A 57,671-nucleotide genomic window follows, 5' to 3' on the forward strand; every position below is an offset into this window, starting at 1 on the left:
CGAGGAGCAGCGGCAGCATGAAATGCGGGTACCCGATTGGTTATTGCAAATTGTGAGCCGCTGCCTTGAAAAACACCCCGAAGCAAGGTATAAGAACGGTATGGAACTGCAAAAGGCAATAGAGTACATTGAGGTGCCCGCTGCCCAGGCAGATAGTGCAGCAGTTGATGTATTGTTGCTAAAACAAGAAAATGCCAATTTAAAAGAGCAGCTATTAAATGCCCGCAGTTTAGAGGATAGTGTGCCCCGAAGCGGAATTTATATACCAAGGCCATTACTTATAGCATCATCAGTACTTTTGATATTGATATTTGCCTTAGGTGGCATGGCCATTTTTGCAAAAAGAAATGCACCCATACCTGTAACAGATACAAGTGCTAAGTATGTTCCCTTGGTTTTGATCAAGCCACTACCCAAAAAAATAGTTACCGATACCAGTAGCGTAATGAAAAAGCCAATTTTAAAAAGCACCGTAAAAGATAGCCTTGCCCTGGCTGCAAAATACAAAATGAATCATCCGGTAAAGAAGAAACACAAAAGGAAGAAGTTTTTAGGGATTTTTTAGATGGCCCGCCTAATGATTTGCTTGTTTTCCGGAGGTGCCATTCCTCCTTTAAATCATTTATTAAAATCAATCAGATAGGTTTTACCCTATAATGCATTTATTTAAGGATGAGCAATTGAGCCATACAACAAAGTAATTGAGCCACCTGCATAATCAGTCACCTGGTAATAAAACTGGGCAAATTTAGTTTTACAAATTGTTATAAAACAGTAAAGCCTCCTGATGGGCAGGAGGCCTTTACTAACCAATTATAAACCTAAATTATGAGAAGACTTTTTAAATAATCAACATCTCTGCTGATTTGATGGTGTAAAATTAACACTATTAATTTAATCTCCAAATTTTAATTTGTAATTTATTTGTCACAAACTATTAAACTTTTCAATTACTGACCACATTCACTGTGATATTGACAACAAAATTAACAAATATTTAACACTTTGAGAAATTGATTTACAATTTTATATGTTACAACAATAAAATATAGCACAGCAGAAATCTCACCTAATCGCCCTATAAATAACTATAAATCAATAGCTTAATTTCCAAAAAATCAATGTCTAAAAAACAGCTGATTTTCTGAATAAAGTCTATCGTTTTTGTATAAATTTTGCCTTTTTCGCAATTAACATCATTTAACATTTATTAAATTTTTTATTTAGGTATCTTTCAACTTCAATCAAAAACCGGTTAAAAATGAAATTTTTTTTACCTTTTATTACAGTTTTCTTTATTAGTGCTACTGTTTACGCTCAGCTGGCAACCTTAAGCGGCTCCATTACCGACCGATCAGGCAAACCGGTTCCCTTCGCTACTATCTATATAAAAAATACAACCAGGGGTACATCCGCAAACAGTGAGGGCAAGTATCAGCTCCAATTAAATACAGGCACATACGAGGTTGTGTTCCGCGCGGTAGGTTTTAGGCAAGAGAACCGAAAAATTGAACTCACAATAAATCAAACGCTTAATATATCGCTCCCCACCGAATCATACCAACTAAAAGCCGTAACCATCAACGGTAATGGCGAAGATGCGGCATATGCCATCATTCGCAAGGCTATCAAAAAACGCAAAACCTATCTTAACCAGGTTAACGCTTATAGTTGCGAGGTTTATATTAAAGGTTTGCAGCGCCTGTTATCGGCTCCTAAAAAGTTTCTGGGTGCCGATATTGATAAAATGGCCCGAGAAAACGGGCTGGATTCAAACCGCCGGGGCATCATTTACTTATCCGAATCGCAATCCAAATTCACTTTCCAACAGCCCGATAAAGTTCACGAAGAGATGATCTCGTCAAAAGTATCAGGGCGTAATAATGCCTTTAGCTTTAACCGCGCATCTGACATCCGGGTAAACTTTTACAACAACTACGAAGATTGGGAAGGCATCAGCAATCGTCCATTCGTATCGCCTATTGCCGATAATGCCATGCTATACTATAGATATAAGCTTTTAGGCACCACAATTGAAAACGGCGAAACCATTAACAAAATACAGGTTATTCCGCGCCGCGAATATGACCCGGCCTTCTCCGGAACAATCTACATCCTTGAGGATAGCTGGCGCATTTACGGACTCGACCTTTACATGACCAAAAAATCAAATCTTAATTTTGTTGATACCCTTAAAATTAACCAGCAGTTTTACCCGGTCAGCAAAAACGTTTGGATGCCATCAACCATTCGCTTTGACTTTACCGGTGGCATATTTGGCTTCCGCTTTGGCGGATACTTTATCTCGATCTATAAAGATTACGACCTGCACCCGGTGATTACCCCTAAAGAGTTTAACGAGGTGCTCAAGATCACCAAAGAGGTTAACAAAAAAGATTCGGCCTACTGGAACAAAGAACGCCCCCTGCCGCTCACTACCGAAGAAACAGTTGATTACAGCAAAAAAGAAGTATTGGCAAAAAAACGCGAATCAAAACCCTATCTCGACTCGCTCGATCATATCAATAACAAATTTCGTTTAAGCAGCCTTATTTTAGGCAGTGGCTATAATCACCGCAACCGCTATAAAAAGGAATACTTCAATCTAAACTCTTTCGCCAACTCACTGCTGTTTAACACCGTTGAAGGTTTTGCCTTTGATTACGGCGCATCGTACACTAAACAAATTGATAGCTTAACCAATAAATACCTGCGTTTGGGCGCTAAGTTGCGATACGGATTTTCGAACCAGCAAATACATGGCAGCGTTTATGGCAATTTGCCTTTAAACGATTTTAATTTAGGCTTCAATATAGGTTCGGATATATTGGATATGAATAATACCATACCCTTCGGCCAGGGCCTCAATACCAAATACAGCCTGTTTGGCCGTCAAAATTATGAGAAGTTTTACGACAAAACCTTTGCCAACCTATCGCTCTCGCACCGCATAACCGGGGGTTGGCTGGCAACCATTTCAACCGAAGTTGCCGATAGGAAATGGCTCGATAACACATCAAACTATTCCTTCTTTTATAACGACACGCGCCAGTACACATCTAATAATCCGTTTCAGCCGGATAACAAAAACCCATTGTTCCCCGAAACGCAATCATTCAAAATTGGCTTCCGTACCACTTACGATTTTAGCAACCGTTACCAAACCCTACCAAGCGGCAGGTATTATTATCCATCAAAATACCCACGCATCGGCTTAAGTTATACAAAAGGCATTAAAGGCGCTTTTGGTTCGGATGTTGATTACGATTTGCTTTCTGCCGATATCACCAAATCCGACATCAGCCTGGGCTTTTATGGCAAAACCTCTTTTTATGTTGCCGCAGGCAAATTTTTGAATGCTAATAGCCTTTACTTTACCGATTATAAACACTTCGCAGGTAACCAACTTACTGTTTACGAACCTGGTATAACCAAATTTTTAGTGCTCGATTATTACAGATACAGCACCAATAGCGAGTATCTGGAAGGTCATCTGGAGCATAATTTCTCTGGTTTCATCACCAACAAATTACCATTGATACGAAAACTTAAACTGCAAGAGATATTTGATGTAAACTACCTGGCAACACCATCGTTGCGTAACTATACCGAATTAGGTTTCGGATTAGAATACCTCGGTTTCAGACTGATGTACGGCACATCATTTATTGATGGTTCGCATAAAGGTTCGGCCCTCAGGTTTGGCATCAACCTTTTACCACGCAGAAGATAATAATACAGAAGCGCGGCAAACCTGCGCTTCTGTATCAAAAGCTTATTAAGCCATATCGCGTAACGATTTTACTTCGTCATGCGCGGTTCTTAACATGTCTTTTTGGCGGGTGATGACCTCCCTTAAAAATGTAGGTAAACCTTCTTCGTTCAAAGCACCTTTGTAAGCTTTTTGAGCCGCGTCTTCGCCAGCTTCGCAATTTTCTAAAACGGCTTTACGGTCGTGGCCTGTAAATACTGCTTTAACGTCCATCCAGGCACGGTATAATTTACCGCTGTTGGTAGTTCCAGCTTCCATTTCTTCGCCTAAAGCTTGTACTTCGGTACCCAGCTCCATTTTACACTGATGGCTTTGCTCAATGTATTTTGTAAATAGCGGCCGAAGATCAGCGTTATCTTCAGTCAATTCTTTCAATGCGCGGTCGTAACCTTCTATCCTGTCGTTATTGATAAGAACCAGATCGTTCAAAGTATCAACTGTCATTTCTTTGGTTTCCATAGTGATGTTTGTTTTGTCTACTATTTACAACCACGAAACTTTTATAATGTTTAAGTTAAATTTTAAATTTAAGTATTGATTAAGATTGAACAAGGTGCGGAGGCTGTCATCCTGAGCGTCAGTCGAAGGACGGAGCGCAAAGGCCATATCCACATGCAATAACCACAATAACAATTTGTCGGTATTTGTCGGTATTTTAACAATGTGCGAAGGCTGTCATCCTGAGCGCCAGTCGAAGGACGGAGCGCAAGGGCCATATCCGCATGCAATAACCGCAATAACAATTTGTCGGTATTTGTCGGTGTTTTAACAAGGTGCGAAAGCTGTCATCCTGAGCGTCAGTCGAAGGACGGAGCGCAAAGCCATACCCGCCAGGTAATAACCGCAATAACAATTTGTCGGTATTTATCGGTGTTTATCGGTGTTTTCAAATAACTATTTGAGCAAACATTACGCACATCTGCATGCTATACAATATACGCAAAATACTTAACTTTATCAAAAATTAGCCTTTCGAATATTATGAAATATATAGGACATATCAAAAAATTCGACAAATATTTTGATTCCAAAGAGCTATCCGAGATGTTTGTAGAGAAAAATGTAGATCAGGAATTAAGATCCTCTGTAATTAAATATTTGTTGGCAGGTAATTTTTTAACCGGATGGATGAGCTTTCTTAGGGATGATGATGGAACACCAATTGGAAACAATGATTATTTCACAGATGGCACTTATATTTGGCCTCGTTACTATATTTACTACTTAAACAAATTTAAAAACCTTGAAATGAACGTTGACTTCATTTCGCACGTAAAGAATTACAATTTCATTATTCCTGAATTATCAAAAGACCAATTGAGCAAATTAGATAGAGAATGGCACGAGGAAATAAAAAGATTTCAAAAACTCAAGAGTTAGTAAATCCATTTTTCAAACCCTAACAATTCCGAAATCTAACATCCGAAATCCCAAATCAAACCTTCTACTTCAAATAAACATAAGTGATCCCATCGCCACCTCTATCCGCATGCTCGTCCTCCATCCTATCCACCTCCTTATATTTCCGCATATATTCCCGTATCAGCTTACGTAAAATACCATCACCCTTACCGTGGATGATCTTCAGCGTACCAAAGCCCATCATAATAGCCTTATCCAAATACTTCTCAATCTCGTAAAGAGCTTCCTCACCACGTTTCCCCCGCACATCAATCTCCGGACTAAAATTAGCCATATCGCTCGTGCTCGAATAACCACCACGGCGCACCTCTTTAGGAACGGTCTTCTTACTTACCTTGGTTACCCGGGTTTTCTTAGCCACAGTACGCAAATCACCAATCGCTATGATCAGGTTATCGCGCGCTATTTCCATCACCTGCCCGGTAGTTTCGCTATCATTCAGCTTCACCCAATCGCCAATCTTAATTTCATCATCAGCAACAACTTTGGGCGTTTGCGGCTTCACCGTGTTTTTAGCCAGTTCCACATTCAGCTTTTCGCGAAGGTCGCGGGTTTTATCCTTATCAGCCTGACTGCTTTTTATCTCGCTTATCGTATTCTCAACCAGCTTATTGGCATTTAAAATAATGCTCTTGGCCTCCTGTTTAGCTTCGCTTATCAGCGTACGCTTATGCTCGTCGTAATAAGCTTTCAGCTTTTCATTTTCCTCCTGCAAATCGTTAACCCGGCGTTGCTGTTTCTCTAAAGCATTTTTAGCATCAATAAATTCCTTTTTATCACGTTCAAGGTCAACCAATAAAGTATCAACCTTTTTTTGATTAACACCAATTTTATTGCGTGCCTGATTCAGCACATTCTGCGGCAAGCCAATTTTCTGCGCAATCTCAAACGCGTACGAGCTTCCCGGTTTACCTACCTCAAGCATGTATAAAGGCCGCATCTCCACATTATCAAACAGCATACTCGCGTTCTCCAAACCTTCGGTATTGCTGGCGAAAACCTTTAAATTGCTATAGTGGGTAGTAACCATACCCCTCACCTTTTTATGGTTCAGCGATTCTAAAACCGCCTCAGCTATCGGCCCGCCAAATTGCGGATCGGTGCCTGTACCAAACTCATCTATCAGTATCAGCGTTTTACCGTTGGCGTTCTCCACAAAATATTTCATCTTGCTCAGGTGCGCGCTATAAGTACTCAGGTCACTCTCTATCGATTGATCATCGCCAATATCCACAAACATCTGCTTAAACACCCCCACTTCGCTAAACTCCGAAGCCGGTATCAGCAAACCCGCCTGTATCATCATCTGTAGCAAACCAACCGTCTTCATACAAACCGATTTGCCACCCGCGTTGGGCCCGCTAACCACAATAACCCGGTTGCTGTCGTCAATCTGCACATTCAAAGGCACAACACTTTTGCCTTCTTTTTTAAAGCTCAATAGCAATAAAGGGTGCCGGGCATTAATCAGTTTCATCCGGGCATCGTTGCTCATCACAGGCATGGCGCCATCCACATCAATGGCAAATAAAGCCTTGGCACGTACAAAATCAAGCTTGGTGAGCAAGCCATGGTACGATAATAACAGCGGCGCATACGGTCTCAATTCATCCGTCAAAGCCGTTAATATCTTCACCACCTCGCGCCTGCGCTCAAATTCAAGATCGCGTATCTTGTTGTTTAGTGTAAACACCTCTTCCGGCTCCATATATACGGTTTGCCCCGATGCCGATTCATCATGAATAAAACCTTTTAGCTTCCGTTTATTCTCAGCCAATACAGGGATACAAAGTCTGCCATCACGAATAGTCAAACTCCCGTCCGCCGTCCAGCCATTGCCGGTAGCCGCCTTAAAAATCATGTCAATTTTTCGGCGCGCTTCCTGTTCAGCTTTCGCGATACCGGCCGTAATATCCATCAGCTCGCGCGATGCATTGGGGCGTATCTTACCCTTCTGGTCAATCACCCGGTCAATATGTTTCAGTATGATCTTCTCGATAGGCAAATGCTCAAACAAAGCTTCCAGATCCGGATATTGTCCCTCCCGCTCATTAAAGTAACTGATCACCGCGAAAACCGTGGTCAGCGATGCCTGCACCTGGAAAAACTCTTCCTCGCTCAAAAACACACCTTCAATGCGTGCCTTATTGGCCAAACTCTTAATATCAAAAAAATGGTGGATAGGCAACGGAGCATCGTTCTCCAGTATATTCTTAAACTCACTCGCCTGACTCAAAAACTTGCGGATCAGATCGTAATTATGCATTACCTGTATCTTATCCACCATCTGCTGGCCCATTTCACTCAGGCAATGCGCCTTTATCAATTCCTTCACCTCGGTAAAACCGAGTTTATCTACACTATTATTGGGGTAAAGCATTTACTCTCTTAAATTTTAATGCTTTGGGCAATTTGCGGCTCTTCTTTAAAGTGGTTTTCTGTATCGAATCCAATCTCAATCGGTCTTTAACTGCCTTCAGCGAATCGGCTTTATGCTGCAATTTTAATTTCAACAAAGCCTTGGGGTCTTCTTTCGGTTTATGTTTCTGTAACGAATCTATTTTTCTCTGTATCCTTTGCTCAATCCCAACATACATCTGGTCCAGCAAAATTGGCTGACTGGAGTAAAAGGTAATACTTCGCTTAAAGGTGGCCGTATCAATATGGTGCATTTTAAAAACGGCCATATACATACCCAAACCATGTTTGGTAAGGGTATCCATTTGCTGTGGCACCTCGTACAAACTACCGTCAACTATATGAATATCGGTAAGCAGGGCAGCCATTTCGTGTATCGGCACCACATCATCAGGTATTTTTTTATCCTTGCACGAGATAAAAAACACGCTAACGCAAAAAAACAAGATCAAATAAAAACGCATTCTGTAATTTAGCAACATTATTGGGTAAAATTACGGATTAATGAGTATTGCAGATAATATAAAAGAGTTAAATAAAGAATTAAAGCCAACCAAAGCCAAACTGGTTGCCGTATCAAAAACTAAACCTGCCGAAGCTGTGCAGGAAGCCTATGATGCAGGTCAGCGTATATTTGGCGAAAACCAGGTTCAGGAATTGGTTGAGAAGTACGAAGCGCTGCCAAAAGACATCCAATGGCACCTCATCGGCCACCTGCAAACCAACAAGGTAAAGTACATAGCGCCTTTCATTAGTTTGATCGAATCTGTCGATAGCCTCAAACTTTTGCAGGAAATTAACAAACAGGCGTTAAAAAATAACCGCGTTATTGATTGCTTATTACAAGTCTATATTGCCGACGAGGAAACCAAATTCGGCTTAAGCTATGATGAACTGATCGAACTGCTCCGTTCACCCGAATATACCGAACTCAAAAACATACGTATAACCGGCTTAATGGGCATAGCCACCAACACCGAAAGCGAAAAGCAGATCAACGACGAGTTTCAAGAATTAAAGGTATTATTCGATGGTATCAAAGTAAGCTTTTTCCGCAAAGATGATTTCTTTAAAGAAGTATCGATGGGCATGTCGTCTGATTACAAAATAGCATTGGAGCAGGGCAGCACCATGATCCGGGTAGGCAGTACCATCTTTGGCCAACGCGTTATCAAACACTTCAAAAACAACTAAACCAATGGAAGTAAATTTAAGAGTTGCCAAAATTGGAGATTGCGGCCGTTTGCTGGAGCTGATAAACGAGTTAGCCGTTTACGAAAAAGCTCCCGACGAAGTAACCGTATCCTTATCCGAATTTAAGGAAGCCGGCTTCGGGCAAAAACCCGTTTGGAAATCATTCGTTGCCGAAGTAGATAAAGTAATAGTAGGCTTCGCACTCTTCTACACCCGTTACTCCACATGGAAAGGCCGTCGTATTTATTTGGAAGACTTATTAGTTACCGAAGATATGCGCGGCAAAGGCATAGGCAAACTTTTATTTGATGCCGTGGTTAACGAAACTAAACAACAAGGCTTTAGCGGCATGGTATGGCAGGTGCTGGATTGGAACGAACCGGCTATCAACTTTTATAACAAGTACGAAGCTGGTTTAGAAGCCGGCTGGCTCAACGCGTCCCTATCACAAGCCCAGGTATCAGCATTCAACTCATGATCAAAAACAGGTTATACCTCATCCCGCTAACGGCCATCTTATTTACGGCCTGTAATTTCGGCAAACCCACAAAAGTTAAGCCGGATATCACGAGGGATACTTTAACCTATACCTATCAGCAAATTAAACAACGCGCCGATGATTGCGGTACCAAAGCTGATAACACTGGTTGCAGTTATGTGGATATTAATTATCCCGAATTTGCATCACAGTCTGCTTTAAATGATACTGTAACTCGTGCTATGCTTACACTATTTGATAGCGGTGATGATAACAACTTGAAAACAGCGGCTAAAAACTTCATTGCCGAATACGACGAGTATAAACGGGTTATGAAAAAGAAACCCGAACATCCATTTAATTTAATGTTATCGGCTACAGTAACCCGTCAGGATTCGTCTTTAATTACAATCGAAGTTACGGGTTCAAGTTTCTCGGGAAACCAACACCCAATAGCCTCAACAAGATTCCTCAACTGGAACACCAAAACAGAAAAACCAATTACCCTCGAAGATATATTCCGCAAAGGCTACGAAAAAGACTTCAATACCATAGCCGAAAAGATCTTCCGCAAACAAGAGAACTTAAAAGACACCTCTTCCCTCGCCCGCGATTACTTTTTCAAGGATAACAAATTCGCCCTTAATAATAACTTCCTGATCACCCCGGTAGGCATCCGTTTCCTCTACAACCAGTACGAGATCAAACCCTACGCCGCCGGAATAACCGATCTATTTATTCCATACACCCAAATCCAACATTTGCTAAAACCCAACACGGTTGTAGCGCAATATATTAAACACTAATGCAGGTATTCAAATTTGGCGGTGCATCCGTAAAAGATGCTCCCGGTATCATCAACTTAGCGCAAATCGTCCAGAAGAATCAGGATAAGCAATTACTCATCGTGGTATCGGCCATGGGCAAAACTACCAACGCGCTCGAAAAATTAACCCGCGCCTACGTAGAGCAAAGTGATGAGGTGCACACCATTTTCGACGAGATCAAACAATACCACTACGATATCCTGCACCAGCTTTTTGAACCCGGTGATGCCGTATTCGACGAAGTAGCCAACACTTTCGTGGAAATTGAATGGACCATAGAAGACGAACCGCAAGACGAGTTTGATTTCATCTATGATCAGATCGTATCCATCGGCGAAATGGTTTCAACCCGCATCGTAAACGCATATTTAAACAAAGTAGGCATAAAAAGCCACTGGCTCGATGTGCGCGGTTACATCCACACCGATAACACTTATCGCGAGGGCAAGGTAGACTGGCCAAAAACCACCCAAAGCATCCAACACGATGTACCTGCGTTATTGCAAAAGGGTTGCGTAGTTACCCCCGGTTTCCTTGGCGGGACATCCGAAAACTTCACCACCACTTTAGGTCGCGAAGGTTCAGACTATACCGCGTCCATCTTCGCATCTTGCCTCAAAGCAGAATCCGTAACCATCTGGAAAGACGTTCCCGGTGTACTCAACGCCGACCCAAAACTATTTAAAGACACCGTAAAATACGACGAACTATCCTACGCCGAAGCCATCGAAATGACGTATTACGGCGCCAGCGTTATCCACCCTAAAACCATCAAACCGCTACAGAATGCTAAAATACCACTCCTGGTAAAACCATTCCTCCACGCCGATGAACCCGGAACCATCATCACCGAAACCAATTATATTACCTTCAACACCCCGGTAATTATCGTTAAACAAAACCAGGTATTATTATCCATCTCAACCAAAGATTACTCCTTTATATCCGAAGATCACCTGAGCGATATCTTCGGGCTCTTTGCCAAAACACATATCAAGGTCAACATCATGCAAACATCGGCACTAAGCTTCACCGTTTGCTTTGACGATGATACCGAACGCTTTGAAAAACTAACCGCGGGCTTAAAACAAAACTTCAGCATCAAATACAACAACAAGCTCCAACTCATCACCGTAAGGCATTACAAACCCGAATTGGTAAAAGAACTAACAGCAGGTAAAACCGTTTTACTAGAGCAAATTAGTAGGAATACCGTGCAGGTAGTAGTAAAATAGCATTAAAAAAGATGTCATTTCGAACGAGGTACGAGAGAGAAATCTTCTGCGTCATTCTCACCATCATGCAAAATCTTTTCCTTGCGTAATAATCGGGAGGTAAAATACATTTCCATTATATTTGAGCATGAAAGCCCAGGCCACCATCCGCGATACCATCCTCATACTATTAGGCATCCTATCCGCCGGAATGGGCCTCAAAGGCTTCTTGCTTTCCAGTCATTTTATTGATGGTGGAGTTACGGGTATATCCATGCTCATATCCGATATCACCTCGTTACCCATTTCCATTTTGATCTTCATCATTAATGTACCTTTCCTTTGGTTAGGATACAGTAAACTAGGCTTACGTTTCGCCATCAAAAGTACGCTCGCCATTGCAGGTTTATCCTTGTGTATAGCCTTTATGCACTTTCCGGATGTAACGCACGATAAATTACTTACCGCCGTTTTCGGGGGATTTTTTATCGGTGTAGGGATCGGTTTTGCTATGCGCGGCGGCGCCGTGCTGGATGGCACCGAGATAGCCGCCGTATTGGTGAGCAAAAAAATGCAGGTAGTTAAGGTAAGCGATTTTATCTTAATTCTTAATGTGGCTATTTTTTCGGTAGCAGCATACTTTTTAGGTATCGAATCGGCCTTATACTCTATACTCACCTACCTTGCCGCCTCAAAAATGATCGATTTTATATTGAACGGTATTGAGCAATACACCGGTGTAACGGTAGTATCCATTAAAAGCGAAGAGATCCGGATGGCGATTACCGAAACCCTGGGCCGTGGCGTAACCATTTATGAAGGCAAAAGCGGCTATGGAAAAGACGGCCAGATCAACGATCCACGCGATATTATTTTTACCGTTGCCACACGATTAGAGATCCCCTCCTTAAAAAGCACAATTTTAGCCATTGATCCCCGCGCCTTCATTGTTCAGCAAAGTATTGACGATACTACAGGAGGCTTGTTAAAACGAAAAGGTATCCACTAAAACAAAGCGCCTTTCGTTTCCCGAAAGGCGCTCTATGCTTATCCTTTTTTCTTTTCCGGCTTATGGGCGCTATCCTTGCTCGATGTTTGGTCAGATCGTTGTCCGCCAGCATTGCTTATCCCATTTTCCTTTAACCGTTCATTCTGATCTGTAAACGCACGGTCAGATGTCGACCTTCCTTGTCCGTTATTGCTATTCTGGTTTTTCATAACAGGTTATATTAAGTTTATAATCTATACCAACAATAACCATACCGATAACAAAAGCGCCTTTCAGTTTCCCGAAAGGCGCTTTACACTCACATAAACAACATCTTAATTATTTAACAGGTGCCGGTGGCTTACCTATCAAATCCATAAACTGATCTAATTTTGGAGTAATGATAATTTGTGTCCTTCTGTTTTTAGATTTACCCGCGTCGGTAGTATTATCAGCTATCGGGTTATATTCGCCACGGCCACCTGCGGTTAAACGTTTCGGATCAACCTGGTAAGTATTCTGCAAAGCCTGCACAACAGATGAGGCCCTTAAAGTACTCAAATCCCAGTTATTGCGGATATTGGTTTGCTTAATTGGCGCGTTATCAGTATTACCTTCTATCAATACATCATAATCTTTATAGTCGGTAATAATCTTGGCTATCTTAGCTAACGATGCACCGGCTTTGTCAGAAATTTCATAGCTACCAGATTTGTAAAGCATATTATCCGATAAAGAAATATAAACCACACCCTTTAAAACCTGCACATCAACATCCTTACTTTCAGCCTGACTCAATGATCGGGTTAAGTTATTGGTCAGCACCAAATTCAACGAGTCGCTCTTATTTTTAGAGTTAACCAGTTGCTGAATGTATTTGTTAGATGAATTGATCTCGTCAACCAATTTAGAGATGTTGGCATTGCCCTGCCCGCCAGACGTTAAACATTTATCCAACGCATTCTGTAACGATAACAAACCTGCTTTTTGTGCAGCGATCTGCTCTTCCAAACTCGTTACCCTACCTTTCGATATACCCAGATCCTGATAGGTAGTTGCATATCTTGATGATAGATCTTTATTGGTTTCTTGCAATTTGGCATTATCAGCCTGCAAGGCCACATATTCTTTTTTGCTTACACAGCTCTGTGTTAAAACGGCTATTAACAGCACCATAGGTGCCAACTTTAAGTATTTCATATTAGCTCTAATTATTTGTTTATCAAATATTTTAGACACAACAACACAAATGCTTTAAAGTTTTAGTTTGTATTTATTGGCCTGTACAATCTTACTAATCACATTTCAATATAATTGTAACCAATCATTCCGATCGCCGATGCAACATTGGGCTGTTGTGCAATTTTAAATACAACAATAATGTATTCGTCCGATTGTGTATCTATAAACCCCATTTGGAAACCATGCGGTTTTAAGGCATCAATATACGCTTTGAAAACACCATCAAAAGATACCGATGTTTTTGCCGGCCATTGCGAAACAGGCGGTAAAGGGATAACGCTATCGTAGTTATGTTTTAGCGCGGTTGTTACCCGCCATTCCAGATCCTCTATAGCCGACCGATAGTCCAACCCCATAATAAAAGGTATTTGGTGCTGATCACTAAATTCGGCCAGGCTGTATAGGGGGGTATTTTCTTCATTGGTATCATCAATAGTTTTCAGGTTCTGAATAAACGGCTCCAATACAGGTTGTGATGCTGGAGCAACCACTTCGCGCATTAATTGCATATACCCCTGCTTTTCACTGTCGTTAATGGGCACGCCTGTTTTTTCAACTCTGGGTTGTTTTATTAGGGTTGTTTTACTTTCAAACCAACCCGTTCCACAAAACGCATCCTTACAAATAATATAAATAACAAGTACGGCAGCTCCCGCAATAACAAATTTCGCGTTCGGGAAAACATAGTGAGCCAATAAGTAATAGCCAATACACAACAAAATCAGTATAACAAAATACAGTTTGTTGCTTATAATTCCCTGGTTCATCTTTTAGTTATTATATCTTACTAAAAGGCAGAACTTTAAATATTGTTTAGTGTTATGTTAATTATGTTTGTCAGGCTTCAAAAATCCACCTTTATACTTAAGGCACTCACCGTTTTACTATTAGCTTGTTTACCGCTTGGAGCTATCGCCCAAAAAGCATACGAAACGGAGTTATATACATCAACTTTAAAAGGAAAAAAAGTTAAACTCTCGCTCGCCAACGGCTATGCCGGTGCAAGCGTCATAAGCTGGTATACTCACGGTAAAAATAAGCCGATCTTGTTTATCCCGGAAAGCGGTGTACCTAATGAAGACTATGTTTTCCGACCAGAAAAAGAACGTGATCCCGGCTATTTTATCCTGAAAAATATACAAGAAGCATACAACCATTTGCCACGCTACATCAAAGGCTACTATCTATCCGGTAAATTTAGCCTACCCCTAAAATTCCGCAGAATTTAAGAATACCTGCAGATTTGTAATTGATTTATTCTGGTTAATAATAGGCACAATTAAAGGTTAATATATTGATGCAAGCACAATAATCCTTAAATTGCGCCACTTCTACATTATTTCCATCATACTATGCTAAAAACGGTTTTTACGGCAATAAATAACTGGCGACTTACCCGTAACGGGCAAAAGCATTTTTTGCTTTATGCCAGCGCGGTAGTGGGATTAATTGCCGGTTTAGCAGCAGTACTTTTAAAGTATCTGGTTCACCTGATGGAAGATGTGAGCCTCAACATCTCCGGCCATTTGTTCCATATCCTGTATATTTTTCTTCCCGCCGTTGGGATTTTACTGACTGTTGCCTATCAGCACCTCATTAACCGCGATAAAATTGAGAAAGGAATAGGTGCCGTGCTGGCCAATATCAAAACCAATAAAAGCAACATCGCGTTTAATAACATTTATTCGCATTTAATTACCAGCTCGCTTACCATTGGGTTTGGCGGTTCGGCAGGTTTAGAGGCGCCTATTGTTTGTACAGGGTCAGCTATTGGGTCTAATATTGGTCAATTTTTCAGATTGAGCCCGTTCGAAAAAACTGTTTTGTTGGCATCGGGTTCGGCGGCGGGTATAGCGGCAGTGTTTAATAGCCCCATAGCCGGAGTGCTTTTCGCGATAGAGATTTTGATAGGCGAGATCAGCATCCCAACATTTATCCCATTATTAATAGCCAGCGCCACCGGAGTTGTTGTAGCCAAGGCTTTATATTCACGCCAGTTGTTCCATTTGGTTACCGAGGGTTGGGTAATGAACGCTCTTCCATTCTATCTTTTGTTAGGCTTATTAAGCGGTTTGGTTTCGGTATATATTGCCAAAATTGGTGGCAGTTTAGAACAGGGTATTTTAAAAAGTCACAATCGCTATGTGCGGGCTATAATTGGCGGTTTATTATTAGGCGGTATCATATTGGTATTCCCGCCATTGCTTGGTGAGGGTTACCACTACATGCAAGAGATTTTAAATGGCAATATAGATGCGTTAAAAGAACAATCCATGTTTCCCGATCTACTATCCCACCCCACAGCGATGCTGGTTTTTATAGCCTGTTTGGTTTTTATTAAAATTATAGCTACAGGTATTACCCTTAGTACGGGCGGTAATGGTGGTACATTTGCCCCGGCCATGTTTATTGGTGCATTTTTGGGTTTGCTGGTGGCCTTTGCGGTAAACCAAACCGGGTTAATGCATTTAAATACAGGTAATTTTATTGCTGTAGGAATGGCAGGTGCAGTTAGTGGTGTAATGCATGCCCCCCTCACGGCCATATTTTTGATAGCCGAAATTACCGGTGGTTATGCTTTATTTATCCCGCTCATGATGGTTTCTGCTATATCTTACATTATATCGCGGGCCTTTAATCCGCATAACATGTACTGGCACCACCTCATCACCGAAAAGAATATCTATCCCGGATCAGATCATAATATGCTTGCCGCGATAAGCCTCACAAGTGTTGTGAACCCCGAATTTACCGCTATTAATAAGGATGCCAGTTTGAACGATTTGTTTAAACTATTAGCCACAACTACTGCAAATATTTTCCCGGTGTTGGATGCCGATGGCAAAATAGAAGGCGTGGTTTTATTGGACGATGTACGCAAGTATATGTTTTCGGCAACAGGCAGCCAGTTAAAAATTGTGGATGTGATGATCATCCCGCCCGCAATTATTCAATATAACAAATCTATAAGTTACGTAATGAACCTGTTTGACACTTATGGTATATGGCACCTTCCCGTAGTGAAAGACGGTGTGTTTATTGGCTTTGTATCAAAATCCACCCTATTTGTTCGTTACCGCGAAGCGATGGTAAAGCAGCATAAGGAAGCGGATATATTTTTGAGAGAGTAATTTACCTAATCAGATTTGACCAGGAATTATATGGTGTTAATGAGCTACCAATAACCTGGTAACCCATTAACCCAATAACTATATCTTACTTAATAAACAACAACTCCCTGAATTTAGGCAATGGCCATAAACTATCCTCAACCAATAGTTCCAGTTTATCTACATGGTAACGGATAGGCTCGAAAAAGCTTTTTACCTTTTCGTCATAAGCGATGGATTTATCACGCAGGTCGTCAATAATGTTGGCGTTTTTGCGTTCCTGAACCATTTGATCAACATTATTTTTGATAAAAGTAACGTGTGTCGAGATCTGCTCAATGATATCTAATTGGGCGGAGTAGTGCTCTTTACCTAAACCTATTTCTTTCAGTCCCTTTACGTTTTCTACCAGTTTACTTTGGTAAGTAATGGCAGTCGGGATAATTACATTAGTCACCATTTCTCCAATTAAGCGGGCTTCTATCTGTAATTTTTTATAGAAACTATCCAACAGTATCTCGTGGCGCGCTTCCGATTCGCGTTTGCTATATACGCCCGTATCTTCAAATAGTTTTTCAACCTTTTCGGTGATCAATACATCAAGCGCCTTTGGAGTAGTTTTGATGTTGGACAGGCCACGTGTAGCGGCTTCTTTTTCCCACTCTTCGCTGTAACCATTGCCTTCAAAACGGATGGCTTTTGATTCTTTGATGTATTTTTTGATCACGGTAAGCAAAGCGATATCTTTCTTCTCGCCTTTTTTGATCAGTTTATCAACCTCGATCTTGAACTTCTTGAGTTGATCAGCTACGATCAGATTCAGGATAGTCATCGGGCTTGATGAGTTTGCTGAAGAACCTACGGCGCGTAATTCAAACTTATTCCCTGTAAAGGCAAATGGCGAGGTACGGTTACGATCCGTATTATCACGCAATATCTGCGGTATTTTAGGGATACCTTGCCATAACAATGCATCGTCCTTAATTTTTTTACTGATACGCGATGTTTCTATCTCATCCAAAACATCATTCAACTGGCTGCCTAAAAATATGGATATAATAGCCGGCGGCGCTTCGTTGGCTCCCAAACGGTGATCGTTACTTACAGATGCGATGGAAGCACGCAATAAATCGGCATATTCATACACCGCTTTAATAGTGTTCACAAAAAACGTAAGGAACATCAAGTTGTTTTTAGGCGTTTTACCTGGCGATAACAGGTTTTTACCTGTATTTGTTATCATGCTCCAGTTGTTGTGCTTGCCCGATCCGTTAATGCCGGCGTAAGGTTTCTCGTGCAACAGCACCTTAAAGTTATGGCGGCGGGCAACTTTATCCATCACATCCATTAAAAGCTGGTTGTGATCTATCGCCAAATTGATCTCTTCATATATTGGTGCGCACTCAAATTGCGAAGGCGCTACCTCGTTGTGGCGGGTTTTTAATGGGATACCTAATTTCAAGGCTTCGGTTTCCATATCCAGCATAAAGGCATACACGCGCTCAGGTATCGAACCAAAATAATGATCTTCCAGCTGCTGACCCTTGGCAGACTCATGACCAAATAAGGTACGGCCAGTTAAAAACAGATCCGGGCGGGCGTTAAACAAGGCCAGATCAACCAAAAAGTACTCCTGCTCAATACCTAATGAGGCATTTACTTTCTCAATGCTTTTATCAAAGTAATTACAAACATCAACAGCGGCTTTATCTAACGCGCTTAGTGCCTTTAATAAAGGCGCCTTATAATCTAAAGCTTCGCCGGTGTAGGATACGAATACTGTTGGGATACATAAAGTTTTACCCGTGTTGCTCTCTATAATAAAGGCCGGCGATGATGGATCCCAGGCGGTATAACCACGTGCTTCGAAGGTATTACGGATACCCCCATTAGGGAAACTTGATGCATCAGGCTCTTGCTGGGCCAAAGCATCGCCAGAGAAACGTTCAATTGCCGTGCCATCTGGTCCGGGTTCAAAAAAGGCATCATGCTTTTCGGCAGTGGTACCGGTTAGTGGCTGAAACCAGTGTGTATAATGTGTAGCACCTTTGCTCATGGCCCACGATTTCATGGCCGATGCAACCTGCTCCGCCATATCACGCGGAATGGGCTCACCAATTTCAATAGCACTTACAATGCTTTGATAAGCATCTTTGGATAAGTAGTCCATCATTTTCTTTTTATCGAAAACATTTGAACCAAAAAAATCCGAAATTTTAGCTCCGGATACCTTAACTTCCGGAATTGTGCGGGTTAGCACTGCTTGTAAGGCCTGAAATCTGATGTTTGACATAATTTTTTAACGTGGTTTATAGCGATAATTCATCAAAAATATAAAACTCCTTATAATCTATGTGTTTTTTGAATAAAAAAAGCCATACAATTAAAAAAGCCTACTTTTTGATATTTTTTTAAAAAAATTTGAATTTTTTTCATGATTACTATTGTTTTTTTAAAAAATTACTTATAATTTCATCAAATCATTCAAATAATCACATGAATTATTAAAAACAGATTAAAATCATATTGATTATTATAAAAATATCTACGAAATCTATCAATTATGCAGTATCTTGATTAAAATTGCTATCAAAATGAATAAATAAGATTAAAATTCAGTAACTCACTTAACAATCAAACTAAATAACAAACACTATGAATTTAAAAATCGAAAAAGACGGATCGCTCGGGAACGATCTGTTTAAAGACAGCGGAGGAGAGAAGACTTCGACGCCATGGCTGGGAATCACAGCCGACAAATGGAAACTGGGAATTACATTATTTTCAGGAAAAATTATGGGACTAATGCTGGTATTGCTGGCAATGGTTACCCTTCCCGGATTATTTGGTACACATGCAAACGCGGCGGCAGTAGCTGGCCCAACTGCTATTGAAACCAGTTTAATGAACTCTATCAATACCACATGGACATTGGTAGCGGCATTTTTAGTATTTGGTATGCAGGCTGGTTTCGTAATGTTAGAAGCTGGTTTTGCCCGCACCCGTGAAACAGTTAACGTATTAATGGAATGTATTTTTGATACATGCCTTTGCGGTATCTTGTTCTGGGCTGTTGGTTACGCGTTTATGTTTGGCTGGGGTAACGGCTTTATAGGCTGGCACGGCGATCCTGCCGGTAAAATTGCCGGTTCATGGTTCTTCCTGTCAAACATCCCCGAAACTTACGGTGCAACAGGTATTCCAATTTTAGCACACTGGATATTCCAGTACGCTTTTGCTGATACTTGCTCAACTATCGTATCTGGCGCTATGATCGGTCGTACAAGCTTCCGTGGCGATATCCTTTACTCTATCGGTATCACTGGCTTTATCTACCCTATCATTGGCCACTGGGCTTGGGGACCTGATGGTTTCTTAGCGTTAATGGGCAGCAAAGGTGGTTTCTTTGAATCATTAGGTACAGGCTTCCGCGATTTTGCAGGCTCAACTGTTGTACACACCATAGGTGGTATTGCTTCGCTGGCGGGCGCTATTGTATTAGGCCCTCGCTTTGGCAGGATATTCGCCCGTGACGATAAAGAAAAAGGTGGAATGCCACCGGCTCACAACTTAACTTTAGCCGCTATAGGTGGTTTCATCTTATGGTTTGGCTGGTACGGTTTTAATCCGGGTTCTACTTTAAACGCAATGGATATGCAAGGTATTGGCCGTGTTGCTGCCAATACAACTTTAGCCGCTTGTGGTGGCGGTATGGCTGCAATGTTCATCGCGTTATGGTTTGGCCCAACTAAAGGTAAATTCGATTTAGGTTATACCATCAATGGTTTCCTTGCCGGTTTGGTTGCTATTACAGCATCTTGTTATTGGGTTAGCCCGGGTGGTTCTATTATATTAGGTATGGTTGCCGGTGTGTTAACCTATATCGGTATGAACGTTGTTGAATGGTTCCGTATTGACGATCCAGTTGGTGCGGTAACAGTGCACGGTATCAATGGTATTTGGGGTACATTATCAATCGGTTTCTTCGCTTGTGGCAAATACGGCTTTACCAGCCCGGTTGGTGCCGATAACACAGCCCCGGTTGCCGGTTTATTTTACGGTGGCGGTTTCCAGGTATTGGAAGCACAATTGATAGGTAGTGCGATAGTTACAGGCGCTGTATTCGCGGTTTGTATGGTGATGATGTTCATCATCATGAAATTGCCTCATCCTTGGAGCCTGCGTGTACCAATTGAAGCAGAAACAGGCCCGGGTGGTTTGGATATGTTTGAGCATGGTACAAGCGCTTATCCAGAAATTGTGGATGAGGACATTGACCTATCTAAATTGAGTGCTCCGGAACTTGTTAAGTAATAACTGTTTCTGATAAGATATATAAACATACACCTATCATGTTGGTCCTGATCAGATCAATATGATAGGTTATAAAAAACTGGTTTAATCGCTAACTTTTAAAATTAATGATTACAAGCTAATTATCGAATAAAGTGCTTAATGGCATCAAATTACGGTAATGGCAAACATGAAAATAAACAAACAAAAATCAATCACTCACAAATCAATCAAACCACAATTAAAACAATCATGAAATCAAAACTATTACTTATTTGTGCATTAGCGGCGTCAAGCCTAACTGTAAAAGCGGCAGTTGTAGATACCGGTAAAGTTGTTGCCGATCCGCCGTTAGTAATTTCGGGTTCAGTTGATACTTATTTTAAGTATGACTTTGCAGGTAAAAAAATCGCTAACATTCCTACAAGCTTTGCCAACGAACAAAACTCACTATCGTTAGGTATGATAGACCTGGGTTTGAAAAAAACTGTAGGTAAAGCAACTTTTGTAGGTGAATTATCTTTCGGTCCGCGTTCAAATGGTGCTATTCCATTGACTAGCCCTAGTGGTTCAAATACAGCTTACAATATCCAAAACTTATATGTAAGCTATAACTTTACCGATAAATTTAACATTACCGGTGGTTACATGGCTACATTTGTTGGTTACGAAGTAATTTCTCCGGTAGGAAACTTCAACTACTCAACTTCGTACCTGTTCACTAATGGTCCGTTCCAAAACGCGGGTGTTAAATTAACTTATGCCTTTACTGATAAGGTTAGCTTAATGGCCGGCATATTTAATGATGCCTGGAATCAATATCAATCAGTAAATGATATGTCGACCTTTGGAGCTCAATTAATGGTTGCTCCGGTTAAAGGATGGACTGCTTACTTAAACGTTGTTGCCGGTACATTCTCTGGTACTGAATTTGACTTAACCACAACTTACCAAATTACAGACGCGTTTAAATTAGGTTTAAATGCTGCTGACTTCACTGCTCCGGAATGGGCATTTGGTGCAACAGGTGGTGCAAAAGGTGGCTTTACCGGTGCTGCTTTGTACCCACAATACGCGGTATCTAAAGATGTTACTTTAGGTTTACGTGGTGAGTACTTCAAAACTAAAACCGGTACTTTCTCTGGTTCAAGCTTACCTGCTCCAGGCGAGTCTGTAACCGCGTTTACTTTAACAGCTAACGTTAAAGCTGGCCCGTTAACTTTCATTCCGGAAGTTAGATTAGACAATGGTTCAAAAACAATGTTTGTTGATAGCAAAGGCGTAGCAACAAAAAGCGCTTCACAAGTTGTAGTTGCTGCAGTTTATGCATTCTAATTAAAAATAAATTATTCTTAATTTTAAAAGCCGTTTCCGACTTATCGGAAACGGCTTTATTGTATCCTATGAATAAAATTATAGCCCTTATCTGTTGTATCGCGTTAAGCAAAGTTGCCTTAGCCCAAAAAGATTCGCTCGCTCTTGACGACCGTGGCAAGTACATATATTACAAGGTGGTTAGTATGGATAAATACAACGCCGATGTTTTGTATAAGAGGAGTCTGAACTTTTTTGATATCATCAGTAAAGATAAAAGCTTCAAAATTACCGGGCAGAATGCAAAAACAACTTCACTAACGGGTACAGGTATATTAATAACATACAAGCCATCGTTAGCCAAACACCCGGATGGAAAGGTAGCCTACACCCTAAAAATGGAAATAAAGGATGCCAAATACCGCTATTGGTTAACAGATTTTGTTTACACACCTTATTTTAGGGATAGGTATAACAATTACGTCCCCGACAAGGGTATCTCTGCCACAATGGAAAAACCGTCGAAAGTCCTTAACGAAAAAGAACTGAATAAATACATTGATGAATCGGCCTTGTTTGCCAGGCAATTAGGAGAGAAGTTAAAGAAATATATTTCGACAAATGGAATTGTTGTACCTAAAAAAGATACGGTTGCTAAAAAAGTGATCCATATTGATAAGGGATTCTAAGTTGGTTATATTTCGATAACATTATTTGATGTAAAACTGTTATCTTAGTATAACACTTGTAAACCAACATGCTTAACTCAAAATTCGATATCAACAGTCCGGAATGGATAGATAGGGTGTTTGAGAACCGTAATAAAAGTTATGGCGCTTATGATCTGCGCAAGCATTACGCGGGTAACCTAAGCCGTGCTTTGGCCATTACCATATTTTCGCTCGCTGCTGTTTTTGGCATTTCGGCATATGTGATGAAAGACAAGCCAAAATCGGTTGCGATTAATAAAAACGTTGACGTTAATAACAAGGTCATTAAAGTAACTGCACCGGATAAGGATAAATCAAAAAACACCCCGGCCTTAAAAATTGGAGAGTTAGACATTAAGCCCCTCCCGGTTGGTGGCGCCACCGCATGGGCCAGGTTTTTGGAAGATAATTTACGTTATCCGGCAGAAGCTAAAGCAAAAAGAATATCGGGCAGTGTAATATTGAGTTTCATTGTGGAAAGAGATGGCAGCCTATCCAATATCCATATTGATCAAACTGCAGGTTATGGCTTTGACCAGGAAGCCTTGCGCGTTGTAAACCTATCGCCAGCCTGGGTAGCCGGTAAACAAAACGGGCAAACTGTTAGGTTAAAGTACAGCTTGCCCATCAATTTTACCATTCAGCACAAGTAATTGTTAATAATTAATGCCATACGTTAAAAACATTCCTGTTTTTAGCCCTGATATTATGGTTAAATTCCTAATTTTGCGCTTTCTATCAACAAAACCATAATATTTTGGAAAACCAGGAATTAACCACCGTTGAAACCGCTAAAGATTTAGGCTTACTACCCGACGAATACGACAGAATAAAAGAGATACTGGGCCGCGTACCCAATTTTACCGAACTATCCATTTTCTCGGTAATGTGGAGCGAACACTGCTCCTACAAAAACTCTATCACCTGGTTAAAAACCCTACCCAAAGATGGTCCGCGTATGCTGGCTAAAGCCGGAGAAGAAAACGCCGGATTGGTTGACTTAGGCGATGGCATAGGCTGTGCTTTCAAAATAGAATCACATAATCACCCATCAGCGCTGGAGCCTTATCAAGGCGCGGCTACAGGTGTTGGTGGTATTAACCGCGATATTTTTACGATGGGCGCACGCCCTATTGCCCAGTTAAACTCACTGCGTTTTGGTGATCTGAAATTGGATAAAACCCGCTGGCTGGTAAAAGGCGTAGTAAAAGGCATTAGCCATTATGGTAATGCTTTTGGTATCCCTACCGTTGGCGGCGAGTTGTTTTTTGACGAGTGCTACAACATTAACCCATTAGTTAACGCTTTCTCGGCAGGTATTGTTAAGGCTGGCGAAACGGTTTCGGCAACATCATACGGTGTAGGTAATCCGGTTTATATAGTAGGTTCTGCAACAGGTAAAGATGGTATACACGGCGCGGCTTTCGCGTCAAAAAATATAACCGAAGATTCGGTGAATGATTTGCCGGCCGTACAGGTAGGCGATCCATTCCAGGAAAAATTATTGTTAGAGGCTACGCTTGAGGTGATCAAAACCGGAGCCGTGGTTGGGATGCAGGATATGGGCGCCGCGGGTATCATTTGCTCAAACTCCGAAATGTCGGCAAAAGGTGAGCATGGTATGCGTATTGATCTGGACAAGGTTCCAACCCGTCAGGCTAACATGAAGCCTTTTGAGATATTGCTTTCAGAATCACAAGAGCGGATGCTGATCGTAGTACACAAAGGCCGCGAAAGCGAAGTTGAGGCTGTTTTTGATAAATGGGATTTAAATTGCGCCATTATTGGCGAGGTTACCGATACCAAACGCTTACACTATTATATGGGTGGCCAACTGGTTGCCGATGTACCTGCCGATGATCTGGTTTTAGGTGGCGGTGCCCCGGTTTATGAACGTGATTATAAAGAGCCTGCATATTTCCAAAAAAATCAGCAGTTTAAAATAGAAGATATTGCAGAGCCAAAAGACTTGAAGGCTGTTGCCGATCATTTGGTATCGCATCCTAACATCGCATCAAAACGCTGGGTAACCAATCAGTACGATTCTATGGTAGGCGTACAAACCATGACTACCAATCGCCCTTGTGATGCGGCTGTGGTAGCTGTTAAAGACACCAACAAAGCTATTGTGATCACCGTTGACTGTAACTCACGTTATGTTTATGCCGACCCGCAAAAAGGCACATCAATAGCGGTAGCCGAGGCTGCCCGTAACATTACTTGCGCCGGTGGCGAACCTGTAGCTATTACCAACTGCTTAAACTTTGGTAACCCCTACGTACCCGAAGTTTACTGGCAATTTGTAGGCGCCATAAAAGGCATGAGCGAAGCGTGTACTAAATTTGAAACCCCGGTTACAGGTGGTAACGTAAGCTTCTACAATCAATCAACCGATGATGGCCCGGTATTCCCTACGCCTACAATTGGTATGCTGGGTGTGATGGATGATATCAGCAATATGATGACCGCTGATTTTAAGCAGGAAGGTGATCTGATCTATCTATTGGGCGAATCAGTTAACGATATCGCTTCATCGCAATATCTGGCATCGTACCATAAAGTACTCGCTGCCCCGGCTCCACACTTTGATATCGATAAAGAATATGACCTGCACCAGGTTGTTAAACAATTGATCACTCAAAAACTCATCCAATCGGCACATGATGTGGCTGATGGTGGTTTATATATTACACTGCTGGAATCGGCCATGCCAAATGGTTTGGGCTTTGCTATTGAGAGTGACGACAGTATCCGTAAGGATGCCTTCCTTTTCGGAGAAGCGCAGGGCAGAGTAGTGGTATCGGTTAAACCTGAAGGCCAGGAAGCGCTTATTGAGTTGCTTTCAACATCCGGGATCGACTTTACCCTATTGGGTACCGTTAACAGCGGCGATCTGTTGGTTGATGGTGAAACTTTCGGCACAACAAAAACGGCCAAGAACATTTTCGATAACGTATTGCACAATATTTTAGGCGAATAATGCTAAAACTGAGCCGGGTACATCATATCGCGGTAATATGTTCGGACTATCAAGTGTCCAAACATTTTTACACCGTAATATTAGGCCTGGAGATAGTGCGGGAAGTTTACCGCTCCGAGCGTGACTCATATAAACTCGATCTGATGGTTGGTGATCAATATCAGATCGAGTTATTTTCCTTTCCACATCCCCCGGCCAGGGCATCACGCCCTGAAGCTGCCGGTTTAAGGCATCTGGCCTTTGAGGTTGACGATGTAGTAGCATCTGTAGAATATTTACAGCAGCAAGGCATTGTGGTTGAGCCTATCCGCATTGATGAATTTACCGGCAAACAGTTTACCTTTTTTGCCGACCCGGATGGTTTACCGCTGGAGTTGGTAGAGAAGTAGCCAATGAGCGACCTATTCAAATTTAAACAATTCGAGGTAGATCAATCTGGTTGCGCCATGAAGATCAATACCGATGGTGTATTGCTTGGCGCTTTAGCAGGAGGCAGTCAACCTGAATCCATTTTGGATATTGGAACAGGTACCGGCGTTATCGCCATGATGATGGCGCAACGTTTTCGGGATGCTCGAATAGATGCTGTTGAAATTGACACTGCCGCCGCTGAAACTGCCGGGAGGAACTTTCAAAATTCTGATTTTAGCTCTAGGCTTCGTGTTTACGCAATGGGCTTCAATGCGTACTTCCAAACCTATCCCGAAAGGCAATATGATCTGATCATATCAAACCCGCCCTTTTATATCAACTCATTAGAAGCTTCCACAAGCAAAAAGAACCTTGCCAAACATACCGATCATAATTTCTTTGAAGATCTGATCAAAACCGCTTTCCACCGGCTCACAAACAAGGGAGCTTTATGGTTGGTACTCCCTGTTTCTACATCAGTTTTGGTAAAATCATTGGCGGTAAAACATCAGTTGTTTGTTGAGCATCAAATCAATATTCACTCCTTTGCTCATAGTGATGCACATCGCGAAATAATTCTGTTAAATAAATCTCAAACAAAACCTACTGCCAGGCGGTTTATTATTTACGATGCCCCTAAGGTTTATAGTGAGCAATACCAGGAATGTTTAAGGGATTTTTTTACTATCTTTTGACGGCGTAACAATCCGAAATCGTAACTCCGAAATCCCAAATGACAAGAATTGGTTTAATATCTGATACTCACGGTTACCTTGACGATGCCGTATTTAAGCATTTTAAGGATGTGGATGAGATATGGCACGCCGGAGATTTTGGTACGATTGAGTTAGCCGATCAGTTAGCCGCCTTTAAGCCCTTGCGGGGAGTGTACGGTAATATCGACGATAAGGATATCCGTTTGCAGTACCCGGAAGACCTCCGTTTCAAATGCGAAGACGTAGATGTTTGGATGACACATATTGGCGGCTACCCTGATAAGTATGCACCCAGAGTAAAGCGTACTATTTACACTAAGCCTCCGCAATTGTTTATCACAGGGCACTCGCATATATTGAAAGCAATGTTTGATAAAAAAATTAATTGTTTGCATTTAAACCCCGGTGCAGCAGGTAAACAAGGATGGCACAGGACGCAAACTTTGATGCGTTTTTGTGTAAGTGCCGAAAAAATTCATACCTTAGAGGTGATAGAATTGGTTAAATGATATTGTAAAAAATACACTAAGTATATGACAGCACTAACTACACTGGGACAATTTATAATAGAAAAACAGGCTGATTTCCCTTATGCCAAGGGTGAGCTATCACGCTTATTACGTGATATTGGTATAGCTGCTAAAATTGTAAACCGTGAGGTAAACAAGGCTGGTTTAATGGATATATTAGGTGATGCGGGCAGCACCAATATTCAGGGAGAATCGCAAAAAAAGCTGGATATTTTTGCCAATGAACAATTTATATCGGCTTTGCAAAGTGGTGGGGAGTGCTGTATAGTAGTATCCGAAGAAAACGACGAATACATTTATATCGATTCGGAGATCTCAAAAAATGCCAAGTATATTGTTGCTATTGACCCTTTAGATGGTTCATCAAACATTGATGTGAATGTTAGTGTAGGTACCATATTTTCTATTTACCGCCGCAAATCTGTTGAAGGTAAAGCTACTCTTGAAGATGTTTTGCAAAAAGGCGTTGATCAGGTTGGTGCGGGTTATATAATTTACGGCTCATCAACCATGTTGGTTTATACCACCGGTAAAGGCGTTAACGGCTTTACACTCGACCCATCAATAGGTGAGTTTTGCTTGTCGCATCCTAACATGACCGTTCCTGAAGATGGTTACATTTATTCTATCAACGAAGGTTATTACACCCATTTCCCGGATGGGGTTAAAAAATATATTAAATACTGCCAGGTAGAAGATGCGGCTACCAACAGACCCTACACATCACGCTATACCGGCTCAATGGTTGCCGATCTGCACCGTAACATGATCAAGGGTGGGATATTTATTTACCCGATAACGGCACAGGCGCCCAACGGCAAATTACGTTTGGTTTACGAGTGCAACCCTATGGCCTTTATTATTGAACAGGCTGGTGGTTTTGCATCAAATGGTTACGAGCGTATATTAACACTGGACGTAACGGAACTGCACCAACGCTCGGCTATTTTTATAGGCTCGAGTAATATGGTTAGGCAGGCCGAGGAGATGATGAAATGTTTTTCGCCACAAGTAACAAAGAAATCTTTTGAGGGTGTGGTGAATATTCAATAAGCACAACGTGTCATTGCTTCGTGCCCTGCCTGTCGGCAGACAGGGCACGAAGCAATCGCATGGAGAAAAGTTCGCTATGTTGTATGTGCGGTTGCCACGCTATCGCTCGCAATGACACAGTTTTATATTTTCTATATTAAAGCAATTACCCTCTTGCTGCCTCTGCTTCAAAAACAGAATCAATCAGCAAATCGCGTTGTTTGCCGGCTTGTACCGCCAGTACATCGCAACGCTCATTTTCGGGATGGCCGTTGTGGCCGCGCACCCACACAAATTTTACCTGGTGTATTTTGCTGAGTTCTAAAAAGCGAAGCCAGAGGTCTTTATTTTTTTTATCCTTAAATCCTTTTTGTACCCAGCCGTAGATCCATTTTTTTTCGATGGGATCTATCACATACTTAGAATCGGAATAGATGGTTACCGCTTGTGGGGTTTTAAGCGCTTCTAAGCCTTTTATTACAGCCAATAACTCCATACGGTTATTAGTGGTTTTACGGAAGCCTTCGGATAATTCTTTATAATGCTGGCCGGAACGTAATATCACACCATAACCGCCCGGACCCGGATTGCCACTTGAAGCGCCGTCTGTAAAAATTTCGACCATGTATTAGTTAACCGTTATTTGTTATTGAGTTATTAAGTTGCGAAGATGGCAATAATGGTTCGGAATGAAAACACAGACCATTAACTTAATACCGAATAAATAAACAATTATCTTAACCGTTTAGACTTCAATCGCAAAGAGTTTCCAATAACTACCACATCAGAAAAAGCCATAGCGAATGCACCTAACATGGGGTTTAGTAAACCAATGGCCGCCATCGGGATGGCGACTATATTGTAGGCAAATGCCCAAAATAAGTTTTGTTTGATGGTAATTAACGTATGCTTGCTGATCTGTAGAAACTTAACTACCGAATGCAGGTCGGTGTTCAATAATATAACCCTTGCAGATTGGATGGCAACCTGGCTGGCATCATTCATAGATACCCCTACATCGGCTTGTGTGAGGGCCGGGGCATCGTTAATACCGTCGCCTATCATTACAGTTTTGCCTTTTCGTTTATAGATATCTATAATGGAAAGTTTTTGCTCCGGTAGTTTTTCGGCGTGGATATCGGTGATGCCAATGGCTTCGGCAACCTGTTTACATTTATTCAATTTATCGCCACTAAGCAATACAGGTATAGCGCCCATGGCTTTAAGTTTAGATATCAATTCTTTAGCATCGGGTTTTATTTCATCTTCGATAGAGATCTGCGCCAGCAATTGCTGGTTTTGGTATAAAAATAAATTAAAATCGCTCCCCGTTATGGTTTTACCAGATCTCAATCCTGATCCTAAGAAATAGTTATTGCCATCAACATCTTCGGCACGCATGCCTAAGCCTTTTTCTTCCGAAACAGATTTTAAGATCACCTTCTTCAGCGGCAACAATTTTAATTCGCGAACCAAAGATTGCGCGATGGGGTGGTTTGATCGTTCTTCGATAGCGAATATCAACCCTCGGATCTTTTCGATATCATCACTCTCTGTTTTGATCTCCTGTATGCGGAATTTGCCAGTGGTTAATGTACCCGTTTTATCAAATACTACGTATTTGGTATTGGCTATAGCTTCAATGGTATCCCCGCCTTTGATCAGGATGCCATTTTTAGCCGCCCGCCCCAAGCCAACCATTACCGCCGTTGGCGTGGCTAACCCCATAGCGCAAGGGCAAGAGATAACCAATACAGCAATGGCATGCATCAGCGATTTTTGGAAACTAACATCAAACACCCAATAGGTGAATACAAAAGTTAGGATGGCGATTCCAATTACTGTGGGCACAAATATGGCAGCTACTTTATCACCAAGTTTTTGGACCGGTGGTTTAGCCGATTGTGCCTTTTTCATCAACTCAATGATTTGCGAGAGCACAGTGTTTGACCCTACTTTGGTGGCTATCATCCGGATGTTGCCATGCTGGATGATGGTACCGCCAATAACACTGTCGTATTTTGTTTTCTCTACCGGGATGCTTTCTCCGGTTAACATAGATTCGTCTATTGATGCATCGCCGGAAAGAACATCACCATCAACCGGGACTTTATCACCCTGGTTAACCTGTAATATATCGCCGGGGCGAACATCTTTGGCACTTATTACCTCGGTTTCGCCATTGAGGATACGGATAGCTTTTACCTGTTGTATTTTAACAAGATCTTTTACGGCTGATGTGGTTTGGCTAACGGAACGTTTCTCAAACACGTTACCTAATAGTACCAGGGTTATAATAGTGGCGCAGGTTTCGTAAAATAAATAATCGGGACCCAAATTCTGAATAGTACCAATTAAGCTGTAGATGAACGCCGATGATGAGCCTACAAAAATCAAAACATCCATATTGGGTACACCGCCTTTAATAGAATTGAAAGCGCTTTTACCAAAGTGCAGGCATCCCAATATAAACACCGGCAGGCATAATATAAGTTGAACTATAGGATGGTGTAAAAAATGCCATGGCAAAACCATGTGCAGTAAAAGTGGGATGGTAAAGGCGAGCGAGAAGATAAATTTGTTCTCAACTTTATCATAAAAGCGTTCGGTATGCAAGTTTATGTCGTCAACAACCTTAAAACCTAAGCCTTCAATATTTTTTATTACATCGGGTACAACAGAATCATCGGTAGTAGAGAATTTTACCTCTTCGCTGGCAAAGTCTACAAATACATTTTGGAAACCTTTCTTTTCCAAAAGTTTATGGATAGATAATGCACAGTTATTACAGTGCATTCCGGTTACATTCAGTTCTATCAGTTGCTCGGCCATGGTTGCAAATTTACCCATATTTATATCCGTTCTAAATAATTACAGTAAACGCAATGTAATTTTAAAAATGGTTTGACATTACTGGGAAGAATTTATACATTTGCACTCTCAATACGGTAGGTATAGCTCAGTTGGTTAGAGTATCGGTTTGTGGTACCGAGGGTCGTGGGTTCGAGCCCCATTACTTACCCCTGACGGGGCAAGAGATTTTCAGAAGTCTTTTGCCCCTTTTTTTCGCCCTTTAAATCGCTGTTTATCAGGTAGATTGAATGGAAGGCGCCACTCACTTTAGCGGTTCGATGTTTTAAGTCCTCAAATTTAAATTTTTCCGGAAACATCGAACCAATTAGCCGTCTCTGTTCTTCGTTCAAGGCAGTTGTGTAGATTTCTTTAAGATTGGTAAAAGTTATAATTGCCTGATCTATAATTGGTTCAAGCTGGCTTTTGCTATATTTATTCTTGCCTAAATCAGCGATTTGAGTCTCCGTAACGAGTATTTTCCGCTCACACTCTGTCTTAATTTCTTTATAATCTGAACCATCCAGATCTCCGGTTAACAATAACTCCCTGGCTTTCGAAATTCTAAGGCTTAATTCCGTGATTTCTTTCGCCAGTGACATCTTATATTCCTTATAGGAAGCCGTGTCATTGGCGTAAGCGTCCAGTATCACCAATTTAAAAAGCTCGGCTGTTTTAGGATTGAGCGTGAATATATCAAGTAGTACTAAAAACTCATCGTTGATCTCATGGGCCTTGTACCGGCAGCCGCATTCGGAAGAACAGTGATAGTAATAATAGTATTGGCTCCTTCCCTTGGAGCCGCTTGTGCAAAGCGTACGGGGGCATTTTGAGCAACTTAAAAAGCCTTTCAATGGAAAACGGTTATTAGTACGGAACTTGGTTTTAATGGTCCGTTTATTACCGTCAAGCATGTCCTGAACTTCGTAAAACAAGGCTTCCGATATAATAGGTTCATGCAGTGCCTGAACGGTGAAGGCTTCTTCGTCTTTATATTGCGGTATGGGAATCCTACCGCAATAGATCGGATTGCGGACAAGGCGCAGGAAGTTGTTTTTACTACATACTAAACCCGAAGCCATAGCTTTCTTAAAGATCTGTTCTGTAGAAAACTTACCTTTGGCAATTTCCTTAAAAGCCCATTGCATCAATTCAGCCTGTTTGCCATCCGGACTAATATATTTCTTCCCGTTTTCAGCGGTGCGGTTGGCATAACCGACCGGCGCAAGACCCGGCCAGCGTCCTTCTTTCCTTGCCCTTCTAATACCATAAAACGTGTTAAGGCCCCGACGGTCGTTCTCAATTTCAGGAGCTGTTAAGTAAATGGCCAGCATCATTTTGTTTTCGGGGACGGTCATGTCCAAAGGTTGTTCGATAGCCTGTGGTTCGACTCCCAAAGATTTTAATGTACTGATCATGTTGTAGGCATCGGGCGCGTTCCGGCTAAACCTATCCCATTTCGTAAATAAAACCAGGTTGGTCTTGTTACGGTGCAGCCGCAGGTACTTCAGGAACTTCTCCCATTCAGGTCGGATAAACGTTTTGGCCGAATGATCCTCATAAATCATCTGGCGAACGGTGATGCGGTTGTCGGCACAGTATTTTTGCAATCTTTCTGCCTGGTCTCGTTGGGAATAACCCTTGTCCGCCTGTTCGTCCGTGCTCACCCGGATGTATAAGTCAGCTATTTTCATTTTTTTAAGTGTTGATCGACTATCAATTTCGCCAAAAAATACATCAAATCCAATATTTCCTCCGCTTTATTTGCTGTAACCTGAATACCATTTCTGGCTAACACCTCAATAGCCTTCTCGGTTGTAATGCGTCGTTTATCAATCAAATTCTTCCTCATCTTAAATCTCCTTGAGAAACAATAATGAATGTTACGATTAAATACCTTTGGGGTTAAAAAAAGGGTGTCCCTTTAGATATTGCCCTTCAGAAGACGTTCTAGCCTCTAATTGTAAAAGCGTCATTTGTATTATTAGTCTTTATTAATACTTATAATAATTAACATAAAATAAATCAATTACAATTAGTAAGTTTATCCGTATAAATCATTACAATAGTAGATTTATAAATGCAATTTTATGCCATAACACCGATGATAGCCATTCTCACCGGTTGTACCTAAACCATATTCAAATGCAAGAAAGACAACTCGAATTAATTAAGACGTCGATTTTTAAAATTGACCTAAAAGAAAGTAATGTAGCGGAAACTGTTATACCTGATGTAGAAAGCGATTTTTTCAAATATATCAGAGGTTCAATAAATGAGGTGTCTTTGGCAAATGGTGGCCGGAAATTTAAGTTAAGAAGCACTAGCACACAAGTCGTAAACACAATAAATTCCGTAATCCAAGATTCAGGTTTAAATTTCGACAATACTATTCCTTCCAGATTATTAAGAGAAGAGCTAAAAGTTCAAGCGAAAATTTCAAGATTAGGGATTGAAATAAGTGAAGGTATTTTAATCACATCTTTCATAGTAGATCGTGGTGTAAAAAAAATCGTTATTTGCAAGGTAGAAGATTTGCAATACATTGACAAAATAGACCTTCGCTTAAACAGTGGTTATCCACTAAAGCGTAAAATTTTCAGATCTGTCCAATTTATATTAAATGATTCAAAAGCTATCGTTGATATTACTGTTCATGATTTGAGTAGCAAGGGAGCAACCTATTGGTGGGACGAATTCTTAGAAATTGATCAGTTGTGGGATGATATATATAATACAAAAACCGCTTTTAATATTATCGATACAAAGGTTTTATCAAAAATTAAAAAGGAGTCGCCAGCCGATCACACATATTTGAGAAATTCAGCAATTAGATACTTTAGAACAAACCAAGAATTTACTATCGAAAAATTTATCGAAACTTGTTTAGAGGGGTATCAACCTGTTGCGGCAGGAAAAGTAGATGTAGAATCTTTGAAAGAAGCTGTTAGAAAACTACCTGAAAAGTTTTCATTTGATGAGAGGTTTAATTTAAAGCCTTCTGAAATTACTGCAAAAATAAAGTATGCAATTAATTTGACAGAGAATATCGATTTAGTAATAAAAGATGAAATAAATATTGAAAGTACAATTACAGCAGTGTTACATCATCAAAGAAAATATATAAGAATACGGAGCGATGCAGGCTACGATGCTTTCAACAAGACAACGAATTAATGCGTTATGAATATTTCTACCAACCTGATTAAACAGTTTAGTGAAACATTCCAAATATCTTCTTCACTAGAGGACTTTGAAGTATTTGAAACAAAGTGTCTTCTTGAAACTATTAAAATACCCGATGAAACGTTGCTTGCGGATTGTCTAAACATTTTTGGAGTTGCAGATGCATGTACCGTTTACGTTAATATTGATGAATCAGATGATGATATTAGTTTCTTCAAGGGGGCGGACTTTGAAAAGTTTAAAACTTCATTAGAAGTAGGAATTCGTGGTATCGAAGCTAGCACCGTTATAGAAATTAAAATTAGGGTTGATAAGAAAGTAGTAGAAAATCAATTAAATGTTTATTCTATAAGTGATTTTGAAACTTATTTAACCAATTTTACGACCGCCGACCTAATAGCTTTTTTTTCTGAAAAAATAAATCTTTATGAAAATTTAATTTTTAAATCAAGGGGATTTCACCAAAGTTCTTATTCGGCATCAATTGGCTTTGTAAACGATGAAACCGCTAATGAACCTGGCTTTTTTTTGCAAAAAACGATTAGGCTTGGGCGTCTAAAAAATATTCAATCATCAACGCATGCTATCGCACTGTCTGATAAATTAATTATTCCGGAGGATTTTCAGTTCAATCAAAACCTTCCCGGATTATTAAAAGCGATACTTGAAAAGTTAGAGTTTACTTTAATTATTATTGCGGTTTTTGATATCACCCATTTATCCGGTGATGAATTAACATTTAGAATAAATGGATATAAAGGAATTGACGGCTTAGTTGATTTGAATTCAACACCCATAGAGAGTTGTGTTCAAGAATATAAAAAAATATATAATTGGATTCATGAATCAGGAAATCTTATAGACAAGCTAGGATTAGCCAGAAACATAATTTCACTTCATTTAAACTCTAGCAATGATTTGTCTTTTTCGGGAAATATGTTCAGCTCTATACTCTCAGCCTATAAGGTTTATGAGAAACAAAACATTAAGCAGTATATCGAAATAAGAAATAAGCTTTCCGATCAATTGATTGATTATAATAAACGAGCCAACACCATAGTGGAAGGCTTTGCGAGTACTTTTCAAAAGAGTGCTTTATCTGTCCTTACCCTTTTTTCTTCTATAATAGCACTTAAAGTCTTAGGGAATACTAATACTTCTAGCAATTTTGTAGTATACAGTTCTCTTTTTTCCATTGTGATTATAATCATATCGTTCGTGTATATGTTGATGTCTAGAACAGAATCGTTTGAACAAAAAGATCGGTATATAAAAAGCTATCAGAACTTTAAAGATCGATATACTGATTTGCTAAATACTGAAGATATCAATCGTATTTTAAATGAGGATAAAGAGTTCAATGCGGATATAAAATACATAGATAAGAAAATCAAAAGTTACACAGTCTTATGGAGTATCGTCCTGGCTACAATAATAGCTTTTATCGCCATCTACTTCCTCAAAGAAACTATGGATGAAATAAATGCTGTAATGAACGACTATCCGAATTTATAGATCAAATATTGGCCATAAAGTTTTCAGAGACTTGTCAGTGTGATTTATTATAGTCGCCTTCTAAGCACGGAAATAATTTAATCAAGGCACGCCCTAATAAAGTCCCCATCCCCAAAAACCAACCCTCCCCATCTTTGGCCTATTCAAAACGAACAGCCATGAGCAGAACACAAGTAAGACCGCACACCACCTGGTGGAAACCCAAGCAGAACGATAGGCCCATCATCCAGCGCGTCCGGGAGCATCCCCGGCACACCATAAAAAGCCGATTGCGCCTCTCCCTTTCCCTCCATGAAATGGAGCTTATGGACACCATCAACCCATAGCCGGAAGGCGAAGAAAAAAGATAATAAACAAAAGCGGAAGCGCGCGGAGCAAGCCAGCTTTTTCCCAAGAGACAGTAAACGACAGTTTACGGCAAGATGTATTTTCGTATACACGAAAAAAATCTTGCCCTCATTCTTCGGGAGAAACCGCTGCGGAACTTGCGGTTTCTGGACACCATAAAGCATGTACTCATGAGCCGTAAAAAAGCCGAAGACCAGGACGAGATCCTCAGCCATCCCATCATCATGCGGGTGACCGAAGGACAATTCAAAAAGCTGGAACAAATACAGACCAACAGCAACTGCCAGTCTATCGGGGAAGTGGCCAGGATGATCCTGAACAAACAACGCATCCTTTACTTCCACAAGGACATCAGCCTGAACGGACCGATGGAAGAACTGAGCAGTATCCGTAAAGAACTCAAAGCCATCGGCATCAACATCAACCAACTCACCCGGAGTTTCCATACCTCTAAGCGCGAGGCGCAAAAGAACTTTTTTATCCTTAAGGTAGCCGAACGCTATGAAAAGGTGGAAGAAAAGGTAGACCGGCTATTGGTCATCATCTCACAATTATCCGCCAAATGGTTGCAAAAATGATCACCGGCAAAAATATCAGGGGCTTGTTATTATATAACGAGAACAAGGTGGAAGCGCATCAAGCTGAACTCATCATGGCCAGCCGCTTTGGCGGCGATATTGAAGACTTAAGTTTCAAAAATAAGCTGGCGAGGTTTGAGAACCTGACCATGCTCAATAGCCGGGTGAAAACGAATGCCCTGCACATCATGCTGAACTTCGATACCTCCGAAAAGATCGGCACCGCCAAATTACAACAGATCGCAGCCGACTACATGGAAAAGATCGGTTTTGGCGACCAGCCTTATTTAGTTTATCAGCACAAGGATGCCTCCCACGATCACCTGCATATCGTGACCACCAATATGCAAGCGGACAGTAAGCGCATTAACCTGCATAATATCGGTAGGCTCCTATCAGAACCAGCCCGCAAAGCGATAGAAATAGCGTATGGACTGGTCAAAGCCGAGGGGAAAGGCTTAAAGGAAGCATTGGGCATTAAGCCGATCGATATCGCCAAGGCGATCTATGGAAAAACGCCGACCAAGCGGGCGATCACCAACGTGGTGAGCGAAGTGACCAATACTTATAAATTCAGCTCTATTGCTGAACTCAACGCGGTGTTAAGACAGTTCAACGTTGTGGCCGACCGTGGCCGGGAAGATACACTCATGTATGAAAAGAAAGGATTGATCTATTCCATCCTGGATCAGAAGGGTCACAAGATCGGTATTCCCTTTAAGGCCAGCAGTCTCAATGGCAAGCCGACCTTGAAAAATTTAGAAGCGAAATTTGAGCGGAACAAGGAAAAATGCAAACCTTTTAAAGATGACCTAAAGAAACGCATCGAAAAAGTATTCAGCCGTTATACTACCATTTCCAAAGCGACCTTCCTCCAGGAATTACAAAAGCAATATATCCAAGCGGCTTTCCGGCAAAACGAGCAGGGCTTTATCTATGGCTTAACCTTTATTGATAACAAATACCGAACGGTATTTAATGGGAGTGACCTGGGTAAGGATTACAGTGCCAAAGCCATCACCGAGCGCTTCGCGCCCACTGATGAACTCAAAACCTATCTCAAACCACAACAGCAGACACATTACCTCAGAAAGGCAGAACAGGATACCAGCTATCTCCGTGCACCGGAGCCCGTTAAGTTTTTGGAAGCCTTGTTTGACAAGCCGGACTATGAACCGCCCGTGAACGGGCCACGGAAACGCAGGAAGAAAAAGCGTAAAGACATTTCACAAGACCATCATTTAACACTATAGCATATGAATACAGGTGAAGACATACAAGGGCTGCGTAAGATCATAGATCTCACCAGGCTCATCAGCTTATTGATCTTAGGCATCCATTTTTATTTGAGCTGCTACCAGGCCTTCCGGGACTGGCACTGGACGGCCCCATTTACGGACCGCATAGTATCCAATATTGAAAAAACGGGTTTATTCAGTAACCTGCTCAAACCTAAACTGGCGGCCCTGCTTTTTCTCTGCATTTCCCTGGTCGGTGCCAAGGGCAAAAAAGACGAGAAGATCCAGCGGAACAGCATCGTCGCTTACCTGCTTTGCGGGCTACTGATCTACTTCCTTAGCGTGCTGGTCTTTTACTGGTATAGCGGCCTGAGCATGGTGGCGATCTTGTATATGGGGCTGACCGGAACGGGCTACCTGCTGATCCTGACCGGTGGCAACTGGTTATCCAGACAGATCAAAGCGGGCCTGATCAAAGACGTATTTAACCAACATGCCGAAACCTTCCCGCAAGAGGAACGGTTATTGGAAAACGAATACTCTTTTAATCTGCGGGCTAAATATCATTTACAGGAAAAGGTACGGGATTCCTGGATCAACTTGGTCAATCCGCATCGCAGTCTTTTGTTGATCGGTTCTGCGGGTGCCGGTAAAACATATTTTGTGATCCGGCCGATCATCGATCAGGCGATCCGTAAGGGTTCAAGTTTATTCTTGTATGATTTTAAGTTCGACGATCTGACCAGGATCGCTTACAATAAATTGCTGCTCTACCGGAAGCACTATAAAGTCAAGCCCCGTTTTTTCATTGTCAATTGTGATAACCCGAGCTATAGCCATCGCTGTAACCCACTGGAACCGTCAGGAATGGTGGATATCACCGATGCTACGGAAGCCTCGCGAACGATCATGCTGGGTTTGAACCGGGATTGGGCGAAAAAGCAGGGGGATTTCTTTGTGGAAAGCGCGATCAATTTTTTGACGGCGATCATCTGGTTCCTGCGGAAATACCAGGATGGCAGGTATTGTACCCTTCCGCATGTATTGGAACTGATGCAGGTAGAATACGATAGCCTTTTCGCTGTATTGCAACAGGAAGAAGAAATTAAAATGCTGATCAATCCTTTTGTTTCGGCCTTATTGCGGAAAGCGGCACCACAACTGGAAGGCCAGATCGGCAGTACCAAGATCGCGTTGGCGCGTTTATCCTCACCGGCCTTATATTATGTATTGAGCGGTAACGATTTTTCATTAGACATCAACGATCCCCAAGCGCCTAAGATCGTGTGTATCGGTAATAACCCTTTAAAGATCCAGTCTTATGGGCCGGTATTATCCTTAATTGCGACCAGGGCACTGAAAGTGTGTAACCAGAAAGGCAAATTAAAATCCACTTTCATCTTTGATGAGTACCCCACACTGGCGGTAGACACGATTCCGGCGATCAGTACGGGCCGGAGTAATTTGATGTCCATTGTGTTGGGTATTCAAAGCGTGGAGCAATTGAAACAAAATTATGGTGCCGATGCCGCCAATGTGATCACGAGTATTGGTGGTAACCTCATTTGTGGGCAGCAGACGGGTGATGCGGCGAAGAAGCTGTCCGAAACTTTTGGCAAGATCATGCAGGAAAGGGAAAGTAAGAGTATCAACAGCAGTGATATTTCCATCACGAAGTCTACACAACTGGATTATGCGATACCGGCTTCGCGGATCGCGGCTTTATCATCGGGTGAGTTCGTGGGTTTTGTGGCCGATAACCCGGAGCAGCGTATCCCGCAAAAGATATTCCATTGTGAGATACAGAATGACCATGCGGCTATCGCTAAAGAAGAGGCGGCCTATCAGCCTATTCCGATGATCTCGACGGTGAGTGATGAGGATATTCAGGAAAATTACAAAAGTATAAAGAGGGATATAGAACGCTTACTAGCTGCCGAATTGCAAAAGCTGGATGCTGAGGAGGCGGAAGGAAATCTTAGCGATCAAGTAGGAGAGAACGAAATCAAATTCGATAGAACCGTTTCGATGTAATGAGTTCTGTTATTTTATTAGGCAAACGATGATTACCCGAAGAAACGGTTGATAGTTTTTACCAGTGGTGTGTTGATTGGAGTAAATAATTTGATTGACCCCTCTTCGCCAATTTTTAATGATTGTGTATCACGTTCATTATCATGACACTAAGATGGAATTCAATTTTGGCAGGAGGGGTCAATGGTATGAGGTTTTTCCACCCTGATAGGAGATAAAGGTTATTTATCTAAAACCCAACAATCAGACCTTTTTAACACCGTAAAGATTGAACTACAAACGCCTATGCGTAATAATCAGCAAAATAAAGAACGGTTTGAACCAGTATTCAGACGGTTCAGAAAACGTATCGAAACATTGTTCGCTCAACTCTGCGACCAGTTTATGCTTAAAAGGAATTATGCAAAATCGGTTGCTGGGCTGTCCACAAGGATTATAACTAAATTTACTGTCGTAACATGCTTGCAATTCATCAATATAAACAATAACAAACCGCTAAATCATCTTAAATATGCTTTGGCTTTTTAATCGCACAACACGTTAGACTAATAAATTCAAATAAACTATAATAAAAACTCTTATTTATTGATCTTACATACATTTTGAAAATATTGCTCAAAATAATAACTTAGCGTTCTATATTTATACATGATACCTGTGAAATTTCGTTTGCTAGTGACGGTTATGCTTCTCCTCACCAGCAATTTACTTTTTGGCCAAAAAAACTTCTCGCTGGCTGAAGCCATTAGCCTGACCTTGCAAAATAACTTGCAGGTACGGCACGAAAATCTAAACGCGCTCGTAGAACAGGAAAGCGTCAGAGCATCCATACTTACCGAACTGCCGCATATTAACGCCAGTGCTACACTTTATTCAAATTACGGACGGAGTCTCGATCCCTCGACCTACAACTATATCAATCAACAGATCACAACATCCACCTCGAATATATACGCATCTTTTGTATTGTTTGAAGGGCTTGAGAAGAAAAACAGGATAGCGGAGCGTAAACTATCTTTAGGATTGGCGAACGCAGAGATCGCTAAATTAAAAAAGGACTTGACGTTAAGGGTGATTGCGACATACTTTACCATTTTAACAAGTCAGGAACAGCTCAAGGTAGCCAGCCTGCATAATGGGTTCGATAAATTACAATTGCAAAGAGAAGAGAAATTACTTGAGGTTGGCAAAAATATAAAAAACACTCTCACAAGCGCCAACGCGCAATTTGCAAAAGATAATCTAACATATACCCAGATTAAAAGCAGAATGGAGTCGTCTCGGTTGGAATTGTCCCAATTATTGGAGGTTCCGAACGATAATTACGGGTTATTGCCACCAGGCGATAAGGATTTGGCTGAGGATACAGTTTACAATAAGCAGGACATTATGAACCGGGTTATGGGCAATAACCCGGAAATAAAGGCGGTATCAATCCGTGAATCCATAGCAAAAAAAGAAATTGAATTAGCTAAAGGAGAGCTATACCCGTCAGTCAGCCTCATTGGCGTTCTGTCAACAAATTACTCTTCTTTTCCGCAATATGATGCCGATTCCCAACGCTATATACCCCGGGATTTTTTCTATCAGTCCCATACAAATTTTTACCAGTACTTTGGTTTTAATATTAATGTCCCTATTTTCAATGCCTTTAGTTTCTCCAGTAATGTAAAAAGGCAAAAGATCAAACTACAGGAATCTGTCATTGATACAAAAATCACCAAAAACAACTTGAGCAAAACCGTTGACCAAGCGGTCTCTGATATCAATTCGGCTAAGGAAGAATACCGTGCCGCACTGAATTCACTGAATGCGACACAGGAACAATTTAAAATGATTGAATTCCGGTATAAAAATGGTCTCGAGAATATAATAGAATATAATAGGGCGCTTTCTGAACGAAACCAGGCCGAGATACATGAAATAGAATACAAATATAATGTGCAGTTACGGGAGTATTTATTAAAATACTTTATGGCTGAATAATGTCATGGCACGGAAAACAAAAGCAAGGGTTTTTTATCTAATTTTTTTCCTATTTGCCTGTACAGATATTGTAAAAGCACAAACCAATATTGGCACCGAATTCTGGACCGGATATATGGATCATATCAATGGCAATTCCGGTGTCAATGGTTCCCAAATGATATTGTATATTGCCTCTGACGTGACTACGACCGGTACTGTCGCGATAGCCGACGGCAGCTTTATCAGGAATTTCACAGTGAACCCCAATGTCATCACAAAATTTACAATACCCTCCAGCGCATTTTTAGCCAACACCAACGGCATCGTTAATAAGGGCATTCACATCACAAGTAGCAACCCGATAGCTGTTTATGCCCATATTTTTGCAAATAATGTCTCAGGTGCAACACTACTGCTACCTGTTAATACACTGACCAATGATTATTACTCACTCAACTTTACTCAGAAATCAAATACAGGGCCGGCATACTCGACTTTCATGATCGTGGCACCGGAAGATAATACTCTCATCACGATTACCCCCACAGCAGCTCTCATCGACGGCTCTGTGGCTAACCGGCCATTTACCATTACCCTGAATAAGGGGCAAATATACCAAGGTTTATCCAATACAGATCTAACCGGTACACATATCGTTTCGATAGGAAATTCAGGCACTAATTGCAAAAAAATCGCGGTCTTTTCTGGTAGCAGTAAAATTCTGATTGGTACGCCGAATATTACTTCGGATAATTTATTTCAACAGGTTTATCCCACAGCGTCGTGGGGGCGGAGTTACATCACCATACCGCTCAAAACCAGGAATTACGATGTGTTCCGTGTGGTATTAAGTGATCCAAGCAGCAATCTCGTCATCAATGGAAAGGCCATCGATCCGTCCCAGTTCGTGAATAATTTCTATTATGAATTTACGAGTCAGTCAGTAAACACAGTTTCGTGTGATAAACCGATACAAGTGGTACAATACGCGGTCAGCCAAGGTAATAATATTGATGGTTCGTTTAACATCAAAGATATTGGCGATCCGGAAATGATCTTTCTTACTCCTTTGGAACAAACGGTCGACCGGGTGACTTTGTATTCCGCCAATGAATATTTGATCACGAACAGTTTTATCAATGTGGTCATCCCATCGGGCGCGGTAGGTTCCTTTAAGGTCGATGGCGTGAACACTGGGTTAAAGTTTTCTGTGGTATCCGGCAGCACTGGTTATTCATATGCGCAAATCAACGTGGCCACCGGGGCAACTCATAACATTGTTGCCGACCAGGGTTTTAATGCCATTGCTTATGGTTTCGGCAACCAGGAATCTTATGGTTACGCCGCCGGAACGAATATCAGAAATATTAACGAATATATCCAGTTTTATAACGGTGCTACGAAACAAGCGGTGACTTCGGGATGTGCCGGTGTTCCGCTTATTCCCGAAGTTGTTGTGCCTTATCAAACAAGTACGATAACATGGGATCTTGGAAACGGCAACGCGCCGTTGACACAAGTTGGCCCGCCATTTAAAAATACAATTTTAAAAAACGGGCAAACCTTGTATGTTTATGATTATCCGTCATCTATAACTTACCAGGCGGGTATTTACGGTATCAAAATCGCCGTTCTTAGTCCTATTTCTACCCAATGTGGGGCAAATGAAGAAATAGATGATAGTTTTCATGTTTTTGATAGCCCCGTTACTTTATTTGCAGCAAGAGATTCCGTTTGCTCCAATGATACTCTGGGCTTCTACGATGTAAGCCACAATGCAGGTATCAATATACAATCCTGGAAATGGGATTTTGGCAATGGGGATACATCCGCTGTTCAAAATCCCGTTTATACATTCCTCGTGCCGGGTAATTACACTGTTAAACTGACAATCAGTTCCACATCAGGTTGTACATCTTCGTACACAAAGAAGGTACATGTTCGTTCCTTACCTTTAGCTGATTTTAAATATTCAATCCCCCCATGCCAAAACCAGTCCGCGTTATTTTCAGACAAGTCGGTGTTTTCCGAAAATAAGATCGTTCAATGGATATGGGATTACGGAGACGGATCCCGACCAGAAGTAAAAACAGATAATTTGCCTTTTATCCATATTTTTCCTAAAGCGGGTAACTATACGGTCAAGCTCCAAGTCACTGATGGAAAAGGTTGCTCTGCAGGCTTGGTAACCAAAATTATTACAGTTCAATCTTCGTTCGTTGCTTCTTTTGAATTGCCGGATGTTTGCCTGGCCAATACATTTGTCCAGTTTAAGGATCGGTCCACTATCAGTGACAGCTCGAGCACGCTGTTTACCTACCTTTGGAATTTTGACGATTTAAATTCCACCGCCGCTAATTCAAACACTTCATCAGTAAAAAACCCGCTGCATCAGTTTATTAAACCAGGCATTTATCATATTAATCTGATAACGACCTATAACAATAGCTGTTCGATTAGTGTAACCAAAGATTTTATGGTCAGTGGCCAGGCGGCTTTTTCTTCCGCAGCAAGCGCGTGCCCGGCCGACTCGATTTCGTTTAATGATACCTCAGATAGTTCCAATAAAGTTATAAACTCCTGGAACTGGGATTTTGGCGACGGAAATTCCTCTTCGCTGCAAAATCCTAAGCATGCGTTTAAACTGCCGGGTGACTATCAGGTCACCCTCACCTTAACGGGTCACAATGGCTGTTCGTCAACGAGTTCTTTAAAAACCATTCATATCAGCCGTAAGCCAACAGCAAGGATCATTTATACGCAGCCTACTTGTGAAAAGAATAATGTTGTATTTGGAGACGCATCGATCGCTGTCGAAGGTATCATAAATATCTGGAAATGGGATTTTGGCGATGGTTTAAGTTCCAGCGTGCAAAACCCGACTCACACTTATGCAGTACCGGGTTTGTACACCATCAAATTAATTGTTATGACAAACCTTGGCTGCATTGACAGCGCAGGAGTAACTTTCAAAGTGGGCCCACTGCCCGTTGCTAGCTTTGCAATACCCGATGTCTGTGTAAATGATGGCCAAGCTGTATTTAGCGCTACACCGGATAATAGGGCCAAATCCTACAACTGGGAATTTGGGGATGGCAGTTCCACAACCGTGGCCAGGGCTAGTGGGATGACAGTTGTCAATCCGGTTAGCCATTCCGGACTGTATTATGCTAAATTAACCGTTGTTACCGCTGACGGATGTACTTCCGATACTACGCAGCAATATTTTGTCAACGGTTCGTACCCCCTCGCGGATTTCGATTTGCCCAATAGTTCCGTGTGTAGCACTAACGCGGTTTTGATCAGGAATAAATCCGTCTTGACCGGTTTCAATAACGGGGACATCACGAGCCTTGATGTTTATTATGACTTGGTTAATGACCCGGCCACTAAAGTTCACTATGAACGACCTTCACCGGGACAGGTCTTCACACACCAGTATCCGCTCGAACACACAGCATCAAAAAGATATACCATCCGAATGATTGCTTTTTCGGGTCAAACTTGCTATTCGGCTCCTAAGGAGCTTAGTGTAACTTTGTTACCGGTTCCTTTAAGTACTTTCAGTTCATTGCCTGATGTTTGTCAGAGTGCAGGAAACGTAGATCTATTTCAGTACATAAGTAAACTGGGAACAGATGTTACTTATAGCTTTTACTTGGATACAGAAATAAAACCTCTAAAAAACAACCTTTTCAACTCTCTTATGGCCAGTTTGGGACAGCACATTATTAAATGTGTTGTTACCAATAACTTTACCGGCAGTTGTGCAGACACCCTTACTCAATCAATTAATGTATTAGCCACTCCAGTTGTTACAGCAGGTAACGACATTGAGTTGATACCAGGTGAATCAACAATATTGCAGGGAAGCATTAAAAATTTCCCTAGTGGAAATGTAAAGATACAGTGGCAGCCAACCACTGGGTTAAGTAACCCTAATATACTAACGCCTAAAGCAAGTCCTAAAGGCGATACAAAATATGTACTAACGGCTACCTCCATAACTGGTGGGATTAGTTGTCCTGCTTCGGATTCTGTGGAAGTTAAAATTTTACATGCACCCCTTCCACCAAATACTTTCACGCCTAACGGTGACGGTATAAATGATACTTGGAGCATAAAATACCTAGATAAATACTTAGACTGTATTGTACAAGTGTTTAACCGAAATGGGAATCTCGTGTTTTCGTCTATCGGGTACAACACACCATGGAATGGACGTTATCAAGGTCAAGATTTACCTGTTGGTACTTACTATTATATCATAAATCCTAAACACAATCTTAAAATATTATCGGGATCTGTGACCATTATACGATGAAATAGCAAGTTTGAAGAAGAAGAGTCCGTATCATAAGTAAATCACGAGATCAACGCGATATTTAATTTGAATACTTGTCGAAAACGCCGCTTCGATATATGAAAAAGGGCAAATTTCAATTCGAAATTTACCCTTTTTGTTTTATTGAGAGTTATATATAAATTTATAGTATTATGTATTTAGTTCGCATTTAATCATTTTGTAACTTACGGGTTCAGCCTGGGTCATTTTGGTAATAAGTTTGTCAAAGATCGAGTTCAAAAATCCTCTTCTATTAAACCGGAAATGGTATTCATCCAAATATTTTTGTAATCGATGGGTTTCACATCTGTGATGAACCCCTCTTAACCAACCTTTGATATTCATGATATGAATATGTAGTATCGGAAAACCTGCCCCTTTATTACTTTTTTCCTTGGTTATATTCCAATCCTTACCCAAGGGCCAGTATCCGCACCATCCGTCCGTTTTTACCGATGCCTGAGGAGCAATATGCTCCTCAAATATCTTTTTTAAACTGTCGGATGAGGCATCATCCACCACCCGGCAGTAGGCTCTTCCAATGGTGACTTTACCCTTCTTATCCCTTACTTTTTCTATGGCCAACACAACTAAATCCTTGCTACCATGGGTTCTGCCGGGCTCACCAGCCGAAAATCCTCCTACCAAAAACTCATCAACTTCCACATCGCCCGATAAGGTGTGCCTGCCGCTACTTTTCATCGCTTCCTGTATTTTCGCTTTCCAAAGCCAGGCACTCCGCTGCTGACAATCAAATTCTTTGGCCAGCTCACAACTTGACATCCCCTTCTTTCGTACAGAAACACGAAAAGCCATCTCAAATGCCTTCAGTAGGCCTAATTTGCATTTATGGAACATTGTTCCGGCTGTTGTCGATGCGTCATAACCGCATTTCTTACAGCGGAGGTAATGCCATTCCCTGCCTTTGCCATATTGATCGCTTTGGCACCTCGGGCAAGAATACCCGCCAGACAACTTCTTATCTAAGATATATTGGAGGCAATCCTGCTCCGTTTTAAACTTTTCCCTAAATTCGTTAATACTTATTCCACTAAACATAACAGGTTATTTAGCTTAAATATACCAAATAATAACCTGATTATCAATTGTTTAATTTTAAATAAATGCATTGTGAACTAAATACATAATCCTATAAATTTAATTTGGCAAATATTCTACAAAATCGATTACATTCCTCTTCCTTCACGCTTTAAATTAGTTTTTATTATAAATCAAGCCATACTGACCATTATTAAAATGATAAACCTTACTACTTGCCATACTGACTATTTTACCTGATTTTTTTGCAGTACCTTTTGTGTTTAATATAATATCGCTATACTCTTTACTAGGGTCAGCAAAATTAATTGTATAATTATATCCATAACAACTACCAGGAATTTTTTTGTCACAATCTCCTTCATTATCTTTAGCTGCCTCTTTTATAAATAATAACTTTTTAAACAGAGAGTTATAAAAAGAGTAAATCATGATATTTTCAACAGTAGTGCCGGAAAATGTAGTTCCAGGTTTGAATAAATACAAAAATTTATCCCCAACTTTTGTAACATTAAATATAGGCCCCCCGCCCCAACTACCCCATTTGGCAAATTGATTTTTATATACAAGTTTCAAGTTATCCCTTTCTGTATTAAAAACCACAAATTCTTCTATCGCACCGCATTCATGACATTGATATTCATCATCATTTGGCACAGAAGAAATAACAGAGTAATAAGTTTTTATTCCGTCATGTAATAAGCTGTCACATGACAAAATTTTTGATAGGAATTCAATTTTGTTATTAATTTTATATTGATGTAGCATAGCAGTATCATTACAAATCCAGACCGAACCTTTTTTTTTGCTATCATAACTTGAGTACAAACTTTTCATTATACGTATAGCAGAATTATTTTCTGCTATACGTATGTTAATGGATTTTGCAAAACAAAAATATGATGAAACTATAATACATACTAAAAGTTTAATTTTTTTTCCAACCATCTTTTGAATATTAATGTCCCATACCTTTATTATATAATGCTACAACTTTGGCCGCGGCTTCTTGTTTAGTAACAGAAAGATTACCATCCAGATCTAGGGCAGAGTTCTGATTATATGCCGTTGATGGACTGCTGAAAAGTACATAATTACTTGGTTGGCCTACAGCTTTCGGATACAATATTGTCATATATAAATCTTCAATATTGTTAATCTTTCCACTCCAACTGCTTAAGTATTTCGCTACATAAGGCAATTGTTCTTCCGCTGTCATATTAGCAAGAGCTGCTGTTGTCGTACCTAACGATCTAGCTGTACTGGCAGTAAACTGAATTAAGCCCACAGCACTTGAGCCTGATTGGTTCTTTTTCGAAGGGTCTATTCCAGACTCAAACATCATCGCAGCCATCAGCCAATTTGGATCAATCTTGAGGTTTTTCGCTATTTGTAATAATTTCTGCTTGAAAGCCTCTGATACACGATTACCATAAATAAGTTTGCTTGTATCCGTTGTATTAGGTATTGGAGCTGCAGGTGCTGCGCTGGATGAGCTTCCGTGAATAACAACTTGAGGCTGATTATTCCATATACCACCACCATCATAACTATACCAATAATGTCCGTATTGATCTTGGGCAACTAAAGGCGGTCTAGAATCTGTAATCTCCACCTCACCCATTCCCCGACTATAGGTAATACCATTATCCCAGCTGTATAATGTATTTCCATGCGCATCTTGTTTCGTTAAAGGGGGAGGACCTGTAACAGGAGCGCTACCCGTGGTTCCGCTTGTAACAGGTGTTAATATTGCATTGTTAATATATGTATTTCCTCCATCAATTGTCACCATTGGATTTCCATTCGCATCGAATAATATCGGTTCTCCGTTCCCTGACCCATCGTTAGTCCCTAACCCGTGAGAAGCGCCCTGCCCATATAAATCACTTAAAGTTGGATCTTGTGCAGGATCAATGTACGAATAATAAGGATTATTAACTACATAATTAGGGTCATTTATTGCAGGATCAACACCATAAACATCTGAATAAGGATCAGATGAACCAGTTGATTGAGAATTATCCTGACCTTGATAAATATATGACGGATTATTAGGATCAGCATTATTCAGTTCATACACCGAATCGCCAGGCAAAGTTGAAGCACTACCGTGAATTGGATCCATATCTAGGAGTGGGTCGTATTGACCCCATGGATTAGGTGGTGGAGGATTACCAAAATTAAAGCCCCCTCCAAAGCCTCCGTTCATTTCAAAAGGATCACCGCCATAAGAATACTGGCCACCCATTAACATGTTAAAAATGTAATTTGGCATTTCATCAGGGTCATCCGGGATATAGTCGGAATAATCTGGGGGGACTGGAAGCTTATAGGGAATACTTACGCCTGTCTGAAGATATATTACAGGTGTATTTCCAAGAATGGAAGGATCTGGATTGGTGCCACCAGACGGATTGCTATATATAGTATTTATAAAAAAAGGGTCATCAATGGGGATGCCATTGATATAATCGGTTCCTCCCCCTTTAACAGCCCGCTGTGCTTTTTCGCTTATTTCAGGAAAATCCAGAACAATGTCGTCAAATGTTTTCATTATGATAAAGTTTATTTAAGTTGAAAATACATATTAAATAGATATATCAAAAAAAATTGTAAAAATAATTTTTTTGCTCTATTTTCATCAACTTAATATTTATATGATATAATACGATTTAATTATTGATTAAACCGTATAAATAATCGATAAAAATAATTAATTGTCTAACATTGTGATAAATAACTTTTGTTGCACGTATGATCGTTGTTATTATAAACAGTTGTTAATATATTAGTATTTACCCATGAAACTTAAGACGTTAATTAACGATTTTATTGCTCTTTATTTTCCTGATGCTTACGGAGCCTGTCTAACTGGTAGTATGGTCGATGATAATTTTAACAGTGAATCCGATATTGATCTTTGGATATTAACCCAAAGCCGTGATTATTTTTTTACGGAGACCTTTTCTTTTAGGAAACACAAGGTGCAAGTTGCTCATTTCCCTTTCGACAAAATAAGTGAGATCCTTTGGATGGATTACATTAATCGCAGGGGATTATACCTCGCCGCTTTTGCCAAAGCGACTTCAATTATTGATACAGACGGCTTTTTACAATCAATAATCGAAAGATGTGATAAATTATTTAAGGACGGTCCGCAAAAAGTAACGCCATATGACCAATACAAAAAGAAAATAAAGGTTATTGAAGGACTGTCTGACCTAAAGGGGGCTGCTTCTAACGATGAGTCATGTATCATTATTGCGGATTTGTTGGCTAATTTTATTTCACTTTATAATACTCAAAATCAGATATGGGATTTTACCGGAAAACACTCTATAAGGATATTAAAAAAGACCAATGAAAATTTGGCTAATAAGCTTATGAAAACTTATAAAGGATTTTATACTAATTATGATAAAAAGCCTTTTATTAAACTTGTAGATCGATATGTAAAGCTTATAGGCGGTCATCCTAACGGATACTCAAGTCATTTCGGTGCTTTAAATTCAAAAAATGATTACCTAGTCATGCAATTTTACAATCATAAAGATTCTCATCAGTTTATTAAAAATAAATACGAGTCAATTTTTAAGATTTTAATTGAAAAATGTATCAGGGTAGCCTTTTTTGAAGCTAGACCAATGGGAGATGCGTTTGATTCAAATCATAGTATCTATATAACCGTGTTCTTTGATTCAAAAAACGATCATTCCAGGGAAACATTGAAATACTACATAACCGAGCTTAGAACGTTAATTAAAGAAAAAATCACCTTTGCTTTTCCGGTTAATATAGACTGGGGCTTGATTTTAGGCGCAGAACAACTAATTAAACCAACGAGTATATTTCTATCTCAGCTCAGTGCATGGGTTGTAAAAAATGTTACAAGTCAATCCTTGACCCTTATAGGTGCCATATCCTTATTTAAGGATATACATGCCGTGTTTTTTGCAAATAATGTTGAATTTATGGATTTTCTAGATTATCTATACAACACTTGGATAGTGAAAAGCTATGACAATGGACAGGTTTATGGTTTTGAGCAAATTATCATAGCAAAAAAGGAAATGGAAGATTTATTTTCAAATCAATATACAGGGCAGAAAATAGCAATAAAAAAGGTTTACGCTGAACTTGATTTTACCTTCGAGTTTTTACGTCCTTTAAAACCTGTAATTACTACGGAAATGGATAAGCATAAGCTTTTTTTCGAAAACCCATATTTTTTGACGCAAAACTACGACTCGTCTTCATGGCCGCTTTTAAAAAATATACTTGACCTGTCCCTAGGCACACTATTGATACCAGATGAGAAAAAGGCATATTTGCCATTTTTATTTAAACGCATACTCATCGAATCTCAGGTGGATATCCTAGAAACCGCCTAATTCAATACAGTCTTTTCATCTCCAATAATATAATGAATTTACGACCATTTCCTTTAGAAAGACAACTAGATAAAAAAGATTGCGGCGCTGCTTGTCTTAAAATGATAGCCAAGCATTACGGTAAATTTTATTCTCTGCAATACTTAAGAGATAAGTGCGGAACAACAAGAGACGGAGTTTCGCTTGTGGACTTAAGTTATGCATCTGAAAATATTGGAATAAGATCGATAGCTATCAATTGTTCGATCACAGATTTGAGTGAAAAAATCCTATTACCCTGCATATTACATTGGAAGAGTAATCATTTTATCGTCGTCTACAAACTCAGGAACAATAAGGTTTATGTCGCGGATCCAGCCAAAGGACTGATTACCTATAACTACGAAGATTTTGTAAAAAATTGGTATAAGGCCAATGAGGAAACGGGTACGGTGCTCGTTCTTGAGCCGATGGCCGATTTCAAGCAACGTGAAGAAAGCGAACGGATAGAACGGTTAAAGACCCTACAAAATTTTTTAGGCTATTTCCGGCCTTACAAAAAGAGTTTTATCAACTTGGGACTGGTCATGCTGATTGCTACTTTGTTGCAAGCTCTGTTGCCATTCATTACCAAATCTGTAATAGATGTCGGTATTCAAACCAGGGACGTGAAATTTATCAACATTGTGCTCATCGGCAATATTTGCATAGTTGTCTGTGTCATGTTTTCCAATATTGTCCGTAACTGGATATTGTTGCATGTAACTGCGAGGATAAATATCGCCATCATTTCCGATTTTTTAATCAAATTAATGAAACTCCCGGTCTCATTTTTCGAAAACAAGATGGTTGGTGACATTTTACAAAGGGCGAATGATCACGAGCGCATCAGAAGTTTCATTATGAACAATGGCCTCGGTATGATATTTTCAACATTAACATTCGTAATCTTTGGTGCCATTCTGGCCATATTCAATACCGTTATATTCGAGATATTTATCATTGGCAGCATTTTGTATGTGCTGTGGGTATTTGCATTTTTAAAGATCAGGAAGAAGCTGGACTGGGAGTATTTCGAACTGACGGCAAAGAACCAAAGTTACTGGGTAGAAACGGTCAATAGCATGCAGGACATCAAGATAAATAACTATGAGGTTCCGAAACGATGGAAATGGGAAAAGATACAGTCACGCATTTATCGTGTAAACAACCGCGTATTATCTATTAACGACATGCAGAATACGGGCGCGCAATTGATTGACAGCCTGAAAAATTTAAGTATCACTTTCTATTGTGCGAAAGCCGTTGTCGCGGGTGAGATCACGTTTGGGGTTATGATATCAACCCAGTTTATGATTGGGATGCTGAACGGGCCGGTAGTGCAGTTCATTCAATTCATTGTTGCTGCGCAGGTTGCGCAAATCAGTTTTTTGCGGTTAAATGAAATACACAGCATGAAAGATGAGGGAGAAGATTATGGAACAAATACCATAGCATTACCCACAAATAAATCAATAACGCTTAAAAACGTTTCATTCAAGTTCACGCCGAGCTCTCCGCTTGTGTTAAAAAACATTAATTTAACTATACCGGAGGGAAAACTGACCGCGTTTGTAGGAGATAGTGGAAGCGGAAAATCGACTTTGTTAAAATTGATTCTACGCTTGTATACGCCTTCCTTTGGCGACATTATGTTGGGCAACATGAACATTAGCAACGTAAGTTTGAGACAATGGCGTGATGTATGTGGTGCGGTCATGCAAGACGGTAAAATTTTTAATGATATGATCCTAAACAATATTGTATTGGATGATGAAAATATCGACTATGATAAACTGAAAAATGCGGTGGAAACGGCCAATATAGCTAATGAAATCGAGAAGTTGCCTTTAGGATATCAGACGACAATGGGCGAAATGGGAAGGGGTTTGAGTGGTGGTCAAAAACAACGCCTTTTAATAGCGAGGGCCCTATATAAAAATCCGGATTATCTTTTTTTCGACGAAGCGACAAACGCTTTGGATACGATAAACGAAAGGAAAATTGTTGATGCGTTGGAAAAAGTGTTCCAAAACAGGACCGTTGTGGTTGTTGCCCATCGACTGAGTACCATTAGAAAAGCAGACCAGATCGTGGTGATGCAGGAGGGTTTCATTGTGGAAGTCGGTAACCATGAGAGCCTGATGGCTAAAGGCGGCCGATATTTCCAGTTAATACAATCGCAAACGGAAATGATCTCATCAATTAATATCGAAAGACCTTCTCAAAATTAAACAGCGAACATGGAAACGATAGACGAATATATACAATTAAATAATATCAAAAACGACAATCAAAGAAGCGAAGAGATACAGAACATCGTTGAAAGGATACCAACTAAATTTGGCTTTTGGATCAGCATATTAGCACTGAGCATTGTACTTCTGATGGTGACATTCGGTTGGGTAGTTAGTTATCCGGACGTAGTCATCGGGGAAATAACGGTTAACGCAAATCAATCGCCGATCAAGCTTATTGCCTCTTACCCGGGCAAAATCAGATTGTTATCTAAATCACAGCAGTCTGTAAAAGCTGGCCAATATTTGGCTTACATTCAAAATTCCGCCAATTTTAATGATGTAATGAAACTTAAGAAGCAGGTGCGGGCGTTTGATGTTTCCGATCTGGCGCATTTAAACACGAAGCTTTTTACCTCGAACCTCACGTTGGGCGACATTACCGGTAAATATTATTACTTTATCAACTCTTTGGATAATTTGCATTACTATGAAACCGACCAGCTCGTGCAAACACAATTTAGTAAACTGCGAATGGAGCTAAGTCAGGAAAACCAAAATATGTTGACGAGCCGTCAGCAGGTTACCTTTTACCGCTAAGCCGCCATTTGCGTGGTTGGTAGCGGATATCGTTCCCCCATGAAGTTCTACCAATTCTTTGGATAACGCTAAACCTATCCCGGTTCCTTTACCGGAGTTCAAAGTTTGTTCGCCACTGTGATAGAGTTCGAAAATGTATTCCAGATCAGATTCAGGTACCCCGTATCCCTGATCGGTAACAACCAGGATGACCTCCTTTTTCTCCGGACTCCGGGACAAGCTGATGGTTATGCTCTTACCTTCCGGCGTAAATTTATAGGCATTGCTCAATAGATTGTACACAACGGTTTCTATTTTGTCCTGATCAAGGCAAATACAAAAGCTTTCTTCCATACCCTCTAAAATCAGGCCGATCCGCTTTTCTTTACGTACATCATCGAAATGCGCGCTGATATCTTTGATAAAGCTGGTCACTTCAAATGGAGAGGCCGAAAGTTGGGTTTTCCCATGCTGGATCTTTCTGAACTCAAGCAACTGGTTAACAAACCTGACCATCCGGTTGGCATTCCGATCCACAATGTCCAGGTATTGCCGTTGCCTTGGATCGGATTTGTTTTGCTTTATCAATTGTGAAATCGGGTTTAAGATAAGCATCAGCGGCGTCCGCAATTCATGCGATATGTTTGTGAAAAAATTCAGCTTTAATTCTGTCAACTGGTGTTCGAGGGCCATTTCATGTTTAAGCTTCATCGCGGTCAGTATGTTTCGCCACAGAGCTACCGCGATCGAAAATATAATGAAAGCATAAATCAGATAGGCCCACCAGGATAGCCAGGGGGCCGGTAGCACGGTTAATATTAAACTTTTATATGGCAAATTGCTGTACCGATCCGGATCTCCGCATTTTACCTCCAAAACATAATTTCCAGCCGGAATATTGGTGTAGGTAGCACGCAATTGGTTATTGTTGTCGTGCCAATAGGTATCAAAGCCTTTCAACCGGTACATAAAAGGTAAGTGACTGTCGAACCGATAATCCAGTAATGAATAATCTATACTGATAACGTTTTGATTATGCCGCAATGTGATGCTTTGCACATCATTGATACCTTGACGCAGAATGCCTGAACTATCAGCAATTCCTATTTGTACATTATTAATACGGAGAGCTGTAAACACCAGATTTGCGTTGACCCGATGAGGCATAACCGCCTTCGGATCAAAAATCAGATACCCCCGGATTGTACCAAAAACCAATTTGCCATCGTGTGTATTTCCACATGTACTTTCGGAAAATCCGGCAGGTGAAAGTCCATCGTAAGATGAGAAATTTTTGATTTTTTTGGTCAGAAGATTCAATCTGGAAAGACTGCTTTTAGTAGCTACCCAAAGCTGATTGGCATTGTCTTCCGTACAGCTAAGGATATAATCGTTAGCCAAACCCAGCCTGGTTGTATAATTAATAAAGTGCAGATTTCCGCTTTTTGGGTCCTCTTCTGCCATATCTAATCCGCCCCCTGAGGTTGCGAGCCACATGTGGCCTGAGTGATCGCGATGTATGAATTGGATGTCATTGTTACCAAGACTTTCTTTAACGCCGGCACGTTTGCTGTATGCATGGAAAATAAACCGGCCGCCGGCCTCATCCATCACGATCAGGCCTTCGGTCGTTCCAAGCCATATTCTTCCTTTCTGGTCCGTTTCTATAGCCCTGATCTTTCCAAAATCGGGAGGATAATTGTTCCGTTCTTTGTTTATTCTGGAAAAGTAGGTTTTTTGCTTATCCACTCTCAGCAAGTTCAATCCCTGATCAAATGTCCCAACCCAGATCCGGCCCTCGCTGTCTTCCTTGATCGCATAAATTTGATTACTACTGATTGAGTTCGGGTTGTTTTTGTCATGCAAAAAATTAACCAGCCGATAGGAACTGTGCGACCGGTCTTCAGGAATGGCTTCAAATAAACCGTTGGCTTTCGTTCCCATCCAAATATTCCCTTGATGGTCCTCTTTAATAGTATAAACCGCACCCAATTTTCCATTCAGATTACTGAACCTGGCTGGCATGAGCTTACCCTGCTGAAGCCAATATATTTGCCCCGCTTTGGCGCAGATCCAGATTCGGTTCAAATGGTCAACACAAAGACTCCTGATTTCATTGTCTGACTGAAAAAGGGCGGATTCTTTTACCAAAAATTGTTCGAAAACGCCCGGTTGAAAAATTATTTTTTCCAGGCCGTGCTCATCTGTATGCAGCCACATCACCCCGGCGGGGTCATAAAAAGCAACGTTAACCAAATTGGAAAAAGCATGATCCTTTGCACCCGGTTCATTATGGAAGTACCTGAAATTATTGGTTGGCTCATCAAAATAACCGAACCCGCCATCCCTGAGTACGCACCATACAATGCCGTTTTTATCTTCAAATACCTTAAAGTGGTTACCCCCATTAATGTTTTTTGAATCGTTTTTTTGCGAATAGTTTTCGAAAACACCATCTCTGTTGAACCTAAAAACCCCCTTTTTATCAGGCTCAATCCAGATACTGCCATGCCGATCTTCGAACATACTGTATAACGGCGAGTTATCGGGGTCATTATATTTTTTCAAGGACATATCCTTCAGATTCAATACCCCCAATTCGCCTGCGGCCGAGGTTACATACAGTTTGCTTTCATCTTTGCTGACCAACAAACTATTCAATATGGCATTA

The 57,671-nt window shown here is 40.8% G+C and carries 44 protein-coding genes and 1 tRNA gene (1 of these 45 running past the window's edge); 30 read left to right on the top strand and 15 right to left on the bottom strand.

Annotated elements, in window-relative coordinates; genetic code table 11:
* Together ABIN91_RS17480 and ABIN91_RS17485 are read left to right on the top strand one after the other, a co-directional pair.
* The coding region (locus ABIN91_RS17480) for a hypothetical protein (RefSeq protein WP_348052650.1) at nt 1-565 on the top strand (565 nt) is incomplete at its 5' end.
* A gap of 696 nt (nt 566-1,261) precedes the next feature.
* Nucleotides 1,262-3,733, top strand: coding sequence for a DUF5686 and carboxypeptidase regulatory-like domain-containing protein (locus ABIN91_RS17485; RefSeq protein ID WP_348052652.1), 2,472 nt, complete (start codon nt 1,262-1,264; stop codon nt 3,731-3,733).
* A gap of 45 nt (nt 3,734-3,778) precedes the next feature.
* Here the strand turns inward: ABIN91_RS17485 and ABIN91_RS17490 are convergent, their stop codons facing one another.
* On the bottom strand, nt 3,779-4,231 hold the full coding sequence (locus ABIN91_RS17490; protein WP_348052654.1) for a PA2169 family four-helix-bundle protein: 453 nt from the start codon (nt 4,229-4,231) through the stop codon (nt 3,779-3,781).
* Between the two features lie 522 nt (nt 4,232-4,753).
* Between ABIN91_RS17490 and ABIN91_RS17495 the strand changes: the two genes are divergently transcribed.
* Nucleotides 4,754-5,152: a hypothetical protein gene (locus ABIN91_RS17495; protein ID WP_348052656.1), complete on the top strand. Its 399-nt coding sequence runs from the start codon at nt 4,754-4,756 to the stop codon at nt 5,150-5,152.
* A 64-nt stretch (nt 5,153-5,216) separates the two neighbouring features.
* Here ABIN91_RS17495 and ABIN91_RS17500 read toward each other — a convergent pair whose 3' ends face one another.
* Nucleotides 5,217-7,574: an endonuclease MutS2 gene (locus ABIN91_RS17500; protein ID WP_348052657.1), complete on the bottom strand. Its 2,358-nt coding sequence runs from the start codon at nt 7,572-7,574 to the stop codon at nt 5,217-5,219.
* Nucleotides 7,558-8,076 carry a DUF4296 domain-containing protein gene (locus ABIN91_RS17505; RefSeq protein ID WP_348052659.1) on the bottom strand — a complete coding sequence of 173 codons (519 nt, stop codon included), beginning with the start codon at nt 8,074-8,076 and terminating at the stop codon, nt 7,558-7,560. Before ABIN91_RS17505 ends, ABIN91_RS17500 begins: the two co-directional genes overlap by 17 nt.
* Before the next feature lie 40 nt (nt 8,077-8,116).
* Between ABIN91_RS17505 and ABIN91_RS17510 the strand changes: the two genes are divergently transcribed.
* The 5 genes from ABIN91_RS17510 (at nt 8,117) to ABIN91_RS17530 (ending at nt 12,334) form a co-directional block, all read left to right on the top strand.
* Nucleotides 8,117-8,806 (top strand): YggS family pyridoxal phosphate-dependent enzyme, encoded by a 690-nt coding sequence (locus tag ABIN91_RS17510; protein WP_348052661.1) that lies wholly within the window; start codon nt 8,117-8,119, stop codon nt 8,804-8,806.
* 4 nt (nt 8,807-8,810) lie between these two features.
* The gene (locus ABIN91_RS17515; RefSeq protein WP_348052663.1) at nt 8,811-9,284 is read left to right on the top strand and encodes a GNAT family N-acetyltransferase; all 474 of its coding nucleotides are present in this window, start codon (nt 8,811-8,813) and stop codon (nt 9,282-9,284) included.
* The gene (locus tag ABIN91_RS17520) at nt 9,281-10,090 is read left to right on the top strand and encodes a DUF3298 domain-containing protein (RefSeq protein ID WP_348052665.1); all 810 of its coding nucleotides are present in this window, start codon (nt 9,281-9,283) and stop codon (nt 10,088-10,090) included. The genes ABIN91_RS17515 and ABIN91_RS17520 overlap by 4 nt, the downstream gene beginning before the upstream one ends.
* Nucleotides 10,090-11,346 carry an aspartate kinase gene (locus ABIN91_RS17525; RefSeq protein WP_348052667.1) on the top strand — a complete coding sequence of 419 codons (1,257 nt, stop codon included), beginning with the start codon at nt 10,090-10,092 and terminating at the stop codon, nt 11,344-11,346. Before ABIN91_RS17520 ends, ABIN91_RS17525 begins: the two co-directional genes overlap by 1 nt.
* 127 nt (nt 11,347-11,473) lie before the next feature.
* Nucleotides 11,474-12,334 carry a YitT family protein gene (locus ABIN91_RS17530; protein WP_348052669.1) on the top strand — a complete coding sequence of 287 codons (861 nt, stop codon included), beginning with the start codon at nt 11,474-11,476 and terminating at the stop codon, nt 12,332-12,334.
* 38 nt (nt 12,335-12,372) lie between these two features.
* Here ABIN91_RS17530 and ABIN91_RS17535 read toward each other — a convergent pair whose 3' ends face one another.
* The 3 genes from ABIN91_RS17535 to ABIN91_RS17545 form a co-directional block, all read right to left on the bottom strand.
* Nucleotides 12,373-12,543 carry a hypothetical protein gene (locus ABIN91_RS17535; RefSeq protein ID WP_348052670.1) on the bottom strand — a complete coding sequence of 57 codons (171 nt, stop codon included), beginning with the start codon at nt 12,541-12,543 and terminating at the stop codon, nt 12,373-12,375.
* A gap of 109 nt (nt 12,544-12,652) precedes the next feature.
* On the bottom strand, nt 12,653-13,513 hold the full coding sequence (locus ABIN91_RS17540) for a flagellar motor protein MotB (protein ID WP_348052672.1): 861 nt from the start codon (nt 13,511-13,513) through the stop codon (nt 12,653-12,655).
* Nucleotides 13,514-13,611: 98 nt separating this feature from the next.
* The gene (locus ABIN91_RS17545; RefSeq protein WP_348052674.1) at nt 13,612-14,322 is read right to left on the bottom strand and encodes a hypothetical protein; all 711 of its coding nucleotides are present in this window, start codon (nt 14,320-14,322) and stop codon (nt 13,612-13,614) included.
* A gap of 63 nt (nt 14,323-14,385) precedes the next feature.
* Here ABIN91_RS17545 and ABIN91_RS17550 point away from each other — a divergent pair, with 63 nt between their 5' ends.
* The gene (locus ABIN91_RS17550; RefSeq protein ID WP_348052676.1) at nt 14,386-14,784 is read left to right on the top strand and encodes a hypothetical protein; all 399 of its coding nucleotides are present in this window, start codon (nt 14,386-14,388) and stop codon (nt 14,782-14,784) included.
* A 123-nt stretch (nt 14,785-14,907) separates the two neighbouring features.
* The gene (locus tag ABIN91_RS17555; protein ID WP_348052678.1) at nt 14,908-16,686 is read left to right on the top strand and encodes a chloride channel protein; all 1,779 of its coding nucleotides are present in this window, start codon (nt 14,908-14,910) and stop codon (nt 16,684-16,686) included.
* A gap of 85 nt (nt 16,687-16,771) precedes the next feature.
* Here ABIN91_RS17555 and ABIN91_RS17560 read toward each other — a convergent pair whose 3' ends face one another.
* Complete coding sequence (locus ABIN91_RS17560; protein WP_348052679.1) at nt 16,772-18,958, bottom strand: glutamine synthetase III; 2,187 nt, start codon at nt 18,956-18,958, stop codon at nt 16,772-16,774.
* A 362-nt stretch (nt 18,959-19,320) separates the two neighbouring features.
* Here ABIN91_RS17560 and ABIN91_RS17565 point away from each other — a divergent pair, with 362 nt between their 5' ends.
* From ABIN91_RS17565 to fbp, 9 genes are all read left to right on the top strand, one after another.
* The gene (locus tag ABIN91_RS17565; protein ID WP_348052681.1) at nt 19,321-20,979 is read left to right on the top strand and encodes an ammonium transporter; all 1,659 of its coding nucleotides are present in this window, start codon (nt 19,321-19,323) and stop codon (nt 20,977-20,979) included.
* 231 nt (nt 20,980-21,210) lie between these two features.
* Nucleotides 21,211-22,293: a porin gene (locus tag ABIN91_RS17570; RefSeq protein WP_348052682.1), complete on the top strand. Its 1,083-nt coding sequence runs from the start codon at nt 21,211-21,213 to the stop codon at nt 22,291-22,293.
* 68 nt (nt 22,294-22,361) lie between these two features.
* Complete coding sequence (locus tag ABIN91_RS17575; RefSeq protein WP_348052684.1) at nt 22,362-22,961, top strand: DUF4468 domain-containing protein; 600 nt, start codon at nt 22,362-22,364, stop codon at nt 22,959-22,961.
* Nucleotides 22,962-23,029: 68 nt separating this feature from the next.
* Nucleotides 23,030-23,635 (top strand): energy transducer TonB, encoded by a 606-nt coding sequence (locus ABIN91_RS17580; RefSeq protein WP_348052686.1) that lies wholly within the window; start codon nt 23,030-23,032, stop codon nt 23,633-23,635.
* Between the two features lie 104 nt (nt 23,636-23,739).
* A complete protein-coding gene (gene purL, locus ABIN91_RS17585; RefSeq protein WP_348052688.1) occupies nt 23,740-25,962 on the top strand; it encodes a phosphoribosylformylglycinamidine synthase subunit PurL in 2,223 nt (740 codons plus the stop codon).
* Nucleotides 25,962-26,351, top strand: coding sequence for a VOC family protein (locus tag ABIN91_RS17590; protein ID WP_348052690.1), 390 nt, complete (start codon nt 25,962-25,964; stop codon nt 26,349-26,351). The genes purL and ABIN91_RS17590 overlap by 1 nt, the downstream gene beginning before the upstream one ends.
* A gap of 3 nt (nt 26,352-26,354) precedes the next feature.
* Nucleotides 26,355-27,068: a methyltransferase gene (locus tag ABIN91_RS17595; RefSeq protein ID WP_348052692.1), complete on the top strand. Its 714-nt coding sequence runs from the start codon at nt 26,355-26,357 to the stop codon at nt 27,066-27,068.
* Nucleotides 27,069-27,106: 38 nt separating this feature from the next.
* On the top strand, nt 27,107-27,598 hold the full coding sequence (locus ABIN91_RS17600) for a metallophosphoesterase family protein (protein ID WP_348052693.1): 492 nt from the start codon (nt 27,107-27,109) through the stop codon (nt 27,596-27,598).
* A 24-nt stretch (nt 27,599-27,622) separates the two neighbouring features.
* The gene (fbp, locus tag ABIN91_RS17605) at nt 27,623-28,672 is read left to right on the top strand and encodes a class 1 fructose-bisphosphatase (RefSeq protein WP_348052695.1); all 1,050 of its coding nucleotides are present in this window, start codon (nt 27,623-27,625) and stop codon (nt 28,670-28,672) included.
* Between the two features lie 145 nt (nt 28,673-28,817).
* Here fbp and rnhA read toward each other — a convergent pair whose 3' ends face one another.
* Both rnhA and ABIN91_RS17615 read right to left on the bottom strand, forming a co-directional pair.
* Nucleotides 28,818-29,276, bottom strand: a complete 459-nt coding sequence (gene rnhA, locus ABIN91_RS17610; protein ID WP_348052697.1) for a ribonuclease HI — start codon at nt 29,274-29,276, stop codon at nt 28,818-28,820.
* A 107-nt stretch (nt 29,277-29,383) separates the two neighbouring features.
* Nucleotides 29,384-31,501, bottom strand: coding sequence for a cation-translocating P-type ATPase (locus ABIN91_RS17615; RefSeq protein WP_348052699.1), 2,118 nt, complete (start codon nt 31,499-31,501; stop codon nt 29,384-29,386).
* Nucleotides 31,502-31,599: 98 nt separating this feature from the next.
* Here ABIN91_RS17615 and ABIN91_RS17620 point away from each other — a divergent pair.
* A tRNA-His gene (locus ABIN91_RS17620) sits at nt 31,600-31,673 on the top strand.
* On the opposite strand, the gene ABIN91_RS17625 is transcribed toward ABIN91_RS17620, so the two are convergent.
* Nucleotides 31,669-33,195, bottom strand: a complete 1,527-nt coding sequence (locus ABIN91_RS17625) for a recombinase family protein (RefSeq protein ID WP_348052703.1) — start codon at nt 33,193-33,195, stop codon at nt 31,669-31,671. The two genes, ABIN91_RS17620 and ABIN91_RS17625, sit on opposite strands and share 5 nt — an antisense overlap.
* 451 nt (nt 33,196-33,646) lie before the next feature.
* Here ABIN91_RS17625 and ABIN91_RS17630 point away from each other — a divergent pair, with 451 nt between their 5' ends.
* Together ABIN91_RS17630 and ABIN91_RS17635 are read left to right on the top strand one after the other, a co-directional pair.
* A complete protein-coding gene (locus tag ABIN91_RS17630; RefSeq protein WP_348052704.1) occupies nt 33,647-34,678 on the top strand; it encodes a hypothetical protein in 1,032 nt (343 codons plus the stop codon).
* 6 nt (nt 34,679-34,684) lie between these two features.
* Complete coding sequence (locus tag ABIN91_RS17635) at nt 34,685-36,202, top strand: hypothetical protein (protein ID WP_348052706.1); 1,518 nt, start codon at nt 34,685-34,687, stop codon at nt 36,200-36,202.
* A 143-nt stretch (nt 36,203-36,345) separates the two neighbouring features.
* Here ABIN91_RS17635 and ABIN91_RS17640 read toward each other — a convergent pair whose 3' ends face one another.
* Nucleotides 36,346-36,495 carry a hypothetical protein gene (locus ABIN91_RS17640; RefSeq protein WP_348052707.1) on the bottom strand — a complete coding sequence of 50 codons (150 nt, stop codon included), beginning with the start codon at nt 36,493-36,495 and terminating at the stop codon, nt 36,346-36,348.
* A gap of 225 nt (nt 36,496-36,720) precedes the next feature.
* Here ABIN91_RS17640 and ABIN91_RS17645 point away from each other — a divergent pair, with 225 nt between their 5' ends.
* The 5 genes from ABIN91_RS17645 to ABIN91_RS17665 all read left to right on the top strand — a co-directional run bounded on the left by ABIN91_RS17645 (nt 36,721) and on the right by ABIN91_RS17665 (nt 46,692).
* Nucleotides 36,721-37,128, top strand: coding sequence for a mobilization protein (locus tag ABIN91_RS17645; protein WP_348052709.1), 408 nt, complete (start codon nt 36,721-36,723; stop codon nt 37,126-37,128).
* Nucleotides 37,113-38,381: a relaxase/mobilization nuclease domain-containing protein gene (locus ABIN91_RS17650; RefSeq protein WP_348052711.1), complete on the top strand. Its 1,269-nt coding sequence runs from the start codon at nt 37,113-37,115 to the stop codon at nt 38,379-38,381. Before ABIN91_RS17645 ends, ABIN91_RS17650 begins: the two co-directional genes overlap by 16 nt.
* Nucleotides 38,382-38,384: 3 nt before the next feature.
* Complete coding sequence (gene mobC, locus ABIN91_RS17655) at nt 38,385-40,400, top strand: conjugal transfer protein MobC (protein ID WP_348052713.1); 2,016 nt, start codon at nt 38,385-38,387, stop codon at nt 40,398-40,400.
* 684 nt (nt 40,401-41,084) lie between these two features.
* Complete coding sequence (locus tag ABIN91_RS17660) at nt 41,085-42,386, top strand: TolC family protein (protein WP_348052715.1); 1,302 nt, start codon at nt 41,085-41,087, stop codon at nt 42,384-42,386.
* 4 nt (nt 42,387-42,390) lie between these two features.
* Nucleotides 42,391-46,692, top strand: coding sequence for a PKD domain-containing protein (locus ABIN91_RS17665; RefSeq protein WP_348052716.1), 4,302 nt, complete (start codon nt 42,391-42,393; stop codon nt 46,690-46,692).
* 171 nt (nt 46,693-46,863) lie between these two features.
* Here ABIN91_RS17665 and ABIN91_RS17670 read toward each other — a convergent pair whose 3' ends face one another.
* From ABIN91_RS17670 to ABIN91_RS17680, 3 genes are all read right to left on the bottom strand, one after another.
* A complete protein-coding gene (locus ABIN91_RS17670; protein ID WP_348052718.1) occupies nt 46,864-47,772 on the bottom strand; it encodes an IS1595 family transposase in 909 nt (302 codons plus the stop codon).
* A 156-nt stretch (nt 47,773-47,928) separates the two neighbouring features.
* A complete protein-coding gene (locus ABIN91_RS17675; protein ID WP_348052719.1) occupies nt 47,929-48,720 on the bottom strand; it encodes a hypothetical protein in 792 nt (263 codons plus the stop codon).
* 10 nt (nt 48,721-48,730) lie between these two features.
* Nucleotides 48,731-50,329, bottom strand: coding sequence for a transglycosylase SLT domain-containing protein (locus ABIN91_RS17680; protein WP_348052720.1), 1,599 nt, complete (start codon nt 50,327-50,329; stop codon nt 48,731-48,733).
* Between the two features lie 247 nt (nt 50,330-50,576).
* Here ABIN91_RS17680 and ABIN91_RS17685 point away from each other — a divergent pair, with 247 nt between their 5' ends.
* From ABIN91_RS17685 to ABIN91_RS17695, 3 genes are read left to right on the top strand one after another with little or no spacing between them, the layout of a single operon-like run.
* The gene (locus tag ABIN91_RS17685) at nt 50,577-52,166 is read left to right on the top strand and encodes a hypothetical protein (RefSeq protein ID WP_348052722.1); all 1,590 of its coding nucleotides are present in this window, start codon (nt 50,577-50,579) and stop codon (nt 52,164-52,166) included.
* A gap of 32 nt (nt 52,167-52,198) precedes the next feature.
* Complete coding sequence (locus ABIN91_RS17690; RefSeq protein ID WP_348052724.1) at nt 52,199-54,418, top strand: peptidase domain-containing ABC transporter; 2,220 nt, start codon at nt 52,199-52,201, stop codon at nt 54,416-54,418.
* Between the two features lie 9 nt (nt 54,419-54,427).
* A complete protein-coding gene (locus ABIN91_RS17695) occupies nt 54,428-55,021 on the top strand; it encodes a hypothetical protein (RefSeq protein ID WP_348052726.1) in 594 nt (197 codons plus the stop codon).
* Here ABIN91_RS17695 and ABIN91_RS17700 read toward each other — a convergent pair.
* Nucleotides 54,962-57,671, bottom strand: partial view of a two-component regulator propeller domain-containing protein gene (locus ABIN91_RS17700; protein ID WP_348052728.1) — the 3' portion only. Its footprint extends 797 nt past the window's final position; only the last 2,710 of its 3,507 coding nucleotides appear in the window; its start codon lies beyond the right edge, outside the window — the gene reads right to left on this strand; it ends in the stop codon at nt 54,962-54,964. The genes ABIN91_RS17695 and ABIN91_RS17700 overlap by 60 nt on opposite strands.

The organism is Mucilaginibacter sp. (genome assembly GCF_039921305.1).
Taxonomy (GTDB): domain Bacteria; phylum Bacteroidota; class Bacteroidia; order Sphingobacteriales; family Sphingobacteriaceae; genus Mucilaginibacter.

Excerpts from the sequence above, each read along its gene's own strand:
- ABIN91_RS17485 (WP_348052652.1), top strand. The coding sequence starts at position 1,262 with ATGAAATTTTTTTTACCTTTTATTACAGTTTTCTTTATTAGTGCTACT.
- ABIN91_RS17490 (WP_348052654.1), bottom strand. The coding sequence starts at position 4,231 with ATGGAAACCAAAGAAATGACAGTTGATACTTTGAACGATCTGGTTCTT.
- ABIN91_RS17495 (WP_348052656.1), top strand. The coding sequence starts at position 4,754 with ATGAAATATATAGGACATATCAAAAAATTCGACAAATATTTTGATTCC.
- ABIN91_RS17500 (WP_348052657.1), bottom strand. The coding sequence starts at position 7,574 with ATGCTTTACCCCAATAATAGTGTAGATAAACTCGGTTTTACCGAGGTG.
- ABIN91_RS17505 (WP_348052659.1), bottom strand. The coding sequence starts at position 8,076 with ATGCGTTTTTATTTGATCTTGTTTTTTTGCGTTAGCGTGTTTTTTATC.
- ABIN91_RS17510 (WP_348052661.1), top strand. The coding sequence starts at position 8,117 with ATGAGTATTGCAGATAATATAAAAGAGTTAAATAAAGAATTAAAGCCA.
- ABIN91_RS17515 (WP_348052663.1), top strand. The coding sequence starts at position 8,811 with ATGGAAGTAAATTTAAGAGTTGCCAAAATTGGAGATTGCGGCCGTTTG.
- ABIN91_RS17520 (WP_348052665.1), top strand. The coding sequence starts at position 9,281 with ATGATCAAAAACAGGTTATACCTCATCCCGCTAACGGCCATCTTATTT.
- ABIN91_RS17525 (WP_348052667.1), top strand. The coding sequence starts at position 10,090 with ATGCAGGTATTCAAATTTGGCGGTGCATCCGTAAAAGATGCTCCCGGT.
- ABIN91_RS17530 (WP_348052669.1), top strand. The coding sequence starts at position 11,474 with ATGAAAGCCCAGGCCACCATCCGCGATACCATCCTCATACTATTAGGC.
- ABIN91_RS17535 (WP_348052670.1), bottom strand. The coding sequence starts at position 12,543 with ATGAAAAACCAGAATAGCAATAACGGACAAGGAAGGTCGACATCTGAC.
- ABIN91_RS17540 (WP_348052672.1), bottom strand. The coding sequence starts at position 13,513 with ATGAAATACTTAAAGTTGGCACCTATGGTGCTGTTAATAGCCGTTTTA.
- ABIN91_RS17545 (WP_348052674.1), bottom strand. The coding sequence starts at position 14,322 with ATGAACCAGGGAATTATAAGCAACAAACTGTATTTTGTTATACTGATT.
- ABIN91_RS17550 (WP_348052676.1), top strand. The coding sequence starts at position 14,386 with ATGTTTGTCAGGCTTCAAAAATCCACCTTTATACTTAAGGCACTCACC.
- ABIN91_RS17555 (WP_348052678.1), top strand. The coding sequence starts at position 14,908 with ATGCTAAAAACGGTTTTTACGGCAATAAATAACTGGCGACTTACCCGT.
- ABIN91_RS17560 (WP_348052679.1), bottom strand. The coding sequence starts at position 18,958 with ATGTCAAACATCAGATTTCAGGCCTTACAAGCAGTGCTAACCCGCACA.
- ABIN91_RS17565 (WP_348052681.1), top strand. The coding sequence starts at position 19,321 with ATGAATTTAAAAATCGAAAAAGACGGATCGCTCGGGAACGATCTGTTT.
- ABIN91_RS17570 (WP_348052682.1), top strand. The coding sequence starts at position 21,211 with ATGAAATCAAAACTATTACTTATTTGTGCATTAGCGGCGTCAAGCCTA.
- ABIN91_RS17575 (WP_348052684.1), top strand. The coding sequence starts at position 22,362 with ATGAATAAAATTATAGCCCTTATCTGTTGTATCGCGTTAAGCAAAGTT.
- ABIN91_RS17580 (WP_348052686.1), top strand. The coding sequence starts at position 23,030 with ATGCTTAACTCAAAATTCGATATCAACAGTCCGGAATGGATAGATAGG.
- ABIN91_RS17590 (WP_348052690.1), top strand. The coding sequence starts at position 25,962 with ATGCTAAAACTGAGCCGGGTACATCATATCGCGGTAATATGTTCGGAC.
- ABIN91_RS17595 (WP_348052692.1), top strand. The coding sequence starts at position 26,355 with ATGAGCGACCTATTCAAATTTAAACAATTCGAGGTAGATCAATCTGGT.
- ABIN91_RS17600 (WP_348052693.1), top strand. The coding sequence starts at position 27,107 with ATGACAAGAATTGGTTTAATATCTGATACTCACGGTTACCTTGACGAT.
- fbp (WP_348052695.1), top strand. The coding sequence starts at position 27,623 with ATGACAGCACTAACTACACTGGGACAATTTATAATAGAAAAACAGGCT.
- rnhA (WP_348052697.1), bottom strand. The coding sequence starts at position 29,276 with ATGGTCGAAATTTTTACAGACGGCGCTTCAAGTGGCAATCCGGGTCCG.
- ABIN91_RS17615 (WP_348052699.1), bottom strand. The coding sequence starts at position 31,501 with ATGGGTAAATTTGCAACCATGGCCGAGCAACTGATAGAACTGAATGTA.
- ABIN91_RS17625 (WP_348052703.1), bottom strand. The coding sequence starts at position 33,195 with ATGAAAATAGCTGACTTATACATCCGGGTGAGCACGGACGAACAGGCG.
- ABIN91_RS17630 (WP_348052704.1), top strand. The coding sequence starts at position 33,647 with ATGCAAGAAAGACAACTCGAATTAATTAAGACGTCGATTTTTAAAATT.
- ABIN91_RS17635 (WP_348052706.1), top strand. The coding sequence starts at position 34,685 with ATGAATATTTCTACCAACCTGATTAAACAGTTTAGTGAAACATTCCAA.
- ABIN91_RS17640 (WP_348052707.1), bottom strand. The coding sequence starts at position 36,495 with ATGGAGGGAAAGGGAGAGGCGCAATCGGCTTTTTATGGTGTGCCGGGG.
- ABIN91_RS17645 (WP_348052709.1), top strand. The coding sequence starts at position 36,721 with ATGAGCCGTAAAAAAGCCGAAGACCAGGACGAGATCCTCAGCCATCCC.
- ABIN91_RS17650 (WP_348052711.1), top strand. The coding sequence starts at position 37,113 with ATGGTTGCAAAAATGATCACCGGCAAAAATATCAGGGGCTTGTTATTA.
- mobC (WP_348052713.1), top strand. The coding sequence starts at position 38,385 with ATGAATACAGGTGAAGACATACAAGGGCTGCGTAAGATCATAGATCTC.
- ABIN91_RS17660 (WP_348052715.1), top strand. The coding sequence starts at position 41,085 with ATGCTTCTCCTCACCAGCAATTTACTTTTTGGCCAAAAAAACTTCTCG.
- ABIN91_RS17665 (WP_348052716.1), top strand. The coding sequence starts at position 42,391 with ATGGCACGGAAAACAAAAGCAAGGGTTTTTTATCTAATTTTTTTCCTA.
- ABIN91_RS17670 (WP_348052718.1), bottom strand. The coding sequence starts at position 47,772 with ATGTTTAGTGGAATAAGTATTAACGAATTTAGGGAAAAGTTTAAAACG.
- ABIN91_RS17675 (WP_348052719.1), bottom strand. The coding sequence starts at position 48,720 with ATGGTTGGAAAAAAAATTAAACTTTTAGTATGTATTATAGTTTCATCA.
- ABIN91_RS17680 (WP_348052720.1), bottom strand. The coding sequence starts at position 50,329 with ATGAAAACATTTGACGACATTGTTCTGGATTTTCCTGAAATAAGCGAA.
- ABIN91_RS17685 (WP_348052722.1), top strand. The coding sequence starts at position 50,577 with ATGAAACTTAAGACGTTAATTAACGATTTTATTGCTCTTTATTTTCCT.
- ABIN91_RS17690 (WP_348052724.1), top strand. The coding sequence starts at position 52,199 with ATGAATTTACGACCATTTCCTTTAGAAAGACAACTAGATAAAAAAGAT.
- ABIN91_RS17695 (WP_348052726.1), top strand. The coding sequence starts at position 54,428 with ATGGAAACGATAGACGAATATATACAATTAAATAATATCAAAAACGAC.